This is a genomic window from Nonomuraea insulae, from assembly GCF_042656245.1.
In genome coordinates, this window is sequence record NZ_JBHSPA010000016.1 from 188,106 (window position 1) to 245,776 (window position 57,671).

Below are 57,671 nucleotides of genomic sequence, written 5' to 3' on the forward strand. Positions count from 1 at the left end.
ACGGCCTGTCGCTGGAGATCGGCCAGGGCGAGACGCTCGGCCTGGTCGGGGAGTCCGGCTGCGGCAAGACCACCACGGCCAGGGCGCTGCTGAACCTGGTCAGGGCCAGCTCCGGCGAGGTGCTGTTCGACGACAGGGAGCTGACCCGGCTCAGCCGCTCGGACATGCGGCCGCTGCGGCGGCACCTGCAGATCATCTTCCAGGACCCCTACGCCTCGCTGGATCCCCGGATGACGGTCAGCGAGATCGTCGCCGAGCCGCTGCGCATCCACGGCTCCTACGACCGCGCCCACGTCAGGGAGCTGCTGCGGCTGGTCGGGCTCAATCCCGAGCACGGCAACCGCTATCCGCACGAGTTCTCCGGCGGCCAGCGCCAGCGCATCGGCGTGGCCAGGGCGCTGGCGCTCAGGCCGCGGCTGCTGGTGCTCGACGAGCCGGTCTCCGCGCTGGACGTGTCGATCCAGGCGGGCGTGCTCAACCTGCTCAAGGACCTGCAGGAGGAGCTCGGGCTGGGTTACCTGTTCGTCTCGCACGACCTGTCGGTGGTCAGGCACATCGCCCACCGGGTGGCGGTCATGTACCTCGGCAAGATCGTCGAGGTGGCCCCCGCCGAGCGGCTCTTCTCCCGCCCGGCCCACCCCTACACGCAGGCGCTGATCTCGGCCATCCCCATCCCCGACCCCGACAAGGAACGCAGCCGCCCGCGCATCCTGCTGACCGGCGACGTGCCCAGCCCCTCCGCGCCGCCCAGCGGCTGCCGCTTCCGTACCCGCTGCCCGACCTTCGCCCTGCGGCTGAGCCAGGACGAGCGCGCCCGCTGCCTGGAGGAGGAGCCCGCTCTGGTACGGCACGGCACCGAGGCCCCGGTCGCCTGCCACTACCCCGAAGAAGCCACTCTGCTGTAGCCGGATGGGTCCCCGCCAAGGGTTCCCAAGGGGCCGGGGACGGGTGACTCTGAAGCGTGACCGAGCGCGAACGGCTGATGCAGGCGATCCGCACACGGCTGGACCGGTTCTCGGGGGACCGGTGGCAACTGCTGGAGCCCGAAGGGCGGGCCGAAGCCCGCCGCCTGGCGCGGATCGTCGAGAACGACCCCGGCGACACACTCGCGCACCAGATACTGGCCTGGTTCCATTTCAGCCGTCATCTGGCTCAGCCCGAGGGTGAGGGAGAGCTGGACCTGGGCGACGCCATCTCGGCGGGCATGACCTGCTTCATGGGTGGTCTCCCGAACGAGTCCCTGCCCAAGCACCTGCTGCCGCTGGTGGCGGACCATGCCGATCTCCTCCTGAACGACCAGCTGCGGCGGGTGCTGCGCACGACCGAGCCCGACCAGCTGTGGTATCCCGTCTGGCTGTGTCGGCGCGTCCTGGCCGCTCTCCCCGAGGGCGACGCCCGGCGCAGCGACATGCTCCACCGGCTGGCGATAGTGCTGCAGGTCCGATTCAGGCTCACGGGCGATCCGAACGATCTGGACGAGGCCATCGACGCGGTCCGGCAGGCCGTCGACGCCGCCACCGTCGATCACCCCCTTGTGGCCGACATGTTCGAGACCCTGGAGATGGCTCTGGAAACCAAGCTCAGGCGTGGGTGGACGCCGGCGGGCCTGGACCAGATGATCGACGCCGCGCGGCAGGCCCTGGCGGCGGCTTCCGGCCGGGCCGGCAGGTTCGGCGCTCTGGGGACCCGCTGGCTGCTGGGCACCTTGCACGGTGGCCGCGCGATGACCCTGCCCGTCGGGGCGGACCAGCCGGACATGCGGGCGGCCGTCGAGGAGTTCACGGTCTGCTTCGTGGCGGGCATACCGGAAGCGGCGCTCCCCGAGAGGATGTTGCCGGTGCTGGCGGTGGAGGCCATTCCCGCCGCGACGGACCTGCTGCAACAGGCGCCGCACGCGACCGATCCCGACGTGCCGGCGATCACCGTACGCATGTGGCGGCGCATCCTGGACCATCTCCCCGCCGACCACCAGGGCCGAGCCGGCATGCTCAGCAACCTGAGCATCGCGCTGCAGATCCAGTTCGAGCGCGACGGCGGGCGGGACATCATCAACGAGGCCGTCGAAACGGCTCAGCAGGCCGTCGACGCCACTGACCCCCGCCACCCCGACTGGGCAGGGCGTCTCAGCAATCTGGCGAGCGCGCTGCAGTTCCAGATCCAGCACGAGGGGGGCACGGCCGATCTGGACAAGGCCGTCGCGACAGCCCGGCAGACCCTGAGCGTGGCTGCCGGCAACCACCCCGCCCGGCCCGTCATGCTCGCCAATCTGAGCGTCGTGCTGCAGATCCGGTTCGAGCGGGAGGGCGAACTGACCGACCTGGACGAAGCCGTCGACATGGGGCGGCAATCCGTGCGGGCCACTCCCTCTAACGACCCCTACCTGGTCGGGCGTCTCAACGCCCTCGGGGTCGCGCTGCAACTGAAGTTCACGCATGGCGGAGATCTCGCCGTTCTGGACGAGGCCATCGACGTGAGCCAGCGTGCCCTGGCCGCGACCTCGGACGACCAGCCGAACCGGAGCGTCCCGCTCCAGACCCTGGGATTCGCGCTGCTGACCCGATTCATGCACGTGGAAGATCCAGCCGACCTGGAACAGGGCATCGCGGCAAACGAGCAGGCCGTGCGCGTGGCTCCTCCGGGCCGTCCCGACCGGGCCGGCATGTTCGGCAATCTGAGCGTCGCGCTGCTTCTCTGGTTCGAGCGCGGGGGCGGCCCGGCCGCCCTCGACCGGGCCGTCACGGCCGCCCGGCAGGCCGTGGACGCCACGTCCGCCGGCCACCCCAGCCTGGCCAGGCACCTCAGCAACCTCGCGGCGGTAATCCGGGTCCGGTACGAGCAGGGCGGCGACCCGGCTGACCTGGACGAAGCCATCCGGTCGGCGCGGCGAGCCCTCGGCGCCATCCACGACGCCCACCCCTACCAGGCCACCGTGCTCGGCAACCTGAGTATGGCGCTCCGGGCCCGGTACAAGCGCGGCGGCGATCCCGCCGACCTGGACAAGGCCGTCGACTTGGGGCGGCAGGCCGTCGGGGCCGGCCCGCCCGACCGCCCCGACAGGATCGGACGCCTCATCGAATTCGGAGCCACGCTGCAAGCCAGGATGGAACGTTCCGGAATGGCCGCTGACGAGGAGGAGGCGCTCGAAACGTACGCCGAGGCGGCGGCGATGACGTCGGCGGCGCCATCGTTGCGCATCGACGCGGCGTGGCGGGCCGCCCGCCTGGCCGCGGCCACCGCGCCGGCCCGGGCGGCGGATCTGCTGGACGGCGCGGTCCGGCTGCTCCCCGACGTCAGCCCGCGCCGGCTGCGACAGACCCACCGGCAGAACATGATCGGCCGGTTCGCCGGGCTAGCCGCCGAAGCGGCCGCCGCCGCGCTGAACGACCCCTCCGGTTCCGCGGACGAGCGGGCCGTACGGGCGCTGCGGTTACTGGAGGCGGGGCGCGCGGTGTTGCTGAGCCAGACCCTTCAGACCCGCAGCGACCTGACGACCCTGCGGGAACAACATCCGCAACTGGCGGAGCGCTACGTCCAGGTACGCGATCGGCTGGACCGCCCGGCCGCGCCCGCCGGGCTGACGGCCCCCGAGCTCCCGGAAGGGCGACTCGAACCGGACGCCGCTGCGGCCGCGGAACCGGACCGTCACCAGCTCGCCGCCGAACTGGCCGACCTCCAGGCCCGGATCCGCGACCTGGCGGGATTCGCCTCGTTCGCCCTGCCCCCCACTGTCGAGGAGCTCATGGACCAGGCGTCCGAGGGCCCGGTGGTGACGTTCAACATCAGCCCGTCGCGCTGCGACGCGCTGCTGCTCACCAAGACGGGCGTCACCGCGCTGGAGCTGCCTGAGCTGACTCACACCGCCCTGGGCGACCAGATCAACGCCTTTCACCAGGCGCTCGCGGACGCCTCCGACCCCGCCGTGCAGGAGCGCCTGCGCGAGATCCTGGCCTGGTTGTGGGACGTCGCGGCCGGACCGGTCCTGCACGCGCTCGGTCACGACCGCCCACCGCCCTCCGGCACGGACCTCCTTCGGCGGCCGAGGATCTGGTGGGCTCCCGGCGGGCCCATGGGACTGCTGCCCATCCACGCCGCCGGCCACCACCAGCAGTCCGACCCCGAGCAGCGCACGGTGATGGACCGGGTCGTGTCCTCCTACATCCCCACCATCGGCGCCCTGCGTCACGCGCGCCGGCCTTACGCACCGGCGTCCCCGGGACCGGTGCCGGCCCTGGTCGTGGCCATGCCCACCACCCCCGGCCTGGCCGGCGGGGGCCCGCTGCGCCAGGTGGCCCGCGAATCCGGCATGCTCCGCGACCGCCTGCCCGGCTGCGTCGTGCTGACGGAACCCGATCCCCCTGCGACCGGCCGGCCCGAGGCCGGGCAGGTGCCGACGACCAAGCGGAACGTCCTCGACCAGCTGTCCGGCCGCGCCGTCGCCCACTTCGCCTGCCACGGCGTCAGCGACGCGGCCGATCCCTCGCTCAGCCGGCTGCTGCTCCACGACCACGCCGAGGATCCGCTGACGGTGGCCAGCCTGGCCCCCGTGATCCTCGGCAACGCCCGCCTGGCCTACCTGTCGGCCTGCAACACCGCCCTGACCTCCGTCCCCGACCTGCTGGACGAGGCCATCCACCTGGCCACCGCCTTCCAGCTGACCGGGTTCGCCCACGTCATCGGCACGATGTGGGAGATCAACGACCGGTATGCGGTGCGCATCGCCGACGCGTTCTACGCCGAGCTCACCCGCGGCGAGACCGTGGACGCCGGCCGGTCCGCCTACGCCCTGCACCGCGCCGTCCAGCGGGTACGCGAGCGCGTGCCGCTCACCCCGTCGGCGTGGGCCTCCCATCTCCATGCCGGTGCCTAGGGCGTTCAGGCGCCCATGTGGACGTAGACCGCCCAGGCGAAGGGGTTGCCGCGGTAGCGGTCGCGTAGCCGGCGGGTCGCGGCGTGGATCGTGCCCGGCAGCCTCGACAGGTCGTCGTGGGCGGCGAGGTCGCCGTACACCTGTCTGGTCATGTACCAGGCGGGCCGGTCGATCACCGGCCACAGGGCGGCGACCACGTGCCGGTAGCCCGCCGCCTGGAGGGCGGAGGCCAGATGGATGGCCTCGTCGGCCAGGGCCGGGCCGGTGCGCGCGGTCTCGCAGGCGGCCAGGAAGGCGAGCTCGGCGCCGGGTGCCCGCAGCCGGGCGAGGTCCGCGGCCGTCACCTGCCCGCCGGGACCCAGCAGCAGGCCGCTCCTCGACGAGTTGTCCAGGTCCACCGCCGCGTGGCAGGCGATGTGGACGCGGCGGTGGCCGCGCATCGCCGCCAGCACCGCCGGCGCGGTCGCCCGCGGGCCCACGAGCGCGGTGAACGCCTCACCGAACAGGCTCGCCAGCAGCTCGTGCTCAGCCGTGACGGCCGGGAGCGCGCTCTGCCCCTGTGTCTCGGGCATCGCCACCATGAGCAGGTCGCCGGTGCGGTCGCCGGACGCGGGTCTGCGGGCGTGGGCGAGCGCGGCCAGGGTGGGGGTTACGGAGGAGATCACCCGGTCGAGTACGGACAGCGCCTCTCCTGGCCGGTCGTGGTGGCCCGCGGCGTGCAGCGGCAGCAGCGACAGCAGGCCGGACGGGCACCACCACAGGCGCTCGTGCGCGACGGGCCCGGTGATCCCCAGGCGTTCCAGGACGGGTCCCGCGACCGCCTCCCACAACCAGGCGAGCGTCCCGGAGAGTGCCAGTTCCGCCTCCTCCCTCTCCCTGCCGGTGGCGTCGGGCAGGCGGCGGGTTTCGAGCGCGACCAGGAAATCCGCCACCTTCTCGCGTACGACGGCCGGTGACAGCGTGGGCAGCGGCTCCACGAGCACGCCCTCAGGCGTGAGCAGCAGCGCGTCGGAGCGGAAGCGGCTCACGTTCAGCAGCGCCACCGGCCCGTGCCCGGCCAGCGCCTTGATCGAGGACTCGTCGAGCGGCCACGACTCCTCGTCGAGCAGGCTGCCCGCGTCGCTCATCGCATGCGCGAGCACGATCCCCCGGCCGCGCTCCAGCAGACGCACCGCGGCGACCGTGTCACCGGCGTTCAACGCGCACGCCGCGGCGTCGGAGCCGAGACCGCCCAGGCGGGCCAGCTCGAACTCCTGGTCGTCGTGCGGCAGGTCACGCGGGGCGACGCCGCTCAGCAGCCCGACCGCTCTGGCCAGGCCCGCGAGGCCGGCCTGCCAGTCCCCCGCCTGCGCCGCCCAGTGGCCCTGGCGGGCCGCGGACCTGATGCGCACCGCCACGTACCCGGCCGGCATCCCGCTCGCCCGCTCGGCGGTCGCCACCGATCTGTCGTGGTCGCCGGCGTCGCCCTGCCGCTCGAACCGGGTGCGGAGCGCGACCGCGAGGTTGGCGAGACAGACGGCCAGCCACGGGCTGCCGGGCGGACTGGCCGCCACCGCCCGGTCGCCCACGGCCACCGCCTCGCCGAGATCGGCGTCGTCCTGGGTGAGCTCGTACCTGGAGAGCAGGGCGTTGCTCAAGTTCGACAGGTACATGGCACGGCGGGGATGCCCGGTCGCCGCGTCCACGGCCTGCCGCCCGGTCTCGACCGCGGCGTCGATGTCGTGCCCGTGACGCGCGTTCCCGGCGCCGGCGGCGTGCTCGGCGCTGGTGATCAGCGCGTTGCAGAGGCTGGAGAGGCGGCCGGGGAGGTCCGGGTGCCCGGCGGGCGTGAGCGTGGCGGACTCGCGGAGGACCTCGATCGCCCGCTCCAGGTCCGTCTCCGCCCGTTTGCGGCCGAATCTCACGTGCAGGGCCATGCCGAGGTTGGCGAGGGCCGCCGGCCGGGTGGGGCTGTGCTCCGTCAGCAGGTCCGCCGCCGCCTGCCCGGCTCGTACGGCGGCGTCCAGATCCTCGGAGGCGTTGCTGTAGTGGAACCGGGCACGCAGGTAGTTGCACAGGTTCAGCTCGCCCGCGGCGCGCACGGGGACGGGGAGTCCCTGGACGGCCATCGCCTCCCGGGTCGCCTCGATGGCGGCCGTCAGGTCGGCGGTGCCGCCGCCGGCGTCGAAGCGGGTGTACAACGCGGTCGCCAGGTTGCACAGATGGGTGGCCCGTTTGGGGTTCCCGGCGCCGCCGTCCGCCAGGACGAGCCGGTGCAGGGCCACCGCCTCCGTCAGGTCGGCCTCCTCCGCCCGCCACTCGAAGCGGAACACCAGGGCGACGGCCAGGTTGACGTGGCGTTCCGCGAAGGCGGGACTTCCCGGTGGCGTCGCGCCGGCCGCCTGCCGCGCCAGGGACACCGCCTCCTCCAGCTCCTCCAGCCGCCCGGTGAGGCCGGAGCGTCGCCGCAGGGCCACCGCGAGAGCGGTCAGCGGCACGAGCCGGTCGGCACCGCCCTCCGGGAACAGGCCGAACGCCCTCCTGCCCGTCTCGATCGCCTCGTCGAGGTCGTCGAGGCCGCCGCCGTGCTCGTAACGGGCCTGCAGGGCGGAGGCCAGGTTCGACATGACCTTGGCCAGTTCCGGGTCTTCCGCGGGCAGCGCGGCCAGGACCTGGCGGAAGAGGCCGACCACGATGGCCGCGCTCCCGGCGTCGCCGGTCCGCTCCACGGAGGCGGAGAGTGCGACCGCCGGGCCGTGCCACCGGTCCGTCCGCCTGACCACCTCCGTCCCCTGGTCGCGGAAGAACTCGTCGAGGGCGGCGGGGACGAGCCGCGGGTCGTGCTCCCATACGGGGGCGAGCAGCGCCAGGGCCGGGATCAACTCGTCGTCCTGGTCCGACAGCTGGGCGCGATGCCAGAACAGCAGGCCGGCGACCCGGAGCGCGCGCAGATCCTCCTGTTGTTCCGCGACGTGGAGCAGGAGCCGGCCGGCGTCCTTGAGCGCGCCGGGCTCCAGGATCGCCTCCGCGTCATCGGCCGCGTGGCGGTGCAGCCGCGCGCGGACGGCTTCCAGGGGGTCCTGCTCTCCTTGACCCATCACTCCGCGCCCGGCCGCCTGTCGAAGGACCGCAGGAACGAGAAACGGCGCACGTCGAGCCAGTCCTGTCCCTGGTCGTTGACCCGGCAACCGGCCAGCCGCAGCCGTATCGCGATCTTCCTCAGGCTCTCCGCGGTGGCGGTGAGCCGGACGTAGTTGCGGCCGCCCAGGTCGGCGATGGGCCGCTGGTCGCCCACCATGAGGATGATCAGACGGTCAGGATAGGTGGCCAGCGCCATGCCCAGTTCGATCAGGACGTTGGGCCGGGCCTGCATGGACACGGTCTTCTCCGTGAGGTCGTCGTTGGTGGCGCGCAGTTCGTGGTGCAGGCGGACCTCGTCCTCCGGGGTCATCACCACCACCACCGCCTGAGCCGTGGTGACGGCCTGGGCGACGACCTCGCCGAGGAACGGGAGTGAGCTGCCCGTCCGCTTGACCAGTTCCTCCCATTCCAGCGGGTAGATGTCGAGCGCCCGGAGGAAGGTGAAGACGGCGTCCCGGACCTCCTCATCGCGGCCGTGGACGACGAAGACGTGGCGCTCTATGTCGCCGCCCGGCACGGCGTTCCCGGCGGTATCGGTGTTCTCGTCGGGCAAGCCCTGTGTCGGCGCGCGCGAGGGCTGGGACGGGGGTCGCGCGGCGGCGACGTGTGCCGCTCGTTCGGTGGCCAGGCCCAGGTAGGCGACCTCGTCGTCCAGCCGGTCCATGAACCACTCGGCCAGGTCGTGATCGTCGGCGAACGGTCCCGTCTGCCGGGGCGGCGGACCGTACAGGAACTGCGCGCGCCTCATGTTGTCGGCGGCGATCTCGACCGACCGCCGCAACTCCCGCAGGTCGACGGTCATGAGCTGGGCGTCGAGCTGGTGCACGCGCAGCAGGTCGTCATCGGGGGAGGCGGTGTCCCGCCGCTCCCGCAGCTCGGCGACCAGCCCTTGCAGGACGTCGCGGAGCTCACGTGTACGACCGTCGCGCTGCCACACGCGCAGCTCGTACCTGAGCTTGGCGGCGTGCAGCAGGTAGCGGCCCAGGGGCGGCATGGCCGAGTCCCCTCGTGACCAGGCCCAGGCGCTGGCCTCGTCCTCGAGGTCCTCGGCGAAGGCGAGCGCGAAGCGGCGCAGCGGGCGGTCGTCCGGCTCGGCCGCGGTCTCCCAGAAGGCCAGCTCCCGAGGCACGGTGATGCCGCGGGTCCACCAGTCCCCCGCCTGAGCGGAGGCCGGCAGCAGGTCGCCCAGGAGCCGGCCGCGCGCGGCCAGGTCGTCCCCCGGACCGGGCTCTCCGAGCCGGGCCAGGTAGAGCCGGGCCTCGCCGATCAGGTGGCGGGAGTGCTGGGAGACCAGGGCGTTCCAGTCGTCCTCCAGCTCCTGCCATCCCGGCCTGTCAGCGGCCTGCGCGGGTCCGGCCAGCGCGACCGAGAGGTTGAGCACGTCGTGGTGCCGGCGCAGGATCGCCTGGCAGTCCGCGCCGCGCGCCTCCAGCGCGGCCAGCGGCACCTCGGATCCGGCCCGTGCGGCGGGCAGAGCGGCCAGGGTCTCGGGCAGCACGTGCGGCAGTCCGAGCCCCGGCACGGGGTCGCGCATGCGGAACAGCAGGCGACAGCCCAGCCACACCTGCCGCAGGTCACGGTAGGCGGCAGCGGCGTCGGACCCGTCGGTGGGCGCGTAGAGGTGGGCGACCAGTTGCTGGTCGAGGACGGGCGCGCCGCTCATGACCCGTCCCCGGCATCGGGATCGTCGGCGTCGTGCGGCCTGCGGCCCAGCTCGTAGACCAGGAGGTTGACCCGCTCGCGGACGCGGGGCGGCGCGGCGACGGTCGGCCTGGCGCCGAGCCGGGTCACCCGCACGGGGCCGGCCAGCTCCAGTTCGATGGTGACGCGCTGGAGCGCCTCGAGGTCGCCGGACTTCTCGGCGGTGACGGCGATGTCGATCGTCTCCGAGAGCTGTTCCCAGCGAGCCGGGGTCAGCTTCCACTCCAACATGTCACGCAATACCGCTCGGGCATCGGAGATTATCTCCGTTTCCGTGGACTGGCTCTCTGGCGCCGGCACGATTCCCTCCCCATTGATCAGCCGATGCGCATCGGCAGCTCTTCCCGGATGAATCTCGACACGTCCAGCATTGTGATCTTTTCCAGCGACGACGGCTGAATGACGATGCGCAATTCGGAGCAGAATCGCCGCTCCAGCGCCGCCGCGACAAACGACTCCATGATCAGGATGAGCAATTCCTCTGGGCTGGCGTCGATACGCGACAGCCCGGTGCCGACCAGGGCCAGCGCCACCGGCTTCAGCTGGCCGTAGCGGTAGACGGCCTCCCACAGCCGGTCCAGGCTGTAGCGCAGGTCGGCCAGGCTGGAGCCGGCCAGCAGGTCATTGCTCATCCGGCTGTAGGCCACCGCGAAGACGCAGCGCCCCGGGTGACGAAGGGTGGCCACGGTGCCCATCGGGAACCGCACCCGTTTGCCCTTCGGTTTGGCCGACCGGGTCTCCGTGCCGGCGGCTGGAACGTTCCGCAGCGCCGCGCGCAACTGCCGGTCGAGCAGGGCGCGGTCACCGTCGTACAGGCGGTCGACGAGCTGGCCCTGGACGCTGCCGCCGTTGATGACGACGTCCTGGTCGGTCGCGGTGTCGAACGTGTCGGTGAACCCGACGGCCAGGTGGGCGCCGTCCTGGGCGAACAGGTCACCGAGCGCGATGACGAGCTGGGCGTTGCCCTTGGCCACCTCGACCCTGAGCACCTCGCCGTCCAGCTTGCCGCTCAGCCGCTCGCGCAGCGCCGCCAGGGAGGCGGCGAGCTCGGCGTCGTCGGGCAGGTCGGCTGACAGCGCCTCGCCGACGTACAGCGCCTTGTCGGGCAGCCCGATGGCGATGTAGGAGCGCATCAGCGTGCGCTTCGCCGTCTCGTGCAGCTCGTTCAGCCTCCGGATGGCGCGCTCGGCGAAGGGGCGTTTCCCGACGTCGATGAAGGGGCGGTCACGCCAGAGGTCGAGCGCGCCGGTCAGCAGCTCCACGGCCGTCGTCGGCGCGGCGTGCCTGGCGCGGGCCACCAGGTCCTGGAACTCGAAGAAATCGCAGGACTCCCGGTCGAGCACGAGCCGGTACGCCGACGGCTGGCCGCGCTCGATGCGCAGGATCAGCGAGTGCTCACCCGGGTGGCCGGGGTCCAGGGCCTGGCGCAGCCGCCAGACGTGTTTCTGCACGTTCAGGTGGTTCCTGCGGCGCTCGGCCGTACTGATGTTCTGGGTTGGCGCGTTCCACACATCGTGGTGGATCTCGTCCACCGTCACGGCCTCGCCCTCGGCCACGACCATCCGGATCAGTACGGCCATGGTGGCGCCGCTCAGCTTCACCGGCTTTCCGCCCACCTCGACCTGCGCTCGCCCGAGGAGTCTTATGCGGATGTTCTGCATTCCAGCCTCCCCTGACTGACCGCCGGATGCGATGCGGAAGCGAAAGGGAATCTTATCCGGCTTTATGCAGATGATATTGGGACGATTCTAGCTAATCCATCATCAATGTGAACTTGGTGAAGGTTGACAATAGAGAAGTCGACGATGTCAGAGACGCGTTCGCACACCCGCGCAGCGGGTCGTGAGCCTCGGTCAGTGGGCCGGAAGCGTTTCGGAAGCAGCGAAAGCCTTATGCCGGAAGCGCGGCTCTCGCTCTGCTTGTCAGGCACAAGGCCGGACGGCCACCGCCTGAAGGGATCTTCGATCGTGCGATGGGGCACTGGAAAGTACCGCGGGCGCGGCAGGAGACGGGGCGCTCCCGCGACCAACGGAGGCGGGCACGACGAGCGCATCGATATCCACCTGGCCAGCGAGTGGGGCTGGGCGGACGGCAGGGACCCTCAGTACCTCTACGTCTTCGAGCCCGGCCAGGCGATCGAGCCGAGCAGGCTGAGCTGGATCTTCAGCTACTTCCGTCAGGCCGAGCTGCACCTGGTGCAGTGCCGCGACGACGAGCTGATCAGGGTGCGCAGCCAGGCGAAGAAGCAGGTCACCGAGATGGAGAGCCTGATAGGTCTGAAGATGGAGAGCGATCACGACATCAGCGAGATCGAGCACTACCTCGACGCGCGGCGCAAGGCGCTCGGCTCCGCGGGGCCGGCCACGGCGCCGGGTCCGTACGAAGGGCTCGACCGGACGGAGGTCGAGGACCGGCGCCGGCTGAACCGGCTCAGGGGGCTCCGCGCCGAGAACATCAGGCGCCGCGAGGCGTTCACCGGCATCGTCGGCGGGCTGCGCAGCGACGAGGACCGCTGGCGGCAGATCCACCGGAAATACCGCAACACCGCCATGGTCGCGCTGGAGGAGACCCGGCCGCTGATCATGGCCTACTACAACGCGTTCGTCTCGGTGCATCCCCGCCGCGAGGCCGTACGGAGGCACTGGCGGCCACGCGATCTCGTCCTGGGCCCCGAGTGGAACGACAACGACCTGCCCCAGGAGTTCCTGAGCGGGGAAGGAGAGAGCGTGACCCAGGCATGGCAGCACTTCCTGCGCCTGCATCAGGCGGGCGGAAGCCTCGGAGAGGAGTATCCGTCATGAGGGTCACGGCCTGGCAGGCGGGAACGTTCGCGGCGGTGATCGTGATGTCCGTCTCGGCCGGCTGCGAAGATCCGCCCGCGCCACGCGCGAACTGCGGCGTCGTCGTGGACACCACCAAATACGCGAAATACCCCACGGCCAAGGAGCTCATCGACCAGCATCTGGTCGCGTTCGGCAGGACCTGCAGCTGGGCCGGGTTCGCCGCCATCACCGGCAACTCGGTCGGCACGCCGTGCCAGCGGCCCTCGCTGGGGCTGCTGGCCACCGGCGAGGAGAACCCCAAGGACAACCCGCGCGTCGCCCAGCAGATCAGGGAACGGCGTCTCGGCGAGTTCTACCGGCACGCGTCCTACCTGCTGGAGAAGTGCGAGGACCCGACCCCGGACTCCGACGTGCTGGGCGGGCTGCGCGTCATCGGCGAACGGCTGCGCGGCGCCCCCGACAGGACCGCGCCCGTCAAGATCATCATCTTCAGCGACCTCATGAACAACAAGGGCGCGCTGCAGTTGCAGAAGGGCAGCTTCGCCTCCGCCCGCGTCCGCGCGGCGAAGGTGCGCAAGCTCCTCGACGCGGGCCTCCTGCCCATGTTGGCCGGCAAACCCACGATCACCGTGCACGGATTCAACCTGCTCTCGGAAACGGAGGGTCCCCGAGTGACCCAGCTCGAACAGGTCTGGCGTGCGATCTTCGCCGCCGGCGGCGCGGGGCAGGTGAGCCTGCTGTGACGCAGATCATGGAAGAGAGTTCGTGGACCTGGCGGCCCAGGCCGTTCCCCATGCCGGACTTCGAGGCGGCGGCGCACCAGGCGGCGAGCGCGGCGCCGGACGACGCGCGGCGATCCGGGATCGACGCCGCCGAGGCCATGGCGGCCGGTTACGAACCCCCCGGCCTGGCGGTCGTGTGCGCCAGGCGCGCCGGCGACCTGCGCGCGCTCTCCGCCCACTACGTCGCCCAGCGCGACACGGCCGAGGTGCTGCTGCGCGAGCACAAGGCGAATGAGAACGAGCGCGCCGCCTGGCAGCGCCAGGTCAGGGAGGGCCACGACGAGGCCCGGCTGGTCGTGGGCCGGCTCACCGCCTACGCCTCGCGCCGTCCCGGCGACCAGCTCGCCAGCGAGGTGGCCGTCTCCGGCGGGTTCGGCAAGCGGTTGCGCCGTGACGGCCCGCCGCTGCTGCTGCTCGCCGTACTGCTCGGCGTGGAGATCCCGATCTACTACGAGACCTTCCTCGACCTCGGGGACCGTCCCCTGCTGACGGCGATGCTCGCCGCCGTCGCGGTGCTCGTCTTCGGCCTCGGCCCGCACATGTACGGGCGCAAGTTCCGGGAGTGGCAGGAGGAGGGCAGCGCGCCCCGGCAGGCCAGGGAGTTCCGGCTGCGCGACTGGTTCACCCGGCCGTCGCCCATGACCCTGCTGCCCCTGCTGTGGCTCGTGACCGTGGTCGCCGTCGCCGTCACCCGGCTCAGGACACTTTCCACGCCGGTGCCGTACACGTCCTCGACCGGGGAGCTTCTCCGGCTCACCGAGCTGGCCGACGGCATCGGCATGGTGCCCACCTTCATCCTGCTCCTCGCCTTGATGATCTTCACCGCGATGATCGCGCTGGAGACTGGCCGCCGTATGGGCAACCCGAACGACAAGCGGCTCAGGGACGGGCGGGCCCGCCTGCGCCAGCTCTCGGCGGACCTGGACAAGGCGAAGGAGCAGGCGGGGCGCGACGAGCACCTCCAGGCCGGCCTGGAGCAGTTCCTGAACGGCGGCGCCACTTCCCAGCATGAGCAGGCGGGACAGCTCGAAAGCGGCTACGAACAGGTGGAGTGCGCCTATGTCGCGGCCTTCCTGACCGTGCTGGCGGCCGAGGACCCGCAGATCTCCGGCTGGGCCACCACGATCATGAGCAACCACCGGAGACGCCGTCACTGAAGATCGGGTCCGAGGAGGCTTCGGCATGACGATCCCCGGCACCGAGCCGATCTTCGATGTCATCATCGACTTCCTGCGGGCGAGCACCTGGCCGCAATCCCGCGAGGTGCTGGCCGCCCACCCGCGGCTGCTCGAACCGATGGCGGAGCTGATCCTCAGCACGATGGTCGACGATCCGGACCTGCCGCTGCTCGTGTACCCGGAGATGAACGACCACCGGGCCGCCGAGTTGCTGCGCATGCACGAGAGCCTGCTCACCCGATGCCGCGAGGTCGGCATCGGCCGGGCCTTCGAGGAAATGATCAGAGACTAGTCGCGGGGCGGCGGAGGGGGCTGCCCCGCGACGTTCCTCTCCGGGGGGTCCGGAGGCTACGCTGATCGTATGGGCGTCACCGGGGCGGATGACCCGCTCATCAAGGCCCGTGAGGAAATGCGAGACCTGCTGCGCGACATCCCTCATTGGCGGTTGACCGAAGACGGCTGGGGCCAGGTGGAGCAGACGCTGGCCGGCGCCGCCAAGGCGACCGTCACGGCCGATCCCGAGCTGCTGGCCCAGGCGGTGGCGGAGGTGGAGATCACCGCGCCGCGACGCGGACGGGTTCGTCTCGGCGACGCGCCCGCGATGCCCGCCCCGTCGAGCGTCCGCGAACGCGTCAACAAGCTCGTCCACAGACTCGACATCCTCGAGGCACGGGAGCGCGGCGACTATGGGAGCAGCTCCGGAGCTGGTTGACCACACGCTCGTGGTCCACCTCTACTCCGCTCGTGACGAACCCGCCTACGCCCGCCTGCGCGAGTTCTGGAAGACGTGCGCGGACGGTCTCGGCATGACGAGTCCGATCGGGCCCCTGATGCTGCCGCGGGAACCGCCCGCCGACCAGGCCGAACTCCACACGTTGATCGGCAGGCTGGGGCTGGCGGCGCAGCAGACGCCCGACCTCGACAACCAGCTCATCCTGCGCCGCCACGACGACGTGTTGTGCGTGAGCGCCGCGCTGGCGTCGTCGGAACCGGCGACCTGGGCCGAGCTGGACAGGCGCTGGAGCGCGATCGCGCCGCCCGTGAAGAGCTGGCACCTGGGCGAGACCAGGCTCTACCAGGCGACCGTCCTCGGCGCGAACGACACTGGCCCTGACGCCCTCGATGACCTTGATACCGGCCCTCGCGCCCCTGACGCCGCCTCCGTCTACGCGGACAGCCCCGCCGAGGAGCCGTCACTCGGCGGCGGGGTGCTGGTGGGCGGGCACACGATGGTCTGGGAGGTGCTGGACGGCCGGCCCGAGCCGAGGCTGCGCAGAATCGTCGCCGTGACGAGACAAAGCTTCAGGGCGGCGACCGACGAGTGGTTGTGGACCCGCGGCGACGCCACGTTCCCGCCCTTCGCGATCTACCTCCGGTACGCCGCCGAGGTCAGGCACCTCGGCATCGCCCTCGACCAGGGGCGCTGGAAGGACGCGGTGGACTCGGCGCACGACCTCCTCGAACAGACCCGGCCGCGACTCGCCGAGGAGACGGCCGAGAACCTGCTGCGCGCCCGGCACGAGCTGGCCCGGATGCTCACCGGGCCCGGCGGGCTCACCGACACCGCCGACGACCTGTACGAGGCCCGGCGCGTCATCAGGCGGGCGGCGGAGAACATGCGCTCCCCCGTACTGACCGGATTCGAGCACCCGCACGACTGGCTGGGCCAGGAGCCGACGCCGCGCGACGACCGCAGCGCCGCCGAGGCCGCCCAGTACTTCGGGCTCTTCGCGACGGACCGCGAGCTGGCGGAGCGCCTGAGCGACAGGTTCGAGGACGAGATGCGCCGGCTGGAGGCCACCCGCGAGCGCGCCCGCGAGGTGCTGACCGAGCTCGCCCAGAGCGCGGCCACCCGGCTGCAGCAGCGCAGAGAGGATCTCCAGAGGGACGAGGAGAGCTCGCGCGAAGGGCAGCAGAAGCTCAACCTCCTGCAGACCGCCGTCATCGGCGCGGTGCTGATGGTGCTCGCGGCGATCCAGTCGTTCGGTTACCAGGTCCGGATCCCGCTCTCGCTCATGCCTGCCGTGATCGCGCTGCTCGGCTCCGTGGCCCTGCTGCTGGCGACCCTCACCCTCGGCAACACCCGCGGCAAGGAGGGTGCGGTCGACAAGGAAAGCGCCTACCTGCGGGTGGCCGTGCGGGTCGCGGCCGGGCTGACCGGCGCCGCGGGCGGCTGGGTGGTGTCCACGCTCATCCACCGGCTGACGACCGGCTTCCCGGCCCCCGTCTGGCTCAGCCTCGCCTGTGCCGTGCCTTCGTTCCTCGCCGCGTTCGTGATCCACCGGCGCGTGACCCGCACGAAGCCCTGACCGGGGTGTCCTCGGGCGCCGCTTGACCTTGTCACAGGTGTCAACCTCTACCCTCGACTCCCGGCCCCGACGACGAACGGACACCGATGAACACGCTTCTCGATCTCGACCAGAGCTTCTTCGACGCCTTGGTGGCCGGCGACGCCGCCGTACTGAAGGAGTTGCTGGCGGACGACTTCATCCTGGTGGGCGTCGAGGACGGGAGCGTCGTGGGCAAGCAGGCCGTTCTGGACCTGGTGGCGTCCGGGTCGCTGCGGTTCCCGCGGATCGAGTCGTTCCCGGACGAGGCGATCGTACGGGTCATCGGGAATGTGGGGATCGTCGTCGGGCGTACCGGCATGAACTTCACCAATCCCGACGGCAGCTCGTTCAGTGCCGGGAGCCGCTACACCCACGTCTACGCCGCCCACTCCCCCGGCGCCTGGCGCCTCACCTCCGCCCAGGGCACCACGATCAGCACGTGACCGGGCGGCCGGCCCGCGGCTGTGCATCCTCAAGGTCCCCGAGCAGAAGACGGCACCACGTGGTGATGGCCGACCCCGAGGGCAACGAGTTCTGCGTCGCCGCGGCGACGAGCTGACCGCGCTACGTGATGGCTCCCGCCGCGGCGTCGAGCTGACGGCGCTACGTGGTGGCTCCCGCCGCGGCGACGTTGTGCAGGAGCAGGGCCTCCGCCAGGCAGACCCGGGCGAACTCGCCGAGGTGCAGGCTCTCGTTCGGGCTGTGCGCCTTGGCGTACGGATCCTCCACGCCGGTGACCAGGATCGAGGCCCGCGGGAACATCTCGCGGAAGGTGGCGATGAACGGGATGGAGCCGCCGACGCCGATGTCCACCGGGTCGGTGCCGTCCCAGGCCGTCTTGAACGCGGCGCGGGCCGCGTCGAAGTATTTCCCGGTCGCGTCGATCGCGCACGGGCTCCCGTCATGCTCGAGCGTCACACCGATCCGGGCGCCCCATTCCGCGTGCTTGTCCAGATGCGCCACGAGCGCCCGGTAGGCCGACTCCGGATCGTCCCCGGGCGCGATCCGCATGCTGATCTTCGCCCGCGCCTCCGGGAGCAGCGCGTTGGGCGCCTCGGCCGTACGGGGGCCGTCGACGCCGAGCACGGAGATCGACGGCTTGGTCCAGAGCCGGTCGACGATGCGGCCGGTGCCGATCAGGTCGACCCCGTCAAGCAGCCCGGCCTCCGACCGGAACCGCTCCACCGGGTAGTCCAGCGGCGCCGCCTGCCCGCGCACCAGCCCTTCGACCGCCACGTCGCCGTCGGCGTCGTGCAGCGTGGCCAGCAACCGGCACAGGGTGGTCAGCGCGTCGGGCACGGCGCCGCCGAACATGCCGCTGTGCACCGCCGACTCCAGAACCTGGACGGTGACGAAGCAGTTGACGATCCCGCGCAGTGAGGTGGTCAGCGCGGGCACGCCGATGTCCCAGTTGCCGGAGTCGGCGATGACGATCACGTCGCTGGTGAGCTCCGCGCGGTGCTCGGCGAGCAGGGCGGGCAGGTCGTGCGAGCCGAACTCCTCCTCGCCCTCGACGAAGACGACGACGCCCACCGGCAGCCGGTCGTCGGCCGTGCCGCAGCCGAACGCCCGCAGCGCCGCGATGTGCGCCATGATGCCGGCCTTGTCGTCGGCGGCGCCCCGCCCGTACAGGCGGCCGTCCCGCTCGACCGGCTCGAACGGGTCCGACTCCCACCGGCTCAGGTCGCCCGTGGGCTGGACGTCGTGGTGCGCGTACAGGAGCACGGTCGGCGCTCCGGGCGGCGCGGGGTGACGCCCGATGACGGCGGGAGGTCCTTCACCCACACGGCTCACCTGTACCTCCAGCCCGAGGTCGCGCAGGAGGTCGGCCACGGCGTGCGCCGAGCGCTCCAGCGGGGCGGAGTCGAATCCGTCGAAGGCGATGCCGGGGATGCGCACCAGTCGTTCGAGGTCGGCGCGCACGCCCGGCAGTTCGCGTTCGATCGCGGCACGCAGCCGGTCGGGGGTCGTCGTCATGGCGAAATCCTTTCACGCCATGCCGGAGACGGTTCAACCGACGCCGCCGATAAGCTGCGCACATGGCGCGGATTCTCCTCTTGCACTCGATGTACGGCCTGCGGCCCGCCGTCCATCAGGCCGCCGACAGGTTCAGGTCGGCCGGCCACGAGGTGCACGTCCCCGATCTGTACGACGGCCGGGTCGTCGGCACACCAGAAGAGGGGATCGCGATCAAGGAGGAGATCGGCCGCGAGGAGTTGCTGAAGCGGGCCGTGACGGCGGCGGCCCCGCTGTCCCCCGACGGCCTGGTGTACGCGGGCTTCTCGCTCGGCGCGGCGATCGCGCAGAACCTCGCCCTGGCCGACGAGCGCTCCCGGGGGCTGCTGCTGATGCACGGCACCTCCGACCTGGCCGACGGGGTCTCGGCCGACGACCTGCCTGTCCAGCTGCACGTGGCCGACCCCGACACCTACGAACCCGTCGACTGGCTGAACGCCTGGTACATCCTGATGCGCCGGGCGCGGGCCGACGTCGAGGTCTTCCGCTATCCGGGCGTGGGCCACCTGTTCACCGACCCTGACCTGCCCGACTACAACGCCTCCGCCGCCGGGAGCGCCTGGGCCGTCGCCCTCGACTTCGTCGCCGGCCTCTGACCGGCCTGCCGCCGATGGCGTACCTGTCGCGCCTGCGCGAGCCGCGCTGAGAGGGGATCGCTAGCGAGGCGGCGCGGTGGAGCGGCGGGGCACGAGGGTCGGGGTGACGGAGAAACGCATCGCGGCGGTACGGCCGCCGACGCGTTCGAGCAGCAGCCGGCCCGCGGTCCTGCCCATGATGGCGCCGTCCTGGTCGACGCTGGTCAGCGCGATGTGCGCGAGCCCGATGATGCGGGCGTTGTCGTAGCCGGCCACGGAGATGTCGCCGGGCACGGTCAGGCCGGCCTCGTGGACGGCCGCCAGAGCGCCGAAGGCGGCCTGGTCGGCGCCGGCGAAGATGGCGGTGGGTCGCGGGTCGCGGGCCAGCAGCTCGCGGGCCCCCTCGTAGCCGCCCTCCTCGGTGTAGGAGGTGGCGGCGAGGGCGATGTGGCCGGCCAGGCCGTGCTCGGTCATCACCCGTTCGTAGGTCGTGGCCCTGATGGTCTGCAGCATGGCGGCGGAGCTGCCCCCGATGGTCTCGGTGATGTGCGCGATGTGGCGGTGCCCGAGCGCGATGAGGTGCTCGACGACCAGCTCGGCTCCGAGCTCGTCGTCGTCGAGCACGCAGTCGTACAGTGCCGAGCGGTCGTGGCGGCCGAGGACCACGAGGGGTGTGTCCTTGGCCAGCTTCTCCAGTTGCGCCCTGGCGCAGACGGGGGCGACCCAGAGAATGCCGTCCACCTGCCGGTCCACCAGCGCGTCACTCGCGCGGCGCTCCGCCGCGGGATCCCGGCCGCCGCTCTGGACCATGATCGCCTGGTAGCCGCTGGCGGAGATCTCGTCGGTCAGGCCGTCGAGGATGTCAGCGAAGAACGGGTTCCTGATGTGCGGAAGCAGCACGCCGATGGTGAAGGTGCGCCCTCGCATGGCCCGCGCCGCGTTGTGCGGGCGGTAGCCGAGCTCGTCGATGGCGGCCTGCACCTTGGCCCGCATCGCCTCACTGACCCCGTAGGCGTTGCGCAGCACTTTCGACACCGCGGTGGTGGACACCTGGGCGTGCTCGGCCACATCGGTGATTGTCACTCTGCGTTGCCGATCTCGGGTGACCATGTGCCGCCTTCCTGGGGTCGACGCCGCTCGATTGTACGAGCCCAGCGCATGGTACGCGATGGGTAACGTTATCCAGTCAGGCTCGCCAAGACCGGCAATTACGGCCAGTCACGATCGGGGACCGTTCCCCAAATGAACCCCTTGACGCCCTGCCAGGTAACGCCTACGTTAACTCGCATCGGGGGACGCTTAAAACGTTTCAACGAACCCGGAGGGGCGTTGTGAAGACCTCGCACCGCATGACGGGAGCGGCCCTGGCCGTTCTCGCGATGGCGGCCCTGGCCTCGTGCGGCTCGGGCCCCGGCTCTGACTCTGGGCCCGCCGCCGACGGCTCGGCCACCCTGAAGTTCCTCGTCGACAACAGCCTCGGGACCACCGGCACGGCCAAGGCGCTCACCGACGCTTTCATGCAGGCCAACCCCAAGATCAAGATCGAGACGGAGACGCGGCCCGGAGGCAGCGAGGGCGACAACATCGTCAAGACCAGGCTCTCGACGGGCGACATGTCGGATGTGTTCTGGTACAACTCCGGGTCCCTGCTGCAGGCGCTCAACCCGGCGCAGACCATGGTCGACCTCACCGGCGACCCGGTGCTGGCCAACGTGCAGAAGGACTTCCTGCCGGTGGTGAGCCAGGAAGGCAAGGCGTACGGCGTCCCGGCGGGCACGCTGACCGGCGGCGGGATCCTCTACAACCGCAAGGTCTACGAGCGGCTGAAGCTGCAGGTGCCCAAGACCTGGGCCGAGTTCACGGCCAACAACGACAAGATCAAGGCGGCCGGGATCACGCCGGTGATCACGACGTTCAAGGACACCTGGACCTCGCAGCTGTTCGTGCTGGGCGACTACTTCAACGTGCGGGCGGCGGTGCCGGCCTTCGCGCAGGAGTACACGGCCAACAAGGCCAAGTTCGCCACCACACCCGCCGCCAGGGCCGGGTTCGACCACCTGGCCGAGGTGCACGCCAAGGGCTACCTCAACGAGGGCTTCGGCTCGGCCACCAACGACCAGGGCATCAAGATGCTGGCGGAGGGCAAGGGCGCGCACTACGCGATGCTCAGCTCGTCCCTGCCGCCGGTGATCGCCACGCTGCCGCAGGCGGCCACCGACATCGGCTTCTTCGGCATCCCGGGCACCGACGCGGCCAAGAACGGGGCCACGGTCTGGGAGCCGGCCGGCGTCTACATCGCCAAGACCACCGAGAACCTGGAGGCGGCCAAGAAGTTCCTGGCCTTCGTCGCCTCGCCGGCCGCCGCCGACGCGGTCACCAAGGCCGTCCCGCCGACGGGGCCGTACCGGATCCAGGGCGCCAAACTGCCCGCGGACGCCATCCAGGCCGCCAAGGACCTGCAGGCCTACGTGGACAGCGGCGCCACGGCGCCCGCCCTGGAGTTCGTCTCGCCGGTCAAGGGCCCGTCGCTGGAGCAGATCACGGTCGCCGTCGGCTCCGGGCTGACGCCGGCCGCCGAGGGCGCCGCCCAGTACGACAAGGACGTGGACAAGCAGGCCAAGCAGCTGGGGCTCGCGGGATGGTGACCAAGCAGGACGCCGGGCCCCGGACGGGGCCCGGCCCCTCCGCCCCGCGGCGGAACTCCCAAAGGAGGCGGAACGCGGCCTACCCGTACGCGTTGTACCTGCCGGCCGCCGTCGTCTACGTCGTGATCTTCCTGGTGCCGACGGTGATGGCGTTCTACTTCGCGCTGACCCGCTGGACCCTGTTCGACAGCACCTTCGTCGGCCTGGACAACTTCCGCGACTTCCTCGCCGAGCAGAACCTGCGCATCGGCTTCCAGAACACCCTCGTCTACGCCGTCGTCACCAGCGGGCTCAAAGTGATCCTCGGGCTGCTGCTCGGCGTGCTGCTGACCAGCAGGCTGCGGCTGCGCGGTTTCCTGCGCTCGGTGGTGTTCTTCCCCGTGCTGGTCTCCACGGTCGCGGTCGGCATCACCTTCAGCATGTTGCTCAAGCCGGAGACCGGCCTGGTCAATCAGGCCCTCGCGCTGGTCGGCGTGGACGGCCGCGACTGGCTGGGCGAGGCGACCACGGCGCTGCTGTCGGTGGCGCTGGTGGACGTGTGGAAGGGGGTGGGCCTGGCCACCGTCATCTACATCGCCGGCATCATGTCGATCCCGTCGGAGTACTACCAGGCGGTGGCCGTGGACGGGGGCAGCGCCTGGCACCGCTTCCGGCACGTGACGCTGCCGCTGTCCTGGCCGGCCACGTACTCGGTGATCATCCTGTCGTTCATCGGCGGGCTGCGCTCGTTCGACCTGATCTGGACGATGACCCGCGGCGGGCCCGGCTTCACCAGCGACACCATCGCCTCGATCATCTACAAGCAGTACCAGGCCGGCTTCTTCGGCCTGTCCACCGCCGGCAACGTGCTGCTGTTCCTCATCGTCACGGCCATCGCCGTGCCGCTCAACTACTTCCTCGGCAAGAGGCAGGTCCCCGCATGAGAGCACTTCGCAGGCTCAGCGCGGAAGCGGTCGCGCTGGTGCTGGCCACAGTGATCTTCCTGATCCCCTTCGCGCTCATGTTGCTGACCGCCGTCAAGGACCAGACGCAGGCCACCGACCTGGACTTCGCCTGGCCCACGAACTGGCCGATCGTGCAGAACTTCACGGCCGTGATCGAGGCGGGCGACTACGTGCTGCTGCGGGCCTACGTCAACAGCACGATCCTGACCGTCGCCTCCGTGGCGCTGATCGTGGTCTTCGCCTCGATGGCCGCGTTCGTGCTGCAACGCCGTCCAGGCAAGGTCGCCAAGCTGGCCGACTTCCTGGTGTTGTCGGGGCTGATCATCCCGCCAGCGGTCGTGCCGACGATCTGGCTGCTGCAGGCGCTCGGCCTGTTCAAGACCCTGCCGGGGCTCATCCTGGCCGAGGTCGCCTTCAACCTGTCGTTCGCGATGTTGTTGTTCCGGGCGTTCGTCGCGGCCATCCCGCGCGAGCTGGACGAGGCCGCCCAGATCGACGGCTGCGGCGGGCTGCGGCTGTTCTTCCGGGTGATCTTCCCGCTGCTGCGGCCGGTGACCATCACGGTCATCCTCACCAGCTCGGTGCAGATCTTCAACGACTTCGTCAACCCGCTCTACCTGCTGCCCGGCGACGACAACGCCACCGTGCAGGTCACGCTCTACAACTTCCAAAGCCAGTACAACACCCAGTGGAACCTGCTGTTCATGGACATCGTGCTCATCACGATCCCGCCGCTGGTGCTGTTCGTCTTCTTCAACCGCAAAATCGTCGCCGGAATGACCGCCGGCGCCATCAAGGGGTGACATGACCTTCCTGACCGTCGAACCGATCAGCTTCGAGCACCACCGGGACCCGCTCGGTGTCGGCGAGAGCGAACCCCGCCTGTCCTGGACCGTGGCCACGGACTCCCCCGGCTGGCGGCAGCAGGCGTACGAGATCGAACTCAGTGACGGCACCGCCACCGGCCGGGTCGCCTCGCAGGAGTCGGTGCTCGTGCCCTGGCCCGGCGCGCCGCTGGAGTCGCGCGAGCGGCGCGGCGCGCGCGTGCGCGTGCACGGCGCCGACGGCTCGGCCAGCGACTGGAGCGCCTGGTCCCACGTGGAGGCCGGCCTGCTCGACCCGGCCGGCTGGCGGGCGGAGGCCGCCGCGCCGCCGCTGGAGCTGCTCGCCGAGCCCGACGGCCACGCGCTGCTGCTGCGCCGCGACTTCAACCTGCGCGGCCCGATCACAAAGGCCCGCCTGTACCTCACCGCGCACGGCCTGTACGAGGCCGAGATCAACGGCCGGGTCGTCGGCGACGACGTGCTCGCCCCCGGCTGGAGCAGCTACGGCCACCGCCTGCGCTACCGCACCCACGACGTCACCGACCTGGTCGGCGAGGGCGGCAACACCATCGGCGCCACCCTGGCCGACGGCTGGTACCGCGGCCGCATCGGCTTCCTCGGCGGCAAGACGAACCTGTACGGCGACCGCACCGCGCTCATCGCCCAGCTGGAGATCACCTACGCCGACGGCGGCACCGAGATCGTGGCCACCGACGGCGAGTGGCGCTGCGCGACCGGCCCGGTCACCGCGACCAGCCTGTACGACGGCGAGAAGCACGACGCCCGCCTGCTGCCCCAGGGCTGGTCGGAGCCCGGCTTCGACGACTCCTCCTGGCTGCCCGCCGACGCCCTGCCGCACGATCCCGCCCTGCTCGTCTCCCCGACCGGCCCGCCCGTGCGCCGCACCGAGACCCTGGCCCCGGTCGAGGTGCTGACCAGCCCCTCCGGCAGGACCATCCTCGACTTCGGCCAGAACATCGCCGGCCGCCTGCGCATCCGCGTCCAGGGCCCGCCCGGCCACACCGTCACGCTGCGCCACGCCGAAGTCCTGGAACACGGCGAACTGGCCCTGCGCCCCCTGCGCGGGGCCGACGCCCTCGACCGGTACACGCTGCGCGGCGACGACAGGCCCGAGGAATGGGAGCCGCGCTTCACCACCCACGGCTTCCGCTACGCCCAGGTGGACGACTGGCCGGGCGAGCTGGACCCGGCCGACGTGCGGGCCGTGGTCTGCCACACGGACCTGCGGCCGATCGGCGACTTCGACTGCTCCGACCCCATGCTCAACCGGCTGCACGACAACGTCCGGTGGAGCATGCGCGGCAACTTCGTCGACCTGCCCACCGACTGCCCGCAGCGTGACGAGCGCCTCGGCTGGACCGGCGACATCCAGGTCTTCGCCCCCACCGCCGCCTTCCTCTACGACTGCGCGGGACCGCTGACGTCGTGGCTCGCCGACCTGGCCGCCGACCAGTCCTTCTACGGCACCGTGCCGCACTACGTGCCGTCGGTGCCGCTGAAGTTCGACCTCTCGCCGACCGCCGCCTGGGGCGACGCCGCCGTGCTCGTCCCGTGGGTGCTCTACCAGCGCACCGGCGACCTCGGCCTGCTGCGCGCCCAGTACGCGAGCATGACCACGTGGGTGGACCAGGTCGACTCGCTCACCGGCGGGAACCACCTGTGGGACGAGGGCTTCCAGTTCGGCGACTGGCTCGACCCGGCCGCTCCCCCGGACGATCCCGGCAGGGCCCGCACCGACCACGCGCTCGTCGCCACCGCCTACCACGCCTGGTCGGCCCGCGTCGTAGCCGACACGGCGGCGCTGCTCGGCCACGACGCCGACGCCGCCCGCTACACGGAGCTGGCCGCGCAGGTGCGGCAGGCCTTCCGCCGCGAGTTCGTCACCCCGTCGGGCCGGCTGGCCTGCGACACCCAGACCGCCTACGCCCTGGCCCTGTGCCTGGACCTGCTGGACGGGCAGGAGCAGCGGGAGCGGGCCGGGCGGCGGCTCGTCCAGCTCGTCGCCGCCGACGGCCACCGCATCGGCACCGGCTTCGTCGGCACCCCGCTCATCTGTGACGCGCTCTGCTCCGTCGGCGCCTACGACACCGCCTACGAGCTGCTCACACAGCGCGAATGCCCCTCGTGGTTGTACCCGGTGACGATGGGCGCCACCACCGTCTGGGAACGCTGGGACAGCCTGCTCCCCGACGGCACGGTCAACCCGGGCGAGATGACCTCCTTCAACCACTACGCCCTCGGCGCCGTGGCCGACTTCCTGCACCGCACGGTCGCCGGCCTCGCCCCGGCCGAGCCCGGCTACCGCCGCCTGCGCATCGCCCCGCGCCCCGGCGGCGGGCTGACGCACGCCTCGGCGCGACTCGACACTCCGTACGGGCCGGCCGCGGTCTCCTGGCGCAGGGACGGCGAGACGCTCACCGTCACCGCCACGGTGCCGCCGGGCACGTCGGCGCTGGTGGACCTGCCGGAGACCGAGCCGCGGGAGGTGGGCGCGGGCACTCACGAATTCACCGTGAAATAACCCCTGGCGCGGGCCGGACTCCATCCGGCCCGCGCCGGTTCCATATCATTGAGGTCATATCACGGCGTTATACCCCCGCGATTCCGAGCGCCCGGCCGCGCATTGTCACGGTGCAATTTGCCGAAGATCCAGGTCGCGGCTCCTCCTCTGCATCAGGCCAGGCAGACCTGGCCGGATGCCGGTCTGGAATCAATTGCCTTGCGGCGGCTCCGAACCCCTGATTCTCTTGGCACCTGCAATCGGATAGCAGTTCGCGTTTCGCTACTCGTCCCGCCAGAGAAGGTCTGAGTAATGCCTGCCGTGAGCCGATTTCGTCGTGCCCGAACTCCGATTCATCTGATCGCATTGACGCTTGTGGCGTCCTTTGTCGCGCCTCTCGACGTGGCCGCGGCGGCGCCGCCGCCGGCGGTCCCGCAGGTCAGGCAGGAAGGGGCGCCCGCGGCCCGGCCGTTGCCCTCCGGTGTGCGGCCGGACACGGCGTTCGCGCCCGCCAAGCGGCCCCCGGTGACGCCGCCCGCGCTGAAGGCCGACGGCAAACCGGCCGAACTGGCGAAGGGCAAGTGGACGGAACTGGCCGGCAAGGCCGACGCGGCCACCGCCAGGGCGAGCGCCGCGGCCAAGGCCCAGCTGACCGGACGACCCGTCAACAGGACCGGCCCCACCGCCACCACCACCGCGGCGGCGGCCGGGTTCGCGGGGCTGTCCTTACGCCCCGGCTTCGAGCTGGGTGACACCTCGCTGGCGCTCTACTTCAGCTCGGGTCAGGAAGACCCGTCGTGGACGGGCGCCCGGTTCCGGTTGTACGAGTCCGGCTCGCCGACCGAGCAGGCCTCCACCCTGGTCCCCCGCGCCGAGCTGCCGCCCGCCTCCCCCACCTGCGGCGTGGGCGGCGAGTTCTGCCGCTCGTTCGGCGTCAAGGACGGCTGGGTGCTGGAGACCGGCAAGCAGTACTTCGTCACCGCCGCCGCCGTCTACGACGACGGGCAGGAGACCCTCTCCGACGCCTCGAACCTGTCGGCGCCGCGGCAGACGATCGACCCGCCGCCGGTGCCGAACGAGCAGGCCATGGGGTGCGGGTGCGGCAACGCGCTGGCGCTGACGACGGCCGGGCAGGCGCAGCGGGCGCTGGGGGTCAACACCGGGACCGGCGCGTACGTGCGTACCGAGCAGGACTTCGCGATGGCCTCGTTCGGGCCGGTGTTCACCAGCACGCGCACCTACTCCTCCATGAACCGCGGCGCGAGCGTGCTCGGGCTGGGCTGGGCCTGGTCGTACGACATGCGCGTCACCGAGCAGGACGGCGTGGCGATCGTGCGGGCCGAGGACGGCGCGCAGGCCCGCTACACGGCGCAGGACGGCGGCGCCTACAAGCGGCCGCCCGGCGTGCGCTCGACGCTGCGCAAGAGCGAGGACGGCTGGGTGCTGACCACTCCGCACCAGCTCCGCTACCTGTTCGACGCGCAGGGCCGGCTCTCCGCGATGCGCAACGCCCGCGACGTGGGCGTGACGCTGACCTACGAGACGACCGGCGTCAAGATCACCGACGCTTCCGGGCGGGTCGTCAAGGTCCGCGTCGAGGGCGGCCTCATCCGCCAGATCAGCCTGCCCGACGGCCGTAACAGCAACTATTTCTACACCGGCAACCTGCTGACCAAGGTGCTGGACGGACGCGGCTTCGCCTGGACCTACACCTACCACGCCAACAGCCTGCTCAGCCAGGTCGTGGACCCGCACCGGGTCGCGATCGTCAGCAACGTCTACGCCGCCGACGGCCGGGTGAGCGCGCAGAAGGACGGCCTGGGCAAGCAGACGACCTTCGTGTGGAAGGCGGCCGAGCAGGAGGCCACGACGACCGACGCCGACGGCGTGATCGTCTTCGACGGCTACCGGGGCAACACCCTGGTCTACTCCCAGCGCGGCACCGGCGACTCCGACAACCACCGCTACGACGGCAACCTCAACCGCGACCTGGTCGTCAACGGCAACCAGCACCAGCACGAGGCGATCTTCGACACCAACGGCAACCGCCTCCAGGCCGACGCGCCGAAGCCGCTGAACATCTCCGAGAAGACCAAGTACGACGAGCGCAACAACCCCACCGAGCACACCGACGCCAACGGCCAGGTGTGGAAGGACACCTACAACGAGTTCAACGAGCTCGTCCGCAGCGAGGACCCCAACGGCGCCACCATCACCCACGAGTACGACACCCGCGGCCTGCGCGTCTCCACCACCGACCAGCGCGGCAAGGTCACCCGCTCGGAGTACACCTCGCAGGGCCTGCTCAAGGCCGTGATCTCACCGCTCGGACGGCGCACCGAGTTCGTGTACGACGTCACCGGCCGCAAGATCGCCACGGTGGACCCGCGGGGCACCGTCCAGGGCGGCAACAGGGCCGCCTACACCATCAAGTACGCCTACGACGCCCAGGACCGTCCGACCAGCACCCAGGAGCCGGGCAAGTTCGGCGCGTGGCGCAGCGGCTACGACGAGACCGGCCGCGTGGTGCGCCAGCAGTCGCCGACCGGCCAGAGCACGACCTACGCCTACTACGCCAACGGCCTGCTGAAGACGGTGGAGGACGAGCGGCGCACCTCGCTGTACACCTACACCGAGGCCGGCCGCCAGGCCACCGCCCAGGCGCTGCTGCGCACGAGGGCGCCGATCGTGACGTCGTACGCCTACGACGCCAAGGGCCTGCTCAAGACCGTGACCTCGCCGCGCGGCAACGAGGCCGGCGCGAACAAGGCCGAGTTCACCACCACCTACTTCTACGACCACGACGACAACCTGGTCCGCATCCGGCAGCCGTACCCGGGCGGTGGCTTCACCGAGCGCGATGTCAAGACCGACCCGCTGGACCGCACGTCGAGCACCACCGACGAGCTGGGCAAACAGTCGACGTTCGGCCGTGACGACGCCGGCGCCATCACCAGCGCCACCGACACGCTCGGCCGCACCACGTCGCTCGGCTACGACAAGGCGGGCCGGCAGACCGAGATCACGGACTCGGGCGGCAAGAGCACCAAGACCGAGTACGACGCGGCCGGCAACCGGATCAAGGAGGTCAACGCCACAGGCGGCGTCACCACCTGGTCCTACGACGACGACGGCTTCATGGTCACGGTGACCGAGCCGCGCGGCAACGTCGGTGGCGCCGATCCCGCCGACTACACCACGCGCTTCGAGTACGACCGGGCGGGCAACCAGGTCAAGTCCTTCGACCCGCTGGGGAATGCCGCCACGGTCGCCTACGACGCCTCCAACCGGGCGACGGCGGTGACCGACGCCAAGGGCCGTACGACGCATCAGACCTACCGCGAGGACGACCTCCCGGCCACGACCCACACCCCCGAGACGCCCTACAACCCGCTCCTGCCGCAGATCGGGTCCACGGTCTACTCCTACACCTCCGACGGCCTGCTGGAGGCGGTGCGCGACCCGATAGGCCGCAGCTCGCGCATGGCGTACGACGACGCGGGGCGGCTGGTCGCCAAGTCCGACCCGCTGGCCCGCCGGATGGAGATCACCTACGACGCGGAGAACAACCCGCTGACGGCGATCACCGTCGGCGCCCTCGAATGGTTGTCGCCCGAGGAGCGCGCCAAGCGCACGGTCTCCATCACCTACGACATCCGCAACCGCCGGACCAGGACCGCGCTGGGCTCGCAGGGCCCGGTCTACACCTTCGCCTACGACTCCAAGGACCGCACCACCGCCTACGGCGACCCGACGGGCCTGCGCGAGGTCGGCTACGACGACGAGGACCAGGTCGAGAACATCACCCGCAAGACCGCGGGGCTGCCCGACGAGCTGTTCGCCTACACCTACGACGACCGCGGCAACGTCGCGACCAGGACCTACCCCGACGGCACCAAGATCAGCACCGACTACGACGACGACAGCCGGTTGAGCAGGCAGAGCGTGTCCGGCGGCGTGGCGGGCGGCGAGTCGGTCTGGACGTTCGGCTACGACGCGGCGGGCAACCGCACCTCGACCACCCTGCCCACCGGCGGGCTGACCGAGAAGCGCGTCTTCGACGAGGCGGGCCGCCTGACCAGTGTCAACACCGCCGAGGGACAGGGCGCCCCGGTCTCGGCCTTCGACCTGACGCTGGACGAGATGGGCAACCCCACCAAGGTCGTCACCAGGCGGGGCGAGCGCAACGAGTCGGTGGCCTACGACTACGACAAGGCGGACCGGGTGGTCTCGGCCTGCTACTCGGCCACGAGCTGCGCGCGCGGCTCCGAGATGACCGGGCGCATCGACTACAGCTACGACCTGATGGGCAACCGTCTCAGCCAGAAGCGGACCGGCACGGCGGGCAACGACCTGACGACGTACGCCTACGACCCCGCCGACCAGCTCCAGCGCGAGACCGTCGTCAAGCCCGGCAGCATCGTCTCCAAGGACTACGACTACGACGTCAACGGCAACCAGACCAGGGCCGGATCGGACAAGTTCACCTACAACCTGGACAACAGCCTGGCCACGGCCACGGTCGGGGCCAACAGCACCGCCTTCACCTACGACGCCACCGGCCTGCGCCTGAGCGCGACCACCACGGCGGCCACCACCACCGGTGCGGGCACCGTGACGGGCGGCGTCGTGACGGGCACCCGGCGCTGGGCCTGGGACACCAACGGCAACCTGCCCCAGATCGCCCTGGACACCGCCACGGACCCGGCCGGCGCCGTCGTCCAGAGCCGCGGCTTCGCCTACGGCCCCGACGACGAGCCGCTCGCCCTGCTCACCGGTGACACCACGCACGCCTACACCCACGACTGGCTGGGCGGCGTGGCCAACATGCTCTCCCCGTCGGGCCAGGTCGAGGCGGGCTACGACTACGACCCGTTCGGCAATCCCCGTACCGGCACCACGCTGACCCCGGCCACGGCGGGAACGCGGGAGGGCACCTCGCAGGAGGCGCAGGCGCCCGACAACCCGCTGAGGTTCGCCGGTGCCTACCAGGACGACACCACCGGCAACGGCAACTACTACCTGCGCGAACGCAACTACAACCCCGGCACGGGCCGCTTCACCACCACCGACCCGATGCCGACGGGCACCGGCTCGACCTCCGCCTACACCTACGCCGCCAACAACCCGCTGGTGATGACCGACCCCACCGGCATGCGGCCCGACCCGGGGCCCACCACCGGCGGCGAGACGGCCCCGGCGGCCGAGGTCGATCCCGGCCCGAGCCCCGAGGACGTCGCCAAGGCGCAGCAGCTCCAGAACAAGAGCATCCTGGACGTCATCCTCGAGGCCGGCGGCCAGATCCTCATGGAGGTCCTGGGGATCACCGACATCATCAACTGCCTCAAGGGCGACCTCGGCGCGTGCGTCTCCGCGGTCGTCGGCTCGCTGCCCTGGGGCAAGATCTTCAAGGCCCCGAAGATCATCGGCGCCATCTGGAAGGCCGGCAAGGCCGTCATCAGCTTCTTCGAGGAGCTCAAGTGGGCCAAGGCCATCCTGAGAGGAGCCGAACGAGCGGCTGAGGCGGCCAAGGCGGCAGCGGCCAGGGCGGCCAGAGCCGCGGCCGACAAGGCGGCAGCCGCCAAGGCCGCGGCGGAGGCCGAGGCCAAACGCCTGGCGGCAGCGGCCAGAGAACGGGCCAGAGCCCTGGCCGCCAAGGCCAAGGCCAAGACGAAGCCGCAGAGCACGTCGGCCAAGCCGCGGGTCAAGCCCGGTGACACGTGCCCGAACAGCTTCGTCACCGGCACCCTCGTCCTGATGGCCGACGGCAGCACCAAGCCGATCGAGCAGGTCGGCCTCGGCGACGAGGTCGTCGCCACCGACCCGGAGACCGGCGAGACGACGGCCAGGCCGGTCGTCAGGACGATCCTCGGCGAAGGCGACAAGCAGCTGGTCCGCATCACGGTGGACGGGGCCGGCGCCGAGCTGGTCGCCACCGACGGGCACCCGTTCTGGGTCGAGAGCCTGCGCCGGTGGCTGCCCGCCGGCGAGCTGCGCGCGGGCATGTGGCTCCGTACGAGTGCCGGGACGTTCGTCCAGGTCAAGGCGGTCGCGAAGAACAAGGCCCGGGAACGGGTACACAACTTCACCATCGCCGGCCTGCACACCTACTATGTGCTCGCGGGGACCGCGCCGGTTCTGGCGCACAACTGTCCCCAGGCGGAGGACTATGTCAACTGGGTGGACGAGGGCGGCAACCTCAGGGCCGGCGGTTCTCCAGGGATGCGGCCCGACGCCTATCGCTACCAGTCCGGAACCCCCGGCGCGCGGTCCAACGCCGTCTCCGGCTACGGCCAGGCCCCGCACATCTCCTTCGTCGACGACGCCGGCGAGACGATCGGCGCGAAGTTCGACGGGGTCCAGGGCAACGAGCTGATCGACAGAAAGCTGAACCCCATGTTCACCACCAAGGCGGTCGACCAGGCCCGGCGGCAGTCCGCGGTCGCCCAGCACTACGGCCTGCAGGCCGTGTGGGAGCTGCCCACCACCCAGGCCGTGGCCGCCGCGAACCGGTTCATGGGCGCCAACGGAATCACCGGGATCCTCGTGAGACACGCCCCATGGTAGAGAACGACAAACTGCTCGTGCAGGCACTGGTCGACGCGTTCCTGCTGCTGGAGACGGCGGAGGCGCACGAGATCGACCCCGACACCGCGGTGCGCGGCATGGAGAACATCGCCTCCTCGCTCCTGCTGATGGACCCGGCGGGACAGCAGGGCGTGCGCGCCGCGATGACGGAGCTCGGCGACGCCTCCGGCGACCTCGCCTACCGCGAGTTCGCCCAGGCGCTGCCCGACATGATCGGGCTGGCGCCCGAGCCGTAGGACCATGAGGGTGTGGGGACGTCCAGGCGGCGTCCCCCACCCTCTTTCGATGTGCGCCCGGCTCCGATGATCCTCCTGGGCCTCAGGCGCGGAGCACCAGCCGCTGAGGCGCTTCTTGAGAAGCTCCTTCGCCTGCTCGGCTCCCTTGCGGCTTTCTCCCTGCGCACGCCGGAAGAAGTCCGCGAGCTCGCCCGCTACTACGAGAAGCTGGGCGACAGCCCCCGTGGGACCGCTGACAGACGGCCTGAGCGTCACCTCCCCCAGCGCGGCATGTCGCGTGCCCGCGACAGCGGCCCACGCACGGAAAGCGTGCTCGATCACGGCGGCGGCCTGAGCGCCGGCTCGGACGGTCTGTCGTTTCATCCCTGGTGGACGGGGAAGGCGGACTGCGCCCAGCGACAACCCCACCGGCATCGTCGCACTCGCCAGAGCACTACCCCCTCCGGCGACCGCTCGATGCCCCGGTCACCGACTGGCCCCCGCGCCCCCGGCAGAAAGAGGAGACATGGACGCCATCGTGCTGCTCAAAGAGGACCACAAGACCGTCGAGGCGCTGTTCAAGCGTTTCGAGCAGGCCGGCGAACGTGCCCATGCCGAGAAGCGACGCCTCGTGGACACGATCACCAAGGAACTCGTCACGCACGCCTACATCGAAGAGGAGATCTTCTACCCGGCGGCTCGCGCGAAGGTACCGGAAACGACCGACCACGTGCTGGAGAGCATCGAGGAGCACCACGTCGTGGTGTGGATGTTGTCGGAGCTGAAGGACCTCGATCCCACCGACGAGTTCTTCACCGCGAAGGTGACGGTGCTGATCGAGAACGTCCGTCATCACGTCGAGGAAGAGGAGAAGGACTGGTTCCCGCAGGTCCGGGCGGCGGTGGGCCGCAAGGAGCTGCAGGAGCTGGGCGAGCGCATGGCCAAGGCCAAAGCGGACGCGCCCAGCGAGCCACTGGCGGTCAAGAGCTCCAAGGCATGAGCAGACAGTACGGCCCCCGGTCGCGCGGCACACCGGTGCCGCGGTAGGCAAGCAGGACTTCGTCGAGTCGCCGGGCGTGGATCCTCAGCCGACGACCGCTGTCCGGCGCTCTAGCGCCCGGTCTGCTCGCCGTGGACCCTCTTGGCCAGCTCGACGTCCGCGATGGAGCGCTCGATGAGCACCCGCATCGCGGTCTCGGCCGCCTTCGGCCGCTGATTGCGCACGGCCAGCAGCACCTTGGCGTGCTGGTCGGTGGATTCGCTGGTGAGCGTCGTGTGCACGAACTGGTCGCGCAGCCGCAACGCCGCCTCGATCGCGGTGGCCATCTGCGCCATCAGCTCGTTGTGCGCGGCGCGCAACAAGGCGTGGTGGAAGGCCAGGTCGGCCTCCACGTGGTCGCCGGCCGGCTTGCCCGCGGCCGCGCGCATGGCGGCCAGGGCGTCTTCGAGATCGGCCAGGTCGCGGCCGGTGCGGCGCAGGGCCGCCATCCGGGCCACCGCCGGTTCCACGGTGAGCCGTACCTCGCCCAGTTCGTCCAGGAAGAGCTCGTCCACCCGGTCGGCGAAGCGCCAGCGCAGCACGTCGGCGTCGAGCAGCGCCCACTGCTCGCGCGGCATGACGAAGGTGCCGCGCCGGGGGCGGGCTCCCACCAAGCCCTTGGCGGCCAGCACGCGCAGCGCCTCGCGGACGGCGGTCCTGCTCACCGCGAAACGTTCCTGCAGCTCCACCACGTCGAGATCGTCGTCAGGCCGGATGTCGCCGTTGACGATGGCCGCGCCCAGGCTGCTGACCACCCGGTCGTGCGCGCCGCCTCTCCCGATCTCCGTCATGGCGGAATCATGCCATGTCCCGCGGTGCCCACCCCGCGCGAACCGCACCCTCGCCGCCGGGCCCGTCCCGCGCCGCGCGGCGGCGGGCCGTTCTGGGGCGCTGGGTTGCGGGGGGCGGCGTCAGGGGCGCTGGGTTACGGGGGCCTGCCACAGGCCGGCGATGGCGTCGATCAGGCCGGTGGCGAGGTCGTCCCAGGTCGGCTGGAGGGTGGGAGTGCCCTCGGCGAGGGCGCGTTCCCGCTCGACGCACGTCTGCACGACCAGGTGGCGGGCCATGCCGGCGCGTTCGTGGCGGATCTCGGCGGGCAGGCCGGGCAGGCACCGGGTCAGGCCGTCGCGGAACGATCGCAGTATCGGGGCGGCGGTCAGGGCTTCGTCGACCATGATCTCGTTGAGCGTGGGGTCGGCCATGACCTGCGCGGCGAAGCGGGCGTACCAGGTGGGGCTGCCCAGGCTCTCCAGGTGCTCGGTGAACGGGCGGACCAGGCACGACACCCAGTCCCGCGGGTCGGTGGAGCCGGCGATGTCGTTCATCATGCGTTCGCGGATGCGCTCGATCTGCTCGGCGTGCTTGCGGGCGATCGCGCGGATCAGGTCCGCCTTGGTGCCGAAGTGGTAGCCGACCGCGGTGTTGTTGCCCTGCCCCGCGGCCTCGCTGATCTGGCGGTTGCCGACCGCGTAAACCCCGCGTTCGGCGAACAGTCGCTCGGCCGCGGTCAGCAGCGCCTCCCGCGTCGCACCGACCTGCTCGTCGCGTCTCATCTTGCTGATCATCGTCCTTCACCGAACTGGGACACGGCGCCACCCGGTCGCGCGGGGTCGTCGCAGGTCCACGCGTGGCGGAAGGACAGCCTACGCAAACGGCGACCCTCCGGCTTGACAGGGAACCACCTCACGATACAGTTTAAGTCAATCAATTGAATTAAACTAGTCGCTCTCACCCGACCAGCGAAGGACGAAGCAGTGACGACCATCCCGGAGTACGACATCGTCAGGTCCGCGACGTGCCCGCTGGACCCTGCCCCCGCCATGCGGGCGCGGCAGGAGGAGGGCCCGCTGACCCGGGTCCGGCTGTGGGACGGCGGCACCACGTGGCTGGTGACGGGCCACGCCGAGCACCGCGCCGTGCTCGGCAGCGCCAAGGTCAGCGTCGAGCCCGCGCGCGGCACCCCGCGGCTCTCCGCGCTGGAGGCGGCGGCCATGGAGAGCGCGGCTTCGCGGGAGAAGGGCTCAGGCGGCATCGGTTTCATCCTGATGGACGACCCCGAGCACGCCAGGCTGCGGCGGATGGTCACCTCCGCGTTCACCATCAAGCGGGTGGAGGCGATGCGGCCGGCCACCCAGCGGATCGCGGACGAACTGATCGACGCCATGCTCGCCGGCCCGAAGCCCGCCGACCTCGTCGAGGCGTACGCGCTGCCGCTGCCCTCGCTGGTGATCTCCAACCTGCTCGGCGTGCCGTACGACGACCACGAGTTCTTCCAGAACAACAGCAGGACCATCATCAACCGCAACTCCACCCCGGAGCAGCGGGGACAGGCACACCAGCGACTGGCCGAGTACCTGGACGACCTGCTCGGCGAGAAGCTCGTCAAGCCGAGCGACGACCTGCTGTCCGGGCTGGTCGAGCGGGTCAAGGCCGGTGAGTTGTCCCGGCCGGAGGCCGCCGGCATGGGCGTGCTGATGTTGTTCGCCGGGCACGAGACCACCGCGAACATGATCACGCTGGGCACGCTGGCCCTGCTCCAGCACCCCGAGCAGGCGGCGCTCCTGCGCGACGGCGACGACCCGAAGCCGGTCGCCGCGGCGGTCGAGGAGCTGCTGCGCTACCTGACGATCACGCACGGCGGACTGCGACGGGTCGCCCTGGAGGACATCGAGATCGCGGGCCAGACGATCAAGGCCGGCGAGGGCATTCTCGTGATCAACGAGATCGCCAACCGCGACCCCGCCGTCTTCCCCGACCCCGACCGGCTGGACCTTGAGCGCAACGCCCGGCTCCACGTGAGCTTCGGCTACGGGGTGCACCAGTGTCTGGGACAGCCGCTGGCGCGGATGGAACTGCAGGTCGCCTACTCCACCCTCCTGCGGCGCGTCCCCGACCTGGCGCTCGCCGCCGAGGTGGAGCAGATCCCGTTCAAGCACGACGGATTCGTGTACGGGGCCTACGAACTGCCCGTCACCTGGTGAGCGGCACCGTGGTCACGACCGCACTCCCGAAGATCATCGGCGGGTCGCACGGCTCGCGGACGCGGCACACCTGGATCGTCACCTCCACCCTGCTCCCCGGCCCCGCCACCGGCTGGCTCGGCATGTGGGCCCACTTCCACGCCGAGCCGCCACCCGCCTGACGGCGGGCTCGGTGCCTTCGGATCAGGCGGGAAGGCCGTTGCCCACGAACATCTTGTACTGCACGGGGCTCACCGAGTTCACGCTCGCGCACACCCAGAAGTTGCCCGGCAGGAGCTTGTCGCCGGCCTGGACGGAGGTGCTGAAGAAGTCCGAGGTCGCCGTCTGGACGACGTCGGCCTCGGCGAAGAAGTCGGTGTCCGGGTCGGCCCGGCGCAGTTGCCAGTTCACCACCGCACCGATGGGGCTGATCGAGAAGGCGGAGCCGCTGCCGGCGACGATGTCCTTCGCACCGGCGGCGAACGGGCCGACACACGCCTGGCTGCCACGCATGAGGCTGCCCTGGGCGGCCATCTGGTCGATCGTGGCGCTGCTGGCGGCCACCGGACCGAGCGTGACGGCCGCGGCGAGGCTCGCCGCCAGCCCCGCCGTGGCCAGAGCCGCCCGGCGGCCGGTGATGATGGTGTGGAATGACAAGGTGATCTCCTTGTGTCCCGGGCGCCGTCACCGATGACGGCGGCCTCACCCGGGAAGGCGTGACAAGACGTGACACCTCGTTCCAGCACGGAGCGTGTTCCCAGGCCCCCGCTTCAGCCGCGGAAGGCCTTGCGAAGGAGCTCCGCGAACTCGGCCGGGTGCGTGGTCAGGCCGATGTGCCCGCCGGGGAAGTGCACGAGTTCCGTGCCGAAACGCTCGGCCAGGTATGCGGCGGGCCGGTAGGGCAGCTCGCCGCGTGAGTCCTGGCCGCCCGCGAGGACGAGCCGGTCCGACAGGGCCCGCAGCCGGTCGAGGTCCGGGGCGTAGGACATGAAAGAGGGGACGATGCGGCCGACGAAGTACGGCAGGTTGGCCATCGTACGCTCGGCCCGCGCCACCGCCTGGGGCGGAAGCGTGATCTCGGCCTTCGGCTCGTCGGTGTCGCCTTCCCTCTTAAGTCCGGCCGCGAACACGGCCATCGCGGGCATGGTTCCCTGCGCGTGGAAGGTCTCGCGTACGCGTGCGATGAGCGCGCGGTGGTCGGCGGCGTCCGGCAGGACCTCGACCACCGGCGGCTCGTGCGCGACGACGCGTTCGATGCGTCCGGGGTGGGCGGTGAGCAGGTGCAGGGAGACGATCGCGCCCGAGCTGACGCCGAGGACGCGGGCACGTTCGCCGGGCGACAGCAGGTCCAGGATCCGCAGCGCGTCGTCGGCGTGCTCGGCCACCCGCTGCTCGGCCTCGGGGTCGTCCAGCGGGCTGCGGGACATGCCGCGCGGGTCGTAGGTCACGACCGTGTAGTCGGCGGCCAGGGTGTCGGCGACGTCGTCGAAGGAGGACGCGCCGCCTGTCCCTCCGGGGATCAGCAGCAGCGGCGGGCCCTCACCGCGTACCTCATAGTGCAGGCTCGCGCCGTTCACGCGCAGGTTGCCGGTGGTGGGGGCGGTCATGAGGAGACTCCTTCTCGGGACGGGGGCCAGTGCTCCAGGAGGGTGTGCAGGGCGTCGAGGGCGCGCTCCCAGGTCTGCTGCGGCGAGCGCTGGTGCGCGAATCCGCCGGCGGCCTCCAGGGCGACGAACCCGTGGAACGTGCTGCGCAGCACCCGGACCGCGTCGGTCAGGTCGGGCTCGGCCAGCCCGTAGGCGCGCAGCATGCTGTAGGTGAGCTCGACCGCGCGGCGCGGTCCCGGCGCTTTCGCGGCCAGCTCGGGGTCGATCTGGATCGGCGTCTGCGTCGCCATGTAGCGGCCCGGATGTTCGTGGGCGTACTCCCGCCAGGCGTTCGCGAACGCAACCAGCGCGTCCTTGCCGGCCCGCCCCGCGGTCGCCTCCGCGATGCGGACGGTCTTCTCGTCCGCGGCCAGCAACGCGATCCGCCCGCGCAGATCCTCCACGTTGCGGACGTGGGTGTAGAGGCTGGCGTCCTTCACGCCGAGCCGCCGCGCCACCTCCGACATGGTCACGCGATCGAGCCCGACCTCGTCCGCCAGATCGGCGCCCGCGATCGTCACCCGCTCCGCCGTCAGTCCGGCCCGCGCCATGCACCCTCCCTCTTTCCAAGGACCTCTAGGTATATCCTAGGATCCCTTGGAAGAGAAACGCGTTTATTCGCGCGGGATCGCCCCCATGAGACGGGTGGCGAGGCCGCGGATGTGTTCGGTCAGCTCCGGCGGTTCGTGCACCGTGAACGGAGCCCCGATCAGCGCCACCCACAGGGCCAGTTCGTCGAGCGAGTTGGAGCCGCAGATCAGCGTGCACGTCCGCTCGTCGAGAGGCTCGATCGTGCCGGCCGTGGGAGAGACACGTTCGGCCACGGTCTGCGCGGGGGCGTGGACGGTGAAGCGGCCCTGGAAGCGGTAGGGGGCGCTGGAGATCGCGTACGAGGTGTATCCGCCGAGGTCGGTCGCGGGCGGGTCGCGGGGGGCGAATCGCGGGCCGTTGGGGGTGCGCAGGCTGAGCCGGTCGACGCGGAAGGTGCGCCAGTCCGCGTGGCCGGTGTCGTAGGCGATCAGGTACCAGCGGCGGCCGGTGGCCACCAGACGGTACGGCTCCACCACGCGGCTGGTGTGTTCGCCGTCATGGGCGCGGTAGTCGAAGCGCAGGCTCTCGTGGTCGCGGCAGGCCGCGGCGATGGCCGTCAGGGTGCCGGGGTCGATCACGGGCCCGCCGGCGCTCATCGGGACCGTCATCGACTGCAGCGCGTGGACGCGGTGCCGCAGCCGGGACGGCAGCACCCGTTCCAGTTTGGCCAGCGCGCGCAGCGAGGTCTCCTGGATACCGGTCACGGTGCCGCCCGCCGCTGTGCGCAGCCCCACGGCGACCGCCACCGCCTCCTCGTCGTCCAGCAGAAGCGGCGGCAGATCGGAGCCGGCGCCCAGCCGGTATCCGGACGTGCCCGCGACGGCGTGCACGGTGTAGCCGAGCTCGCGCAGCCGGTCCACGTCGCGGCGAACGGTGCGAGGGGTCACGCCGAGCCGGTCCGCCAGTTCCCTGCCCGACCAACGGCGATGGGTCTGCAACAACGCCAGCAATCTGAGCAGACGAGCGGAGGTCTCCAACATGTCTTTCATCTTTTCGCACTCCTAGGACGGAAGCTGTCCTAGGAGCCGCGATAGGCGTCACCGGGGGAAGAATGTCAGGCCGGCATTTGACCAAAACGCGCCCCGCGGCGTACGCGCTCATAACGGATGGATCGCATCGCCGCAGCACGGGACCCTGATCGGCGATCACATGAAGACCCGAGGCCTCAACCGCGATTGGATCACCCCGCGGGTGGGAATCCCATCACGGTACCAAGCGTTAGACACCGTGGGAGACAGACCCCCCACGCATGGGGGCCCTGTAGGAGGCATTTAGACATGGGCGAGCGCGCGCTTCGTGGCACCCGGCTCGGGGCAACCAGCTACGAGAACGACCGTAACACGGATCTGGCCCCGCGCCAGGAGGTGTCCTACACCTGCCCCAAGGGGCATCGCTTCGAGGTTCCGCTTGCCGCCGAGGCCGAGATTCCAGCGACCTGGGAGTGCCGCATGTGCGGTGCGACGGCGGTACGCGTGGACGGCGAGCAACCGGAGTCCAAGAAGACGAAGCCCCCGCGGACACACTGGGACATGCTCCTGGAGCGGCGGTCTATCGAGGATCTTGAGGAGGTGCTCAACGAGCGGCTCGCGGTATTGCGGGCACAGCGTCGGAAGAGCGCCTGACCTACCTCTCACGGTGAAACCCCCGGGCATCTGCCCGGGGGTTTCGTCTTGCCCGCATGCTTTGCCCGCACGGTTTGCCCGCACGTCTTGCCCGCACGGTTTGCCCGCACGGTTTGCCCGCACGGTTTGCCCGCACGGTTTGCCCGCACGTCTTGCCCGCACGTCTTGCCCGCACGTCTTGCCCGCACGTCTTGCCCGCACGGCTGTCAGGAGTCGCGATCCTCCCGGATCACCTCGCCGTGCACCACCCGGCCGCCGCCCTGGGGCACGTCCTCACCGCTGGGGCCGGAGGTCGGCGGGAAAAGGTTCGCGTACGGCGAAGTGGCGGCCAGCCGCTTGACCCGGCGCTCGAAGAACCACGCTCCCAGGCGGCGCATCATCGGCCGGGTGAACGGGATCAGGCACAGGAGCCCGAACACGTCCAGAAAGAACCCCGGCGCCAGCAGCAGCGTGCCGCCCACCAGGATGATGCCGCCGTCAGCCAGCTCGCGGTCGGGCATGCGGCCGGACTGCACCGCCTCCTGCAACGCCCGCCAGGCCCGGCGCCCCTCACGGCGCACCAGCCAGGCCCCCAGCAGGCTGTCGGCGATGAGCAGGGCGATGGTGGCGGGCCCGCCGATCGCCGACCCGATCTGGATCAACAACCAGATCTCCAGGACGGGGATGACCAGGAAGGCCAGGAAGAGCAGGAGCCGCATCGTTTTCCCTCGATTCCGCACGCGCGTTACTGCTGGAACAACGCCCGGCGAGCCGTAACCGTTCCGTCCAGCCGGTCACCTTCGCCCAGCCGGCCGGTCCCGTTCGCCCAAAGGCGAGACAAAGCGGGGCGAGCGGGGCCCCTGGAGGGAGATCCTTCCGGCGTCTGGAGCGGAATGCCCATGCCACGAGCACACCGCGCCAAGCCAAACAGGAGACGTCCTGCCAGGGGCGCGGCGGCTGACGCAGGAGGCGTAGCCGATCGAGGCGTAGCCGATCGAGGCGTAGCCGATCGAGGCGTAGCCGATCGGGTATGGAGGCGGTGGAGTTCGGGGCCCCGCCAGAAACCGAGGCTAAGGAAGGGTCGGGGCGGGTGATGCAGGAGGCGTGGCCAATCGGGGCGGCTGACGCAGGAGGCGTGGCCGATCGAGGCGTGGAGGCGGTGGGGTTCGGGCCCCCGCCAGAAACCGAGGCTCAGGAAGGGTCGGGGCGCGCGCTGCCGACGTGGGTGGCCGGGATCCTCGGCGCCGGGATCGCGACGGTCGTCGGTGTGGTGTTCACCGGGTGGATCGACTCCCCTGGCCCCGTGCGTTCGATGAGCTCAGCGGGGAGGCGGCGCCGTTCACGGTCGCGTACGCGTCGATCAGGGATGACCCCCGGCTCGCCCTGCGCGAGCCTGTGACCATCGCACGGGGCCGGGCGATCCTGCTGGGCATCCCAGTAGAAGGGCGAGCGCGAGAAGCCCATGGAGCGCCACCACGCCGCCCAGGTCAGCAACGTGACGGCCATCGCCGTACCCCACGACAACCGTTCAAGCCTGCGGATCGCCGACCTCAGACCGCGCGGCCTGATCTTCATGCGGTCTCCCGGTACGTCGGGAGCGGCGGCTGCGAGGGAGTCGTCCGCCCCACCGCGTACCGCCTCGTCGGTGCCTCCCGCGCACGGGCGCCCCTGCCCGCCTGGCCGGACGCCTGCGGCATGCTCACCGACCGCGATCCACGCCTTCTGGCCCGGGCCGCCCACGGCGCGTGAGCCGGATCGAGGCGAGCTTCGGCCGCTGCCGGACGAACCGGATCCAGGCCGGCTTCAGCGGTTGCGGCCCTTGAGCCGGACCAAGGTAGGCGTCGGCCCTTGAACCGAGATCGAAGCCAGCCTCGGCCGTTGAGCTGGGAATGAGACCAGCCTCGGCCGTTGCGACCCTTGAACCAGGTTGAGGTTAACTTCGGCCGTTGAGCCGGGATTGGGGCCGGTCCCAGCCGTTGAGCCGGGTTGAGGCTAGCTTCGGCCGTTGCCGCCCTTGAGCCGCTTGGGCAGTCCGCTGACGCCCCACAGCCCGATCCGCACCAGCGCCTCGGCCATGACCTTGCCGTTCATCTTGCTCTTGCCGACCGTACGCTCGACGAACGTGATCGGCACCTCCACCACCCGCAGCCCGTGCCTTGCCGTACGCAGGGTCAGGTCGACCTGGAAGCAGTAGCCCTGCGACTCCACCCCGGACAGCCCCACCTTCTCCAGTGTGGCGGCGCGGTAGGCGCGGAAGCCGGCGGTCGCGTCGCGCACGGGCAGGCCGAGCATCACCCGGGTGTAGATGTTGGCGCCCTTGGACAGCAGTTCGCGCCGCTGAGGCCAGTTGACGATTTTCCCGCCGGGCACGTAGCGCGAGCCGATCGCCAGGTCGGCGCCGTCGGCCAGCGCCTCCAGCAGTTTCGGCAGTTCCTCGGGCTGGTGGGAGCCGTCGGCGTCCATCTCGACCAGGACGTCGAAGCCTTCCTCCAGCCCCCAGCGGAACCCGGCGATGTAAGCGGCGCCGAGGCCCTGCTTGCCCGGCCGGTGCAGGACGTGCACCTGCTCGTCATCGGCGGCCAGGCCGTCGGCGACCTCGCCGGTGCCGTCAGGGCTCCTGTCGTCGGCCACCAGCACGTGAGCGTCGGGCACGGCCGCGCGCACCCGCTCGACGATCGCCGACAGGTTGCCGCGCTCGTTGTAGGTCGGCACGACGACGAGCACCCGGCCGAGAGTCTCCATCATCCGTCGTTCCTCATCCGATCGCCTCGCCGCCTGCCACGCCACGCGGCGACGGCCGTCGCCGCGGCTCCCATCAACATCAATGCCCATTCAGGAAGCGCGCCCACCCTGGTGGCGATCGTTTCCTGCGTGCGTACGGGCACTTTGACCACGTTCATGTCAGCGACAAGTTCGCGAGTCTGCCAGGAGACCTTACCGTCAGGCGTCACATATGCCGAGATCCCCGTGGTGGCGGCGGTGACGACGGCCCTGTTGTGCTCGACTGCGCGCAGCTTGGACATGGCCAGTTGCTGGGGCGGGAGGTTGGACTCGGCGTAGGTGGCGTTGTTGGTCTGCACGACGAGCGGAGTGCCACCGGCCAGTACGGTGCCGCGCACGGTGTCGTCGTAGGCGACCTCGTAGCAGTTGACCGCGCCGATCGTGACCGGCCCCAGCTTCAGGTCGCCTGGCTTGTCTCCCGCGACCGACTGCCTGCCGACCAGGTTCGCCCGCTCCGACAACGCCAGCACGATCTCCTTGAACGGCGTGTACTCCCCGAACGGCACCAGATGCTGCTTGTCGTAATAGTCGCCGGCCCCGGTCGCCGGGTCCCACACGAGGCTGCGGGTGGCGCGGTTCTCGGTCCCGATCGACACGACGGCGCCGACCAGCGTGGGCACGCCGACGTCCTTGACGGAGTCGTCGATGATCTGCCGGGCGATCTCGTCGCGGTAGGGGTCGATGTCGGTGGAGTTCTCCGGCAGGACGACCAGGTCGGGCTTGGGGAGCTTGCCCTCGCGTACGGCCTGGGCCAGCCGTTTGGTCTCGTTGGCGTGGTTGCGCAGGACGACGGCGGGCTCGTCGCCCAGCACGTACATGCCCCGGCCCGGAACGTTGCCCTGCACGATCCCCACGTTGACGCTACGGCCCTCGTCGCCCGGCATGGGCACGGCGAGCCCCAGCACGGGCACCGCCAAGGCCAGGGCCGCCGGCACGGCCCTGGCCAGGATTGCGGCCCGGCGCGGCCCGGCCACACCGGCGGCCTGGCGCGGCTCGGTCAGGTCCCCGCGCGGCCCGGTCAGGTCGGCGGCCCGGCGCGATCCGGCCAGGACGGCAGCCCGGCGTGGTCCGGCCAGGGCTGTGGCCCGGCGCGATCCGGTCAGGACGGCCTGCGCCAGGAGGGCGCCGCACAACGTCACGGCGAACGAGACCAGCGGCGCGCCTCCGAGCGAGGCATACGGGGTGAATACCGACTCACCCTGGCTGAAGGCGGCCCGCGCCCAGGGGAACCCACCGATGGGCACCAGGCTGCGAGCCCACTCCATGAGCACCCAGAGTCCGCCGAACCACAGAGGCCAGGCGGGCAGCCTGAACACGAACGCGGCCAGGACGGCCATCGCGGCGTAGAACAGGCTTTCCACGCCGACCAGCAGGAACCAGACGTCGTCGCCGATGGCGCGTACCCAGGCGAGGGTGGGCATCAGGAACACCACAGCGGCCAGGTAACCGAGCCAGGCGGCCCGTCTGGGGCGGGTGCGGTAAAGGGAGCCGACGATGAGGCCGATGCCGAGGGGTGCGCACCACCACCAGTCAAGCGGCGGGAACGCGGCGAACAACGCCACCCCGCCGACGACGGCCGCGACAACCCTGCCCAGCAACACCCACCGCCCCTCACGCCCCGCTTCCGCCTCAACCACCCCCCGTCCTTCAGCCTCACCACCGTCCCCGACCTGGACCGCGGACACGGCTACGGGCTCAGACGCAGGCTCGGGGTCGGACACGGGCACGGACACGGGCACTGGCACGGGAGGGGAAGCGGCCTCGGGCTCAGACGCGGGCTCAGGTTCAGGCTCGGCCTTGGGCTCGGACACAGGCGGGGAAGCGGCCTCCTGCTCAGGCTCGGACGCGGGCTCAGGCTCAGGCGCGGGCCGGGAAACGGGCTCAGGCTCAGACACGGGCTCCGGCTCGGCCTTGGGCTCGGACACGGGCAGGGATGCGGCCCCGAGCTCAGACGCGGGCTCCGACTCGGACGCGGGGGATGCGGCCCCGGGCTCGGAGGCGGGCTCGGAGGCGGGTGGGGATGCGGCGGTGGCACCCTGCCCGGCCACGGTCTCGGCGTCCGGCACGCCCTGCGTCGCGAGCACGCCATCGGAGGCGCGCTGAGGCTGAGGTGCGGCGGCGTCGCCGGGCGTGACGTTGGGCGTGACGTCGCCAGGCGTGACGTCGCCGGGCGTGACGTCGCCGGGCGTGGTGTCAGGCGTGACGTCACCAGGCGTGACGTCCGGCGTGACGTCGCCGGGCGTGGTGTCGGACGTGGGTGGGGCTGGTGGGGTGGGGAGGGAGGCGGGGGGCAGGGTGGTTGATGGCATGACGGCGGAGCCGCCCTCCGGCGCACCGCCGGCAGGGCCAGGGTTGTGCCCGGTCGTGGGCGGTAGGTTCGCTTTGTCCTGAACCACTCCGGGGTCTCCTCGCCACCTAGCAACGCCTGCTTGCGAAAACGCTACCGCCCCACGGCCGCACTCAAGCCAGCACGGCACCGGAAGATCGAAGGATCGCGAAGAGCGAACGGCGAACGGCGCGGCAGGGTGATCCCGCGGCTGAACGGGACCACCCGGCGCAACGTCGGCCCGGGCACGGGAGCGGGAAGAGGGCCCGGAAACCCTTCGGACCGGACCCGTCTCGTCGGCGGCGAGCTCGGAATTCCGTTGTCTACTGGGCTCCCGGACCCGTCCCGGGTCCAACCCCCCGCCCGGTTGGGGTGCCCCGACTCGACGGACCGACGGCCCTGCACCTGGCTGTGTGGACGGAGTCATGCCCCGTCACGGACGCAGGATCCGGCGATGTCAGAGACGGCCAACCGGCCAAGTCCCGTGCTGGACTGCGCAGCAAACTACCGACTCCACCTCAGATGTCAACCGTGTCCCGATCAGCAGAAACATCAAGTTTTCGCAGGTAGGACATGTTTGGCCGGTGGCTTTAAAGCAGGTCAAAGCCCATTAGCGGGTGCCGGAGAGCGGCTTGGCAAGTCCCGCAGCGCCGGTGACAGCGGCCGCTCGTGGACGACTCCGAGCCGTTGCGTCGCACGGGTGAGAGCAACATACAGGTCGCTCGGGCCCCGTGGCGACTGGGCGGCGATGAGGTCGGGTTCGGCCACGATGACCGAGTCGAACTCCAGCCCCTTGGCATCGGTCACGCCCATCACCGCCACGGGCGCGTCGAGCGCGTCGGCTCCCCTGACCCCGGGCGAGACCACGGCGGTGCCGGGGACGACGGCGGCGATCTCCGTACCGAGGGCGGACAGGTGAGCGTCGGGCACCACCACGGCCACCTTGCCGCCCTCCCCCGCCTCCTCCTTGACCAGGCCGGGCAGGGCGGACAGCGGCGCCGCCCACGGCTGCACGCCGAGCTCGCGGACGGAGGTCGGGGCGCGCAGGGCGGGGTCGATGGTGGCCAGGACGCGGGCGGCCACCGCCATGAGCTCCACCGGGGTGCGGTAGTTGACGGTGAGCTGCTCCTGGCGCCAGCGCCCGGCCACGTACGGGTCGAGCACCTCCTCCCACGAGCGGGCCCCGGCCGCCGAGCCGGTCTGGGCGATGTCGCCGACGATCGTCATCGACCGGGTCGGGCAGCGCCGCATGATCACCCGCCACGCCATCGGCGACAGCTCCTGCGCCTCGTCCACGATCACGTGCCCGTAGGCCCAGCTGCGGTCGGCGGCGGCGCGTTCCGCGGTGGTGAGGTAGGGGCCCTCGCCGCGCTGGCGCTGGGCCAGCCGTTCGGCGTCCATGACGTCGGACAGGCCCGTCAGCTCCAGGACCTCGCGGGCGTAGGAGAGCTCGGCCTCGCGCTCGCTCTCCTCCGCCTGCCGGGCGGCGGCCAGCTCCTCCTCGGCCTGCAGCGCGCTGGCGCGCAGCACCTGTTCGTCGATCTCGCCGAGCAGTTCGGCGGCCTCGTCGAGCAGCGGCACGTCGGACTCGGTCCACTCCCCACCGTCACGGCGCAGCAGTGCCCGCTCCTGCGGGGACAGGTCGGCGGCGGCGTAGCCGAGACGGTCAGGGGAGCTGTAGAGGCCGAGCAGGAGGCGCTGCGGCGTCAGGTACGGCCACAGCCGGTTGAGTGCCGACTTGACCACCGGTTCCGTGCGCAGTTCCTCGCGCAGGTCGGCCAGGTCGTCCTCGTCGATGAGCCCCTTGCCGATCTTGCGGGCCTGCTGCCTGGCCAGCGCGTTGAGCACGGATCTGACGAACACGGCACGGGCCTGGTTGTGCGGGCGGCGCGAGCGGGTGGCCTTGTTCCTGGCGGCGTCCAGCATGGGACGGTCGATGGTGAGCGTGATGCGGCCGATGGTCAGCTCGATGGGCTTGCGCGGGATCTTCTGCCGGTCGCGCACGGCCTTGGCGATCACCTCCACCATGCGGGAGTCGCCCTTGAGCGCGGCCACCTCGGGCCGTTCCCTGGCGGTGGCGGTCAGGCCGGGGTAGAGCTCGCCGACCGTGGACAGCAGCACGTCGGTCTCGCCGAGCGAGGGCAGGACCTGCTCGATGTAGCGCAGGAAGGTCAGGTTGGGGCCGAGGATGAGCACGCCGCGGCGTTCGAGGCGTTCGCGGTGGGTGTAGAGCAGGTACGCGGCCCTGTGCAGCGCGACGACGGTCTTGCCGGTGCCAGGGCCGCCCTGCACCACCAGCACGCCGTTGAGGTCGCTGCGGATGACGCGGTCCTGCTCGGACTGGATGGTGGCGACGATGTCGCGCATGCGGCCGGTGCGCCGCTCGTCGAGCGCGGCCAGCAGCGCGGCCTCGCCGTTGAGCGTGGCGCGGTCGTCGTCGGTGAGCGAGTCGAGGTCGAGCAGGTCGTCGTCGACGCCGACCACCGCGCGGCCCTTGGTCTGCAGGTGGCGACGCCTGGTCACGCCCATGGGGGCGGTCGCGGTGGCGCGGTAGAACGGCTGCGCCACCGGCGCGCGCCAGTCGATGAGCAGGCGCTGCTGGTCGTCGTCGGTCAGGCCGAGCTTGCCGATGTAGAGCCGGCCCTCGTCCAGATGATCTAGTCGTCCGAAAATCAGGCCGCGCTCGACGGCCCAGAGCCTGGCGAGGCGGGAGGCGTACATGTCGGCGAACGTGTCGCGCTCGGACCTGTTCTGCATGGTGCCGACTGCGCCCGTGGCCAGTACCTCCTTGAGCTGCCGCTGGGTACGCTCACGTAGCGTGTCGAGGCGCTCGTACAGGGCGGTGACGTACGTCTGCTCTTTGGCGAGCTCGGTTTGACGAGTTGCCGCCTGACCGTTAATGTGGTTAATGGGACACTCCGGGCCATTCTGCTTGTTGTTGCGACAAACGACGACATTAGCACGCCTGTAGAGGCACCCCCACCACTTTCCTCCTTCCCGCGTACGGTCACGTCTTGGTCTCGCCCCTTGACCGCCGCCCGCGGGCTTTTTATCGTCATTTCCAAAGTTAGGAAACTTTACTAACACTAGGAGTGGCAGTGAGCGGACCGGTTCCTGGGACCCCCAGTCTGCTACGCGCCATCAATGATCGCGCCGCCCTGCGGGTTCTCCTCGACCGGGGTCCCCTGACCCGCCCCCAGATCGGCACGCTCACGGGGCTGTCCAAGCCCACGGCGTCCCAGCTCCTGTCCCGGCTCCAGCAGGCGGGGCTGGTCGTGCTGGACGGCGTCAGGGGAGGCCTGCCGGGGCGTACGGCGGAGGTCTACCGGATCAACCCCGCCGCCGCGTACGTGGGCGCCCTCGACGTCACCCCCGACCGCATCGAGGCCAGGGTCGCCGACATCACCGGCACAATCGTCGGCGAGCACACGCTGCCCACCCCGCGCCGGCCCCACGGCGAGCTGATCGACCGGCTCAACGCGGCGCTGCTCGGCACGGACCCGCCCGTCAAGCCGCGCCGGGTCGTGATCGGCGTGCAGGCCGCGATCGACCCGGCCACCGGCAGGCTCGGGTACGCCGCCGCCAAGGACGTGCCAGGCTGGCAGCTGCCCGACCTGGTGGGCACGCTCAGCGCCGGGCTCGGCGTGCCGGTGGACGTGGAGAACAACGTCAACCTGGTCGCGGTGGCCGAGCAGGCGCATGGCGCGGCGCGCGGCCACAGCGACTTCGTGCTGCTGTGGGCCGACGAGGGCATCGGCTCGGCCATGGTGCTGGGCGGGCGGATGCACCGGGGCGCCACCGGAGGCGCGGGCGAGGTGGGCTACATGCCGGCTCCTGGCGCGCCGACGGCCCGTGAGGCCGGCCGCTACGCCAACCACGGCTTCCAGGCGCTGACCGGCGGGCCCGCCGTGCTGAAACTGCTGCGTTCGTACGGTGTGCGCGGCACCGACTTCCGCCAGGCCGTCGCCACCGCCGTGCGGTCGGCGGCGGGCCGGGGCCAGAAGGCCGACGACGCCATGGCGGGACTGCGTGACGTCGCCGCCCGCCTGGCCGTGGGCCTGGCCGCCATCACCTCCGTCGTGGACCCCGAGCTGATCGTGCTGACCGGCGGCGTCGTGCTGTCGGGCGGCGACACCCTGCGCGAGCTGGTCGAACACGAGTTGCACGCGCTCACCATCCCCCAACCTCAAGTCCGCCTGTCCAGCGTCGAGGGCAACCCGGTGCTGGCCGGCGCCCTCGACCTCGCCCTCGCCGCCGTCCGCGACGAGGTCTTCGGCTCCACCGTTCCGTCTTGATCGATGGCAGGAGGCACCCCCCGTGCGTTACCTCCCCCTGGCGGTCGCCGCCGCGCTGGCGCTGACCGCGTGTACCGCGAACCGGGAGGCCGGGCCGTCGCTCGGCTCCCGGCCACAACCCTCAGGATCCGCCGTTCAATCCCTCCCGCCCGCCACGCTGGAGCTGTGGCACGGCTTCTCCACCGACGCCGAGGTCAAGGCGTTCGAGGACGCCATCGCCGGCTTCAACCAGAAATTCCCGCAGATCACCGTCAAAGCCGTCAAGGGCGTGCAGGACGACCAGATCACCCAGGCCGTCCGCGGCGGCCGGGCGCCTGACGTGGCGGTCTCGTTCACCACCGACAACGTCGGCCAATGGTGCAAGTCTGGATCTTTCCAGGACCTGACGCCGGTGATCCGGCAGGACGGCGTGGACCTGTCGGTGCTGCCGGCGGTGGCACGTTCCTACTCGGCCTTCGAGGGCAGGCAGTGCACGCTGCCGCTGCTGGCCGACGCGTACGGCCTCTACTACAACAAGGCCCTGATGAAGGGCAGCGGGCCGCCCAAGACGCTGAGCGAGCTGACGGCGCTGGCCAAGAAGCTCACGGTCCGGGACGCCGACGGCGAGATCAAGGTGGCCGGCTTCATCCCGAGCGTGCAGTACTACGAGAACAGCCCCAGCCATCTCGGCCCCATGACCGGCGCGAAGTGGTACAACGACGACGGAACCTCCGCCATCGGCTCCGACCCCGCCTGGAAGAAGCTCCTGACCTGGCAGAAGGAGCTCATCGACTGGTACGGCCACGACAAGCTGGAGCGCTTCCGCAAGAGCCTGGGCGACGAGTGGAGCGCCGAGCATCCCTTCTACCGGGGCAAGGTCGCCATGATCCTCGACGGCGAATGGCGCAACGCCATGATCGCCGGCGAGGCGAAGGCCCTCGGCTACGGCACCGCTCCCCTGCCGGTCGCCGACGACCGCCCCGAGCTGTACGGCAGCGGCTTCACCGCCGGGACCGTGATCGGCGTGCCCAAGGGGGCCAAGCACCCGCAGCAGGCGTGGGAGCTCGTCAAGCACCTGGCCATGGACACCGGCTCCCTGGTGACCCTGTCGAACGCCCTGCGCAACGTCCCCACGACGAAGGCGTCGATGCAGTCTCCCGAGCTCGCCAAGGACGCGAACTTCGCGACGTTCCTCGACATCTTCGCCCACCCGAAGACCTCGACCCTGCCCGCCAGTGTCAACAGCGTCTTCAACCAGGAGGCGTTCGCGGCCTTCCTCACCAAGTGGGAGAAGGGCGACGCGCCGGACCTGGACGCCGGGCTGAAGGGCGTGGACAAGCTGATCAACGACAAGCTGAAGCTCTCCGGAGGCTGAGGTGGCCTCCGTACCCCTGTGGCGGCGCCGCGAGGGCGTGCGCGCCCTCGTCTGGCTGTCGCCGTGGATCGTCGGCGTGTCGATCTTCTTCGTCTATCCGCTGCTGTCCACGGTGTACTTCTCCTTCCACCGCTACGACATGTACACCCTGGAGTTCATCGGCCTGGACAACTACCGCTACCTGCTCCAGGACCCCAGGGTGGCCACCTCGGCGGGCAACACGTTGTGGCTGGTGCTCATCATGGTCCCGGCCACGGTGCTGTTCTCGCTGGCGCTGGCCCAGCTCGTGATCAGGCTCAAGGCGGGGACCGGGCTGTTCCGGACGATCTTCTACCTGCCTTCGCTGGTGCCGGCGGCGGCGGGCACGATCACGTTCGTGTTCCTGCTGAACCCGTCCACAGGCCCGTGGAACCAGTTCCTGGCGCTGTTCGGAATCAACGGGCCGGACTGGTTCGGCGACCCGGACTGGTCGAAGCCGAGCCTGACACTGCTGTCGTTGTGGAGCTGCGGCCAGCTCGCGGTGATCTTCATGGCGGCGCTGCTGGACGTACCCAGGCACCTGTACGAGGCCGCGGCCATCGACGGCGCGGGCCCATGGCGGCAGTTCCGCAGCGTCACGCTCCCGATGATCGCGCCCGTGCTGATGTTCTCCCTGGTCACGAACGTCATCTACGCCCTGCAGTACTTCACCCAGGCGATGATCGCCTCCCGGGTGGCCTCGGGCGAGACCGACTCGCCCGGCAGCTCCTTCAGCCCCGGCTACCCGGACGAGTCACTGCTCACCCTGCCGCAGTGGCTCTTCCAGGCCGGCTTCCGCGACTACTCCATGGGGTACGCGTGCGTCCTCGCGCTGCTCCTGTTCGCCACGTCGATGATCTTCACGGTGATCCTGCTGCGGCAGTTCCGCCGGGCCGAGGAGGACTCATGAGCGCCACGATCATCGCGCCGCGGCCGGCCCTGGCGCGGGGGACGCGGCACGACGGGACCAGGGCGCGCAGACGGCGGGCGCTGGTGTGGGTGGCCACGCACGCGCTGGCCATCGCGCTGGCGCTGATGTTCCTGGCGCCGATCGGGTTCATCGCGCTGACCGCGCTGATGACCGACCAGCAGGCGCTGACCAGCGACCTGTGGCCGCGCTCCTGGAGCTGGGAGAACTTCGCGGCGGTGTTCGAGAAGTCGATGCTGCTCAGGTGGGCGGGCAACACGCTCATGTACGCGGCGCTCGGCACGCTGTTCACCGTGGTGTCGTCGGTGCCGGTGGCCTACGCGCTGGCCCGCTTCCGCTTCCGGGGGCGGCGGGCGGCGTTCCTGCTGGTGGTCACCACCATGATGCTGCCGCCGCAGGTCGTCGCGGTGCCGATCTACCTGGTGTGGGCGCGGCTGGGGCTGACCGACAGCCTGTGGCCGCTGATCCTGCCGCTGGTGCTCGGCGACGCGTTCTCGATCTTCCTGCTGCGGCAGTTCCTCCTCACGATCCCGCGCGACTACATCGACGCGGCCAAGGTGGACGGCTGCTCCGACCTGCGGACGCTGCTCAAGGTCGTCCTGCCGATGGCGCGCCCGGCGGTCGCGGCCGTGGCCCTGTTCCAGTTCTTCTACTGCTGGAACGACTACTACGGGCCGCTGCTGTACGCCGGAGTCGAGCAGCAGAACCTGACGCTGTCGCTCGGCCTGGCCACGTTCAAGGCGTTCCACAGCGTGCAGTGGAACCTCACCATGGCGGCCACCCTGCTGGTCACCGCACCCGTGATCATCGTGTTCTTCTTCGCCCAGCGGGTGTTCATCGAGGGCGTGACGTTGACGGGAGTGAAAGGTTGAGGATCGCGGTGGTCGGGGGCGGCTCGACGTACACGCCGGAGCTGGTGGACGGGATCGCGCGGCTGCGCGAGGAGCTGCCCGTCACGGAGCTCGCGCTGATCGACCCGGACCCCGCGCGGCTGGAGCTGGTGGCGGGGGTGTCGCGGCGCATGCTGGCGCACGCCGGGCACCCGGCGCGCGTGCTGGCCACCTCCTCGGTCGCGGAGGGGGCGGAGGGGGCGCGGGCGGTGTTGTTCCAGCTCAGGGTGGGCGGGCAGGCGGCCCGCGACGTGGACGAGACGCTGCCCCTGCGGTGCGGGTGCGTGGGGCAGGAGACGACGGGCGCGGGCGGGCTGGCCAAGGCGCTGCGCACGGTGCCGGTCGTGCTGGAGATCGCCTCGGCGGTACGCTCGATCGCCCCCGAGGCGTGGATCGTGGACTTCACGAACCCGGTCGGCATCGTCACCAGGGCGCTGCTCGACGCCGGGCACCGCGCGATCGGGCTGTGCAACGTGGCGATCGGCTTCCAGCGCCGCTTCGCGGCCCTCCTGGGCGCCGATCCGGCGCGCATCTCGCTCGGCCACGCCGGGCTCAACCACCTGACCTGGGAGCGGGCGGTACACCTGGACGGCCAGGACGTGCTGCCCGCGCTCCTGCGCGATCACGCCCCCGAGCTGGCCGAGAGCCTGGGCCTGCGGCCCGAGCTGCTGAGGCGGCTCGGCGTGGTCCCCTCCTACTACCTGCGTTACTTCTACGCCCACGACGCGGTGGTGCGCGAGCAGCGCACGAAGCCGTCGCGGGCGGCCGAGGTGGCGGCGATGGAGGGGCGGCTGCTGGAGCTGTACGCCGACCCGTCCGTGGTGACCAAGCCGGACCTGCTGTCCCAGCGGGGCGGGGCGTTCTACTCGGAGGCGGCCGTGGCGCTGATCGCCTCGCTGCTCGGCGACCGGGGCGACACTCAGGTGGTGAACGTGCGCAACGGCGGCACGCTGCCGTTCCTCGGCGAGGAGGCGGTGATCGAGGTGCCCGCGGCCGTCACGGCGTCCGGGGCCGTGCCGCTGCCGGTGCCGCCCCTGGAGCCGCTGTACGCGGGGCTGATCGCGCACGTGTCGGCGTACGAGAGCCTGGCCCTGGAGGCGGCCCTGCACGGCGGCGCCGACCGGGTGCGGGACGCGCTGCTCGCCCATCCGCTCATCGGGCAGGACGAGAGCGCCGAGGAGCTGACGGGGCTGCTGCTGGAGGCCAACCGGGCGCACCTGCCATGGGCGGCGGGCCGATGAGCGCGTCGTGCCGGCCGTGGACGGCGGGCTGATGGGGCGCCTCGTGCTGGCCGTGGACGGCGGCAACAGCAAGACCGACGTGGCGGTGGTGTCGGAGCACGGGGAGGTCCTGGCGACGGGCCGTTCGGGTGGGTTCGCGCCGCAGCGGGACGGGGTGGCGGCGGCGGTCGCCGTCGTGGCGGCGGCGCTGGGCTCCTGGGACCGCTTCGACCACGTGTCGGCGTGCCTGGCGGGGGCGGATCTGCCCGCCGAGGAGGAGGCGCTGGCCGGGGAGTTCGCCGCGCGGGGGTTCGGCTCGGACGTGGTCGTGCGCAACGACACGTTCGCGCTGCTGCGGGCGGGCGCGTCGGCGCCCTGGGGGGTGGCGGTGGTGTGCGGGGCGGGCATCAACGCGGTCGGCGTCTCCCCCACCGGCGCGGTGGCCCGCTTCCCCGCCCTGGGACGGATCAGCGGCGACTGGGGCGGCGGTCAGGGCCTGGGCGAGGAGGCGCTGTGGCACGCCGTGCGCGCGGAGGACGGCCGGGGCGCGCCGACCGCGCTGACCGGCCTGCTCACCTCCCACTTCGGCACCTCGACGGTCGAGGAGCTGGTGGTCGGCCTGCACGTCGGGCGGGTGGCCGAGGAACGCCTGCACGAGATGGCGCCCTTCGTGCTGGCCGCCGCCGGCGACGGGGACGCGGTGGCCGTGGCGCTGGTCGAGCGGCAGGCGGAGGAGGTGGCGGTGCTGGCGCAGGTGTGCCTGCGGCGGCTCGGCCTGCTGGAGACGCCGGCGGAGGTGGTGCTGGGCGGCGGGTTGCTGACCGCCCGCGATCCGCTGATGACGGCGCTGCTGGAGGCGGAGTTCGCGGTGCGGGCGCCGCGGGCCGGGGTCGTGGTGGCGGACGTGCCGCCGATCATGGGCGCGGCGTTGCTGGGACTGGATCGGCTGGGCGCCGCGGAGTCCGCGGAGGCCCGCCTGCGCGCGCACTACGAGCGCGCAGAAGGGCGCCCGCGATGACCGCCGCCGCGGCCAGCGTGTACGCCGGCGTGGCGGCCCCGGGCACCAGGTACGCCGCCGCGCCCGCCAGGGCCACGCCGAGCCACTCCCAGCGGCCGTCGAGGGCGGCCAGGGCCACGACCAGCAGCGCGTACCAGGAGTAGCCGGGGGTGAGCAGCAGGAACGCCCCGCCGGTCAGCAGCAGGGCGCCGCGCTGCGGGCGTTCGGGGTCGCCGCGACGCAGGACGTGGAGCAGCAGGGCCGCCATCGCCACCAGCACGGCGGGCAGGGCCCAGGAGTCGGGCAGGAGCAGGCGTAGCACCGCGTACCGCTCGCGGGCCCCGGCCTCGTCGTAGCCCTCCTCGCTCACGTACCCGAACAGGTAGCCGAGCACGGAGGAGCGGGACGCGAGCACGTACGGCAGGTAGGCGGCGGCCACGACCAGCACGGCGGGCACGAGCGTCCGCAACGCGCGGCGCGCCGCCCGCCCGCCGGACAGCGACCCGGCCAGTGCCCCGGACAGAGCGCCCGGCAGGGCCACCGCGGGCACGAGCTTGACCGCGACCGCCACCCCGAACCACGTCCCCCTTCCGTACAGCAGCGCGAGCACCACGGCCGCCGCCGCGAGCAGGTCCACGTGCGCGTTGTTGACCGCCTCCATGGGCACGGCCGGGCACCACGCCCACAACGCCGCGAGCCGGGCGTCGCGCCGCCGCAGCACGACCAGCAGCCCCGCCGCCAGCAGCGCGCCCGCGACCTGCAGCGGCTTGTGCCGGGCGCCGTCCGGGGAGAGCCGGTCCACCAGCAGGAAGTACGCCTCGGCCAGCGGCGGGTAGATGGTGTGCACGCTGGGCCGGTTGATCCGCGTGCACCCGTCCTCGATCGGGTAGAAGTGGCCCTCGGAGCAGCCGGGGAACAGCCAGGGGTCGCGCAGGGCGGCCAGGGCCGGGTCCGCCGGGGCGTGGTCGTAGGGGGACAGACCGGCCGACTGGACGCGGCCGTCCCAGGCGTACCGGAAGGAGTCGGTGCTGGTGGCGGGCGGGCCGAGCAGCCCGGTGACGATCAGGGCCAGGCCGCCCGCCAGCACCAGCGGCCCGGCCGCCGCGCCCGGCACGCCGCGCAGCGCCCACACGGCGGCCGCGAACAGGGCCCAGGCGGCGGCGTACCACCAGGGCAGGCCGGCCGGGGCCGCGTGGAAGATCGCGGCGAGGACGGCCGTCAGCGCGGCGAGCAGCGCGGCGGTGAGGGTGGTGCGGCGGTTCATGTGGTGCAGCGTGGCACCGGCGCCCTGCTCGCAGGCCGTCGCGGACGTATGCGTCCGCACTTCGTAAGGAGTGTCAGGCGGGGCCGTCGGAGTCGGAGGTCACTTCGCCGGCCAGCTCGGGGGCGCGGTGCTCGAAGGGGGTGCTGAGGACGACCGTGGTGCGGGTCGAGACGTTGGCCGAGGCGCGGATCTGCTGCAACAGGTCCTCCAGGCCGACCGGCGAGACCACCCGCACCTTGAGGATGTAGCTCTCGTCACCGGCCACACTGTGGCACGCCTCGATGGCCGTCAGGTGGGCCAGCCGCTCGGGGGCGTCGTCGGGCGCGGCCGGGTCGATCGGCTTGATCGACACGAACGCGGTCAGCGGCAGCCCCACCGCGTCGTGGTCGATGATCGCGGCGTATCCGCGCACGACCCCCCGCTTCTCCAGGCGGCGTACGCGCTGGTGCACCGCTGAGACCGAGAGCCCGGTCTCCCTGGCCAGGTCGGTGAAGCTCATGCGGCCGTCGCTGGCCAGCAGCGTGACGATCCGGCGGTCGATCTCCTCCATCGGTCAAAGGTAGCCGGTGATGGTCACGACATGGTCCCGACCGGGCTGGCGCCCCTGCGCATCGCGTGCTCGACCAGCGTGATGAGCACCTCCCTGCCCGAGTCGCGGCGGCGGGCGTCGCA

At 71.2% G+C, this 57,671-nt stretch carries 46 protein-coding genes (1 of these 46 only partly in view); 26 read left to right on the forward strand and 20 right to left on the reverse strand.

Going from position 1 to position 57,671, the window contains the following annotated elements; all coding sequences use genetic code 11:
* Together ACFPZ3_RS12815 and ACFPZ3_RS12820 are read left to right on the forward strand one after the other, a co-directional pair.
* A partial coding sequence (locus ACFPZ3_RS12815) for an ABC transporter ATP-binding protein (protein ID WP_379514254.1) occupies positions 1–905 on the forward strand: 905 nt, incomplete at its 5' end.
* Between the two features lie 56 nt (positions 906–961).
* Positions 962–4,867, forward strand: coding sequence for a CHAT domain-containing protein (locus tag ACFPZ3_RS12820; protein WP_379514255.1), 3,906 nt, complete (start codon positions 962–964; stop codon positions 4,865–4,867).
* A gap of 5 nt (positions 4,868–4,872) precedes the next feature.
* On the opposite strand, the gene ACFPZ3_RS12825 is transcribed toward ACFPZ3_RS12820, so the two are convergent.
* The 4 genes from ACFPZ3_RS12825 to ACFPZ3_RS12840 are packed head-to-tail and all read right to left on the reverse strand — an operon-like array spanning position 4,873 to position 11,349.
* Positions 4,873–7,944, reverse strand: coding sequence for a CHAT domain-containing tetratricopeptide repeat protein (locus tag ACFPZ3_RS12825; protein WP_379514256.1), 3,072 nt, complete (start codon positions 7,942–7,944; stop codon positions 4,873–4,875).
* On the reverse strand, positions 7,944–9,650 hold the full coding sequence (locus ACFPZ3_RS12830) for a CATRA conflict system CASPASE/TPR repeat-associated protein (protein ID WP_379514257.1): 1,707 nt from the start codon (positions 9,648–9,650) through the stop codon (positions 7,944–7,946). The genes ACFPZ3_RS12825 and ACFPZ3_RS12830 overlap by 1 nt, the downstream gene beginning before the upstream one ends.
* Positions 9,647–9,988 carry a CATRA system-associated protein gene (locus ACFPZ3_RS12835; RefSeq protein ID WP_379514258.1) on the reverse strand — a complete coding sequence of 114 codons (342 nt, stop codon included), beginning with the start codon at positions 9,986–9,988 and terminating at the stop codon, positions 9,647–9,649. The genes ACFPZ3_RS12830 and ACFPZ3_RS12835 overlap by 4 nt, the downstream gene beginning before the upstream one ends.
* A gap of 17 nt (positions 9,989–10,005) precedes the next feature.
* Positions 10,006–11,349 carry a macro domain-containing protein gene (locus ACFPZ3_RS12840; RefSeq protein WP_379514259.1) on the reverse strand — a complete coding sequence of 448 codons (1,344 nt, stop codon included), beginning with the start codon at positions 11,347–11,349 and terminating at the stop codon, positions 10,006–10,008.
* A 306-nt stretch (positions 11,350–11,655) separates the two neighbouring features.
* On the opposite strand from ACFPZ3_RS12840, the gene ACFPZ3_RS12845 reads away from it, so the two are divergent.
* From ACFPZ3_RS12845 to ACFPZ3_RS12875, 7 genes are all read left to right on the forward strand, one after another.
* On the forward strand, positions 11,656–12,489 hold the full coding sequence (locus tag ACFPZ3_RS12845) for a hypothetical protein (RefSeq protein ID WP_379514260.1): 834 nt from the start codon (positions 11,656–11,658) through the stop codon (positions 12,487–12,489).
* Entirely contained in the window at positions 12,486–13,214 is a 729-nt protein-coding gene (locus ACFPZ3_RS12850) for a hypothetical protein (RefSeq protein ID WP_379514261.1), read from the forward strand. The genes ACFPZ3_RS12845 and ACFPZ3_RS12850 overlap by 4 nt, the downstream gene beginning before the upstream one ends.
* A complete protein-coding gene (locus ACFPZ3_RS12855) occupies positions 13,211–14,410 on the forward strand; it encodes a hypothetical protein (RefSeq protein ID WP_379514262.1) in 1,200 nt (399 codons plus the stop codon). Before ACFPZ3_RS12850 ends, ACFPZ3_RS12855 begins: the two co-directional genes overlap by 4 nt.
* 25 nt (positions 14,411–14,435) lie before the next feature.
* Positions 14,436–14,723, forward strand: a complete 288-nt coding sequence (locus tag ACFPZ3_RS12860) for a hypothetical protein (RefSeq protein WP_379514263.1) — start codon at positions 14,436–14,438, stop codon at positions 14,721–14,723.
* A gap of 69 nt (positions 14,724–14,792) precedes the next feature.
* The gene (locus ACFPZ3_RS12865; protein ID WP_379514264.1) at positions 14,793–15,143 is read left to right on the forward strand and encodes a CATRA system-associated protein; all 351 of its coding nucleotides are present in this window, start codon (positions 14,793–14,795) and stop codon (positions 15,141–15,143) included.
* Complete coding sequence (locus tag ACFPZ3_RS12870) at positions 15,118–16,740, forward strand: CATRA conflict system CASPASE/TPR repeat-associated protein (RefSeq protein WP_379514265.1); 1,623 nt, start codon at positions 15,118–15,120, stop codon at positions 16,738–16,740. Before ACFPZ3_RS12865 ends, ACFPZ3_RS12870 begins: the two co-directional genes overlap by 26 nt.
* An 86-nt stretch (positions 16,741–16,826) precedes the next feature.
* A complete protein-coding gene (locus ACFPZ3_RS12875; protein ID WP_379514266.1) occupies positions 16,827–17,204 on the forward strand; it encodes a nuclear transport factor 2 family protein in 378 nt (125 codons plus the stop codon).
* A gap of 160 nt (positions 17,205–17,364) precedes the next feature.
* Here the strand turns inward: ACFPZ3_RS12875 and ACFPZ3_RS12880 are convergent, their stop codons facing one another.
* Entirely contained in the window at positions 17,365–18,738 is a 1,374-nt protein-coding gene (locus ACFPZ3_RS12880; RefSeq protein ID WP_379514267.1) for a dipeptidase, read from the reverse strand.
* Between the two features lie 62 nt (positions 18,739–18,800).
* Between ACFPZ3_RS12880 and ACFPZ3_RS12885 the strand changes: the two genes are divergently transcribed.
* A complete protein-coding gene (locus tag ACFPZ3_RS12885) occupies positions 18,801–19,373 on the forward strand; it encodes a dienelactone hydrolase family protein (RefSeq protein WP_379514268.1) in 573 nt (190 codons plus the stop codon).
* A gap of 60 nt (positions 19,374–19,433) precedes the next feature.
* Here ACFPZ3_RS12885 and ACFPZ3_RS12890 read toward each other — a convergent pair whose 3' ends face one another.
* Positions 19,434–20,435, reverse strand: coding sequence for a LacI family DNA-binding transcriptional regulator (locus ACFPZ3_RS12890; RefSeq protein WP_379514269.1), 1,002 nt, complete (start codon positions 20,433–20,435; stop codon positions 19,434–19,436).
* A gap of 248 nt (positions 20,436–20,683) precedes the next feature.
* Here ACFPZ3_RS12890 and ACFPZ3_RS12895 point away from each other — a divergent pair, with 248 nt between their 5' ends.
* The 7 genes from ACFPZ3_RS12895 (at position 20,684) to ACFPZ3_RS12925 (ending at position 34,089) form a co-directional block, all read left to right on the forward strand.
* Positions 20,684–21,997: an ABC transporter substrate-binding protein gene (locus ACFPZ3_RS12895; RefSeq protein ID WP_379514270.1), complete on the forward strand. Its 1,314-nt coding sequence runs from the start codon at positions 20,684–20,686 to the stop codon at positions 21,995–21,997.
* Positions 21,991–22,920 carry a carbohydrate ABC transporter permease gene (locus ACFPZ3_RS12900; protein ID WP_379514271.1) on the forward strand — a complete coding sequence of 310 codons (930 nt, stop codon included), beginning with the start codon at positions 21,991–21,993 and terminating at the stop codon, positions 22,918–22,920. The genes ACFPZ3_RS12895 and ACFPZ3_RS12900 overlap by 7 nt, the downstream gene beginning before the upstream one ends.
* Complete coding sequence (locus tag ACFPZ3_RS12905; protein ID WP_379514272.1) at positions 22,917–23,744, forward strand: carbohydrate ABC transporter permease; 828 nt, start codon at positions 22,917–22,919, stop codon at positions 23,742–23,744. The genes ACFPZ3_RS12900 and ACFPZ3_RS12905 overlap by 4 nt, the downstream gene beginning before the upstream one ends.
* Before the next feature lies 1 nt (position 23,745).
* Complete coding sequence (locus tag ACFPZ3_RS12910; RefSeq protein WP_379514273.1) at positions 23,746–26,307, forward strand: family 78 glycoside hydrolase catalytic domain; 2,562 nt, start codon at positions 23,746–23,748, stop codon at positions 26,305–26,307.
* A 354-nt stretch (positions 26,308–26,661) separates the two neighbouring features.
* A complete protein-coding gene (locus ACFPZ3_RS12915; protein ID WP_379514274.1) occupies positions 26,662–32,853 on the forward strand; it encodes an RHS repeat-associated core domain-containing protein in 6,192 nt (2,063 codons plus the stop codon).
* Entirely contained in the window at positions 32,847–33,110 is a 264-nt protein-coding gene (locus ACFPZ3_RS12920) for a hypothetical protein (RefSeq protein ID WP_379514275.1), read from the forward strand. Before ACFPZ3_RS12915 ends, ACFPZ3_RS12920 begins: the two co-directional genes overlap by 7 nt.
* 505 nt (positions 33,111–33,615) lie before the next feature.
* Complete coding sequence (locus ACFPZ3_RS12925) at positions 33,616–34,089, forward strand: hemerythrin domain-containing protein (protein WP_379514276.1); 474 nt, start codon at positions 33,616–33,618, stop codon at positions 34,087–34,089.
* 110 nt (positions 34,090–34,199) lie between these two features.
* Here the strand turns inward: ACFPZ3_RS12925 and ACFPZ3_RS12930 are convergent, their stop codons facing one another.
* A complete protein-coding gene (locus ACFPZ3_RS12930; RefSeq protein ID WP_379514277.1) occupies positions 34,200–34,919 on the reverse strand; it encodes a FadR/GntR family transcriptional regulator in 720 nt (239 codons plus the stop codon).
* A 120-nt stretch (positions 34,920–35,039) separates the two neighbouring features.
* Positions 35,040–35,681, reverse strand: coding sequence for a TetR/AcrR family transcriptional regulator (locus tag ACFPZ3_RS12935; RefSeq protein ID WP_379514278.1), 642 nt, complete (start codon positions 35,679–35,681; stop codon positions 35,040–35,042).
* Positions 35,682–35,882: 201 nt separating this feature from the next.
* Here ACFPZ3_RS12935 and ACFPZ3_RS12940 point away from each other — a divergent pair, with 201 nt between their 5' ends.
* On the forward strand, positions 35,883–37,109 hold the full coding sequence (locus tag ACFPZ3_RS12940) for a cytochrome P450 (RefSeq protein ID WP_379514279.1): 1,227 nt from the start codon (positions 35,883–35,885) through the stop codon (positions 37,107–37,109).
* Entirely contained in the window at positions 37,106–37,270 is a 165-nt protein-coding gene (locus ACFPZ3_RS12945) for a hypothetical protein (protein ID WP_379514280.1), read from the forward strand. The genes ACFPZ3_RS12940 and ACFPZ3_RS12945 overlap by 4 nt, the downstream gene beginning before the upstream one ends.
* 22 nt (positions 37,271–37,292) lie before the next feature.
* On the opposite strand, the gene ACFPZ3_RS12950 is transcribed toward ACFPZ3_RS12945, so the two are convergent.
* The 4 genes from ACFPZ3_RS12950 to ACFPZ3_RS12965 form a co-directional block, all read right to left on the reverse strand.
* Positions 37,293–37,745, reverse strand: a complete 453-nt coding sequence (locus tag ACFPZ3_RS12950) for a hypothetical protein (protein WP_379514281.1) — start codon at positions 37,743–37,745, stop codon at positions 37,293–37,295.
* 113 nt (positions 37,746–37,858) lie between these two features.
* Positions 37,859–38,695: an alpha/beta fold hydrolase gene (locus ACFPZ3_RS12955; protein ID WP_379514282.1), complete on the reverse strand. Its 837-nt coding sequence runs from the start codon at positions 38,693–38,695 to the stop codon at positions 37,859–37,861.
* A complete protein-coding gene (locus tag ACFPZ3_RS12960; protein ID WP_379514283.1) occupies positions 38,692–39,285 on the reverse strand; it encodes a TetR/AcrR family transcriptional regulator in 594 nt (197 codons plus the stop codon). The genes ACFPZ3_RS12955 and ACFPZ3_RS12960 overlap by 4 nt, the downstream gene beginning before the upstream one ends.
* 63 nt (positions 39,286–39,348) lie before the next feature.
* Entirely contained in the window at positions 39,349–40,305 is a 957-nt protein-coding gene (locus tag ACFPZ3_RS12965) for a helix-turn-helix transcriptional regulator (protein ID WP_379514374.1), read from the reverse strand.
* 297 nt (positions 40,306–40,602) lie between these two features.
* Here ACFPZ3_RS12965 and ACFPZ3_RS12970 point away from each other — a divergent pair, with 297 nt between their 5' ends.
* Positions 40,603–40,947: an RNA polymerase-binding protein RbpA gene (locus ACFPZ3_RS12970; RefSeq protein ID WP_043625492.1), complete on the forward strand. Its 345-nt coding sequence runs from the start codon at positions 40,603–40,605 to the stop codon at positions 40,945–40,947.
* 206 nt (positions 40,948–41,153) lie between these two features.
* Here the strand turns inward: ACFPZ3_RS12970 and ACFPZ3_RS12975 are convergent, their stop codons facing one another.
* The 5 genes from ACFPZ3_RS12975 to ACFPZ3_RS12995 all read right to left on the reverse strand — a co-directional run bounded on the left by ACFPZ3_RS12975 (position 41,154) and on the right by ACFPZ3_RS12995 (position 48,790).
* Positions 41,154–41,645: an FxsA family protein gene (locus ACFPZ3_RS12975; protein WP_379514284.1), complete on the reverse strand. Its 492-nt coding sequence runs from the start codon at positions 41,643–41,645 to the stop codon at positions 41,154–41,156.
* Positions 41,646–42,117: 472 nt separating this feature from the next.
* Complete coding sequence (locus tag ACFPZ3_RS12980; protein WP_379514285.1) at positions 42,118–42,501, reverse strand: hypothetical protein; 384 nt, start codon at positions 42,499–42,501, stop codon at positions 42,118–42,120.
* Positions 42,502–42,918: 417 nt separating this feature from the next.
* A complete protein-coding gene (locus ACFPZ3_RS12985) occupies positions 42,919–43,671 on the reverse strand; it encodes a polyprenol monophosphomannose synthase (RefSeq protein WP_379514286.1) in 753 nt (250 codons plus the stop codon).
* Positions 43,668–46,016, reverse strand: coding sequence for an apolipoprotein N-acyltransferase (gene lnt, locus ACFPZ3_RS12990; protein ID WP_379514287.1), 2,349 nt, complete (start codon positions 46,014–46,016; stop codon positions 43,668–43,670). The genes ACFPZ3_RS12985 and lnt overlap by 4 nt, the downstream gene beginning before the upstream one ends.
* Before the next feature lie 617 nt (positions 46,017–46,633).
* Positions 46,634–48,790, reverse strand: a complete 2,157-nt coding sequence (locus ACFPZ3_RS12995) for a HelD family protein (protein WP_379514288.1) — start codon at positions 48,788–48,790, stop codon at positions 46,634–46,636.
* Between the two features lie 341 nt (positions 48,791–49,131).
* On the opposite strand from ACFPZ3_RS12995, the gene ACFPZ3_RS13000 reads away from it, so the two are divergent.
* Genes ACFPZ3_RS13000 through ACFPZ3_RS13025 form a run of 6 tightly spaced genes read left to right on the forward strand, consistent with a single transcriptional unit; the run spans position 49,132 to position 55,756 of the window.
* Complete coding sequence (locus ACFPZ3_RS13000) at positions 49,132–50,328, forward strand: ROK family transcriptional regulator (protein ID WP_379514289.1); 1,197 nt, start codon at positions 49,132–49,134, stop codon at positions 50,326–50,328.
* Between the two features lie 22 nt (positions 50,329–50,350).
* Entirely contained in the window at positions 50,351–51,682 is a 1,332-nt protein-coding gene (locus tag ACFPZ3_RS13005; protein WP_379514290.1) for an extracellular solute-binding protein, read from the forward strand.
* A 1-nt stretch (position 51,683) separates the two neighbouring features.
* Positions 51,684–52,610: a carbohydrate ABC transporter permease gene (locus tag ACFPZ3_RS13010; RefSeq protein ID WP_379514291.1), complete on the forward strand. Its 927-nt coding sequence runs from the start codon at positions 51,684–51,686 to the stop codon at positions 52,608–52,610.
* Positions 52,607–53,500, forward strand: a complete 894-nt coding sequence (locus ACFPZ3_RS13015; protein WP_379514292.1) for a carbohydrate ABC transporter permease — start codon at positions 52,607–52,609, stop codon at positions 53,498–53,500. Before ACFPZ3_RS13010 ends, ACFPZ3_RS13015 begins: the two co-directional genes overlap by 4 nt.
* Entirely contained in the window at positions 53,497–54,759 is a 1,263-nt protein-coding gene (locus ACFPZ3_RS13020) for a 6-phospho-beta-glucosidase (protein WP_379514293.1), read from the forward strand. Before ACFPZ3_RS13015 ends, ACFPZ3_RS13020 begins: the two co-directional genes overlap by 4 nt.
* 7 nt (positions 54,760–54,766) lie before the next feature.
* The gene (locus ACFPZ3_RS13025) at positions 54,767–55,756 is read left to right on the forward strand and encodes an N-acetylglucosamine kinase (protein ID WP_379514294.1); all 990 of its coding nucleotides are present in this window, start codon (positions 54,767–54,769) and stop codon (positions 55,754–55,756) included.
* Here ACFPZ3_RS13025 and ACFPZ3_RS13030 read toward each other — a convergent pair.
* The 3 genes from ACFPZ3_RS13030 to ACFPZ3_RS13040 all read right to left on the reverse strand — a co-directional run.
* Complete coding sequence (locus ACFPZ3_RS13030) at positions 55,653–56,999, reverse strand: glycosyltransferase 87 family protein (RefSeq protein WP_379514295.1); 1,347 nt, start codon at positions 56,997–56,999, stop codon at positions 55,653–55,655. The genes ACFPZ3_RS13025 and ACFPZ3_RS13030 overlap by 104 nt on opposite strands.
* Positions 57,000–57,072: 73 nt before the next feature.
* Positions 57,073–57,549 (reverse strand): Lrp/AsnC family transcriptional regulator, encoded by a 477-nt coding sequence (locus ACFPZ3_RS13035; RefSeq protein ID WP_379514296.1) that lies wholly within the window; start codon positions 57,547–57,549, stop codon positions 57,073–57,075.
* Positions 57,550–57,572: 23 nt separating this feature from the next.
* Positions 57,573–57,671: the final stretch of a GTP-binding protein gene (locus tag ACFPZ3_RS13040; protein WP_379514297.1), read on the reverse strand. It continues 495 nt past the right edge of the window; only the last 99 of its 594 coding nucleotides appear in the window; its start codon lies off the right edge, out of view; its stop codon occupies positions 57,573–57,575.

Bases quoted from the DNA above. Each gene is read 5' to 3' on its own strand.
- ACFPZ3_RS12920 (WP_379514275.1), top strand. From the start codon at position 32,847: ATGGTAGAGAACGACAAACTGCTCGTGCAGGCACTGGTCGACGCGTTC.
- ACFPZ3_RS13030 (WP_379514295.1), bottom strand. From the start codon at position 56,999: ATGAACCGCCGCACCACCCTCACCGCCGCGCTGCTCGCCGCGCTGACG.
- ACFPZ3_RS12865 (WP_379514264.1), top strand. From the start codon at position 14,793: ATGGGCGTCACCGGGGCGGATGACCCGCTCATCAAGGCCCGTGAGGAA.
- ACFPZ3_RS12970 (WP_043625492.1), top strand. From the start codon at position 40,603: ATGGGCGAGCGCGCGCTTCGTGGCACCCGGCTCGGGGCAACCAGCTAC.
- ACFPZ3_RS12960 (WP_379514283.1), bottom strand. From the start codon at position 39,285: ATGGCGCGGGCCGGACTGACGGCGGAGCGGGTGACGATCGCGGGCGCC.
- ACFPZ3_RS12840 (WP_379514259.1), bottom strand. From the start codon at position 11,349: ATGCAGAACATCCGCATAAGACTCCTCGGGCGAGCGCAGGTCGAGGTG.
- ACFPZ3_RS12980 (WP_379514285.1), bottom strand. From the start codon at position 42,501: ATGAAGATCAGGCCGCGCGGTCTGAGGTCGGCGATCCGCAGGCTTGAA.
- ACFPZ3_RS12925 (WP_379514276.1), top strand. From the start codon at position 33,616: ATGGACGCCATCGTGCTGCTCAAAGAGGACCACAAGACCGTCGAGGCG.
- ACFPZ3_RS12860 (WP_379514263.1), top strand. From the start codon at position 14,436: ATGACGATCCCCGGCACCGAGCCGATCTTCGATGTCATCATCGACTTC.
- ACFPZ3_RS12930 (WP_379514277.1), bottom strand. From the start codon at position 34,919: ATGACGGAGATCGGGAGAGGCGGCGCGCACGACCGGGTGGTCAGCAGC.
- ACFPZ3_RS12830 (WP_379514257.1), bottom strand. From the start codon at position 9,650: ATGAGCGGCGCGCCCGTCCTCGACCAGCAACTGGTCGCCCACCTCTAC.
- ACFPZ3_RS12975 (WP_379514284.1), bottom strand. From the start codon at position 41,645: ATGCGGCTCCTGCTCTTCCTGGCCTTCCTGGTCATCCCCGTCCTGGAG.
- ACFPZ3_RS12995 (WP_379514288.1), bottom strand. From the start codon at position 48,790: ATGCAGAACAGGTCCGAGCGCGACACGTTCGCCGACATGTACGCCTCC.
- ACFPZ3_RS12900 (WP_379514271.1), top strand. From the start codon at position 21,991: ATGGTGACCAAGCAGGACGCCGGGCCCCGGACGGGGCCCGGCCCCTCC.
- ACFPZ3_RS12935 (WP_379514278.1), bottom strand. From the start codon at position 35,681: ATGAGACGCGACGAGCAGGTCGGTGCGACGCGGGAGGCGCTGCTGACC.
- ACFPZ3_RS12880 (WP_379514267.1), bottom strand. From the start codon at position 18,738: ATGACGACGACCCCCGACCGGCTGCGTGCCGCGATCGAACGCGAACTG.
- ACFPZ3_RS13035 (WP_379514296.1), bottom strand. From the start codon at position 57,549: ATGGAGGAGATCGACCGCCGGATCGTCACGCTGCTGGCCAGCGACGGC.
- ACFPZ3_RS12875 (WP_379514266.1), top strand. From the start codon at position 16,827: ATGAACACGCTTCTCGATCTCGACCAGAGCTTCTTCGACGCCTTGGTG.
- ACFPZ3_RS13015 (WP_379514292.1), top strand. From the start codon at position 52,607: ATGAGCGCCACGATCATCGCGCCGCGGCCGGCCCTGGCGCGGGGGACG.
- ACFPZ3_RS12870 (WP_379514265.1), top strand. From the start codon at position 15,118: ATGGGAGCAGCTCCGGAGCTGGTTGACCACACGCTCGTGGTCCACCTC.
- ACFPZ3_RS12905 (WP_379514272.1), top strand. From the start codon at position 22,917: ATGAGAGCACTTCGCAGGCTCAGCGCGGAAGCGGTCGCGCTGGTGCTG.
- ACFPZ3_RS12985 (WP_379514286.1), bottom strand. From the start codon at position 43,671: ATGATGGAGACTCTCGGCCGGGTGCTCGTCGTCGTGCCGACCTACAAC.
- ACFPZ3_RS12965 (WP_379514374.1), bottom strand. From the start codon at position 40,305: ATGTTGGAGACCTCCGCTCGTCTGCTCAGATTGCTGGCGTTGTTGCAG.
- ACFPZ3_RS12910 (WP_379514273.1), top strand. From the start codon at position 23,746: ATGACCTTCCTGACCGTCGAACCGATCAGCTTCGAGCACCACCGGGAC.
- ACFPZ3_RS12850 (WP_379514261.1), top strand. From the start codon at position 12,486: ATGAGGGTCACGGCCTGGCAGGCGGGAACGTTCGCGGCGGTGATCGTG.
- ACFPZ3_RS12825 (WP_379514256.1), bottom strand. From the start codon at position 7,944: ATGGGTCAAGGAGAGCAGGACCCCCTGGAAGCCGTCCGCGCGCGGCTG.
- lnt (WP_379514287.1), bottom strand. From the start codon at position 46,016: ATGCCATCAACCACCCTGCCCCCCGCCTCCCTCCCCACCCCACCAGCC.
- ACFPZ3_RS12885 (WP_379514268.1), top strand. From the start codon at position 18,801: ATGGCGCGGATTCTCCTCTTGCACTCGATGTACGGCCTGCGGCCCGCC.
- ACFPZ3_RS12955 (WP_379514282.1), bottom strand. From the start codon at position 38,695: ATGACCGCCCCCACCACCGGCAACCTGCGCGTGAACGGCGCGAGCCTG.